Source organism: Psychroflexus longus (genome assembly GCF_020164595.1).
Classification (GTDB): Bacteria; Bacteroidota; Bacteroidia; order Flavobacteriales; family Flavobacteriaceae; genus Psychroflexus; species Psychroflexus longus.
In genome coordinates this window covers 1-57,671 of record NZ_JAIQZE010000005.1, presented here as the reverse complement: position 1 = coordinate 57,671, position 57,671 = coordinate 1, and the positions used below count along the sequence as shown (strand labels likewise).

Annotated in this window: 48 protein-coding genes and 2 pseudogenes (1 of these 50 running past the window's edge); 19 read left to right on the top strand and 31 right to left on the bottom strand. The window is 35.0% G+C overall.

The features are described 5' to 3' along the window. From LB452_RS06280 to rnr, 6 genes and pseudogenes are all read right to left on the bottom strand, one after another. Positions 1 to 1,807, bottom strand: the 5' portion of a protein-coding gene (locus tag LB452_RS06280) for an ATP-binding protein (RefSeq protein ID WP_224460880.1). 116 nt of this gene lie to the left of the window's left edge; the window shows 1,807 of its 1,923 coding nt (coding positions 1–1,807); it begins with the start codon at positions 1,805 to 1,807; the stop codon falls past the left edge of the window. After that, on the bottom strand, positions 1,794 to 2,273 hold the full coding sequence (locus LB452_RS06275; protein ID WP_224460879.1) for an ABC-three component system middle component 5: 480 nt from the start codon (positions 2,271 to 2,273) through the stop codon (positions 1,794 to 1,796). Before LB452_RS06275 ends, LB452_RS06280 begins: the two co-directional genes overlap by 14 nt. A gap of 1 nt (position 2,274) precedes the next feature. Further along, on the bottom strand, positions 2,275 to 2,862 hold the full coding sequence (locus LB452_RS06270) for an ABC-three component system protein (RefSeq protein WP_224460878.1): 588 nt from the start codon (positions 2,860 to 2,862) through the stop codon (positions 2,275 to 2,277). Next, complete coding sequence (locus LB452_RS06265) at positions 2,862 to 3,107, bottom strand: hypothetical protein (protein ID WP_224460877.1); 246 nt, start codon at positions 3,105 to 3,107, stop codon at positions 2,862 to 2,864. The genes LB452_RS06270 and LB452_RS06265 overlap by 1 nt, the downstream gene beginning before the upstream one ends. Before the next feature lie 395 nt (positions 3,108 to 3,502). Next, a pseudogene (locus tag LB452_RS06260) lies at positions 3,503 to 4,096 on the bottom strand (cyclodeaminase/cyclohydrolase family protein). A 432-nt stretch (positions 4,097 to 4,528) separates the two neighbouring features. Then, complete coding sequence (gene rnr / locus LB452_RS06255; RefSeq protein WP_224460876.1) at positions 4,529 to 6,751, bottom strand: ribonuclease R; 2,223 nt, start codon at positions 6,749 to 6,751, stop codon at positions 4,529 to 4,531. Positions 6,752 to 7,161: 410 nt separating this feature from the next. Between rnr and LB452_RS06250 the strand changes: the two genes are divergently transcribed. From LB452_RS06250 to LB452_RS06235, 4 genes are all read left to right on the top strand, one after another. Next, the gene (locus LB452_RS06250; RefSeq protein ID WP_224460875.1) at positions 7,162 to 7,401 is read left to right on the top strand and encodes a putative signal transducing protein; all 240 of its coding nucleotides are present in this window, start codon (positions 7,162 to 7,164) and stop codon (positions 7,399 to 7,401) included. A gap of 623 nt (positions 7,402 to 8,024) precedes the next feature. Then, positions 8,025 to 8,456, top strand: coding sequence for a ribose 5-phosphate isomerase B (rpiB, locus tag LB452_RS06245; protein WP_224460874.1), 432 nt, complete (start codon positions 8,025 to 8,027; stop codon positions 8,454 to 8,456). A gap of 6 nt (positions 8,457 to 8,462) precedes the next feature. Further along, on the top strand, positions 8,463 to 9,365 hold the full coding sequence (locus LB452_RS06240; RefSeq protein ID WP_224460873.1) for a cation diffusion facilitator family transporter: 903 nt from the start codon (positions 8,463 to 8,465) through the stop codon (positions 9,363 to 9,365). Next, a complete protein-coding gene (locus LB452_RS06235; RefSeq protein ID WP_224460872.1) occupies positions 9,365 to 9,811 on the top strand; it encodes a GNAT family N-acetyltransferase in 447 nt (148 codons plus the stop codon). Before LB452_RS06240 ends, LB452_RS06235 begins: the two co-directional genes overlap by 1 nt. Here the strand turns inward: LB452_RS06235 and LB452_RS06230 are convergent. The 4 genes from LB452_RS06230 to LB452_RS06215 all read right to left on the bottom strand — a co-directional run bounded on the left by LB452_RS06230 (position 9,808) and on the right by LB452_RS06215 (position 13,350). Then, entirely contained in the window at positions 9,808 to 10,131 is a 324-nt protein-coding gene (locus LB452_RS06230; protein ID WP_224460871.1) for a TraR/DksA family transcriptional regulator, read from the bottom strand. The genes LB452_RS06235 and LB452_RS06230 overlap by 4 nt on opposite strands. Then, complete coding sequence (locus LB452_RS06225) at positions 10,124 to 11,746, bottom strand: S41 family peptidase (RefSeq protein WP_224460870.1); 1,623 nt, start codon at positions 11,744 to 11,746, stop codon at positions 10,124 to 10,126. The genes LB452_RS06230 and LB452_RS06225 overlap by 8 nt, the downstream gene beginning before the upstream one ends. Then, entirely contained in the window at positions 11,743 to 12,099 is a 357-nt protein-coding gene (gene rnpA / locus LB452_RS06220; RefSeq protein ID WP_224460869.1) for a ribonuclease P protein component, read from the bottom strand. The genes LB452_RS06225 and rnpA overlap by 4 nt, the downstream gene beginning before the upstream one ends. 69 nt (positions 12,100 to 12,168) lie before the next feature. After that, the gene (locus LB452_RS06215; RefSeq protein WP_224460868.1) at positions 12,169 to 13,350 is read right to left on the bottom strand and encodes a phosphoglycerate kinase; all 1,182 of its coding nucleotides are present in this window, start codon (positions 13,348 to 13,350) and stop codon (positions 12,169 to 12,171) included. Between the two features lie 80 nt (positions 13,351 to 13,430). Between LB452_RS06215 and LB452_RS06210 the strand changes: the two genes are divergently transcribed. Beyond that, the gene (locus LB452_RS06210; RefSeq protein ID WP_224460867.1) at positions 13,431 to 14,570 is read left to right on the top strand and encodes a DNA polymerase III subunit; all 1,140 of its coding nucleotides are present in this window, start codon (positions 13,431 to 13,433) and stop codon (positions 14,568 to 14,570) included. Between the two features lie 49 nt (positions 14,571 to 14,619). Here LB452_RS06210 and LB452_RS06205 read toward each other — a convergent pair whose 3' ends face one another. The 7 genes from LB452_RS06205 to LB452_RS06175 form a co-directional block, all read right to left on the bottom strand. Continuing rightward, on the bottom strand, positions 14,620 to 15,144 hold the full coding sequence (locus tag LB452_RS06205) for an OmpH family outer membrane protein (protein ID WP_224460866.1): 525 nt from the start codon (positions 15,142 to 15,144) through the stop codon (positions 14,620 to 14,622). Between the two features lie 188 nt (positions 15,145 to 15,332). Next, the gene (locus LB452_RS06200) at positions 15,333 to 15,953 is read right to left on the bottom strand and encodes a class I SAM-dependent methyltransferase (RefSeq protein ID WP_224460865.1); all 621 of its coding nucleotides are present in this window, start codon (positions 15,951 to 15,953) and stop codon (positions 15,333 to 15,335) included. 223 nt (positions 15,954 to 16,176) lie between these two features. Beyond that, on the bottom strand, positions 16,177 to 18,048 hold the full coding sequence (mnmG, locus tag LB452_RS06195; protein WP_224460864.1) for a tRNA uridine-5-carboxymethylaminomethyl(34) synthesis enzyme MnmG: 1,872 nt from the start codon (positions 18,046 to 18,048) through the stop codon (positions 16,177 to 16,179). Positions 18,049 to 18,053: 5 nt separating this feature from the next. Then, the gene (ybeY, locus tag LB452_RS06190; protein WP_224460863.1) at positions 18,054 to 18,485 is read right to left on the bottom strand and encodes an rRNA maturation RNase YbeY; all 432 of its coding nucleotides are present in this window, start codon (positions 18,483 to 18,485) and stop codon (positions 18,054 to 18,056) included. Next, on the bottom strand, positions 18,469 to 21,861 hold the full coding sequence (locus LB452_RS06185) for a hypothetical protein (protein ID WP_224460862.1): 3,393 nt from the start codon (positions 21,859 to 21,861) through the stop codon (positions 18,469 to 18,471). The genes ybeY and LB452_RS06185 overlap by 17 nt, the downstream gene beginning before the upstream one ends. A 121-nt stretch (positions 21,862 to 21,982) precedes the next feature. Beyond that, positions 21,983 to 22,591 (bottom strand): hypothetical protein, encoded by a 609-nt coding sequence (locus LB452_RS06180; protein ID WP_224460861.1) that lies wholly within the window; start codon positions 22,589 to 22,591, stop codon positions 21,983 to 21,985. 377 nt (positions 22,592 to 22,968) lie between these two features. After that, entirely contained in the window at positions 22,969 to 23,340 is a 372-nt protein-coding gene (locus tag LB452_RS06175; RefSeq protein WP_224460860.1) for a hypothetical protein, read from the bottom strand. Positions 23,341 to 23,491: 151 nt separating this feature from the next. Between LB452_RS06175 and gltX the strand changes: the two genes are divergently transcribed. Both gltX and LB452_RS06165 read left to right on the top strand, forming a co-directional pair. Continuing rightward, positions 23,492 to 25,009, top strand: a complete 1,518-nt coding sequence (gene gltX / locus LB452_RS06170; RefSeq protein WP_224460859.1) for a glutamate--tRNA ligase — start codon at positions 23,492 to 23,494, stop codon at positions 25,007 to 25,009. Between the two features lie 70 nt (positions 25,010 to 25,079). Continuing rightward, a complete protein-coding gene (locus tag LB452_RS06165) occupies positions 25,080 to 26,036 on the top strand; it encodes an SPFH domain-containing protein (RefSeq protein WP_224460858.1) in 957 nt (318 codons plus the stop codon). A 73-nt stretch (positions 26,037 to 26,109) separates the two neighbouring features. Here LB452_RS06165 and LB452_RS06160 read toward each other — a convergent pair whose 3' ends face one another. The 4 genes from LB452_RS06160 to LB452_RS06145 form a co-directional block, all read right to left on the bottom strand. Beyond that, positions 26,110 to 26,325, bottom strand: a complete 216-nt coding sequence (locus tag LB452_RS06160) for a DUF6327 family protein (protein ID WP_224460857.1) — start codon at positions 26,323 to 26,325, stop codon at positions 26,110 to 26,112. Continuing rightward, on the bottom strand, positions 26,322 to 26,693 hold the full coding sequence (locus LB452_RS06155) for a hypothetical protein (protein WP_224460856.1): 372 nt from the start codon (positions 26,691 to 26,693) through the stop codon (positions 26,322 to 26,324). The genes LB452_RS06160 and LB452_RS06155 overlap by 4 nt, the downstream gene beginning before the upstream one ends. A gap of 18 nt (positions 26,694 to 26,711) precedes the next feature. Further along, on the bottom strand, positions 26,712 to 27,056 hold the full coding sequence (locus LB452_RS06150; RefSeq protein WP_224460855.1) for a YtxH domain-containing protein: 345 nt from the start codon (positions 27,054 to 27,056) through the stop codon (positions 26,712 to 26,714). A gap of 115 nt (positions 27,057 to 27,171) precedes the next feature. Continuing rightward, positions 27,172 to 28,710: a glycine--tRNA ligase gene (locus LB452_RS06145; RefSeq protein ID WP_224460854.1), complete on the bottom strand. Its 1,539-nt coding sequence runs from the start codon at positions 28,708 to 28,710 to the stop codon at positions 27,172 to 27,174. Between the two features lie 143 nt (positions 28,711 to 28,853). Here LB452_RS06145 and LB452_RS06140 point away from each other — a divergent pair, with 143 nt between their 5' ends. Beyond that, positions 28,854 to 29,534 carry a ComF family protein gene (locus LB452_RS06140; RefSeq protein ID WP_224460853.1) on the top strand — a complete coding sequence of 227 codons (681 nt, stop codon included), beginning with the start codon at positions 28,854 to 28,856 and terminating at the stop codon, positions 29,532 to 29,534. Between the two features lie 46 nt (positions 29,535 to 29,580). Further along, positions 29,581 to 31,191, top strand: a complete 1,611-nt coding sequence (locus tag LB452_RS06135) for an Ig-like domain-containing protein (protein ID WP_224460852.1) — start codon at positions 29,581 to 29,583, stop codon at positions 31,189 to 31,191. Here the strand turns inward: LB452_RS06135 and LB452_RS06130 are convergent. Both LB452_RS06130 and LB452_RS06125 read right to left on the bottom strand, forming a co-directional pair. After that, positions 31,178 to 31,954, bottom strand: a complete 777-nt coding sequence (locus tag LB452_RS06130) for an amidohydrolase (RefSeq protein WP_224460851.1) — start codon at positions 31,952 to 31,954, stop codon at positions 31,178 to 31,180. The two genes, LB452_RS06135 and LB452_RS06130, sit on opposite strands and share 14 nt — an antisense overlap. Before the next feature lie 3 nt (positions 31,955 to 31,957). Beyond that, positions 31,958 to 32,884: a ChaN family lipoprotein gene (locus LB452_RS06125; protein WP_322966086.1), complete on the bottom strand. Its 927-nt coding sequence runs from the start codon at positions 32,882 to 32,884 to the stop codon at positions 31,958 to 31,960. A gap of 37 nt (positions 32,885 to 32,921) precedes the next feature. On the opposite strand from LB452_RS06125, the gene LB452_RS06120 reads away from it, so the two are divergent. Beyond that, positions 32,922 to 35,273, top strand: coding sequence for a S9 family peptidase (locus LB452_RS06120; protein ID WP_224460850.1), 2,352 nt, complete (start codon positions 32,922 to 32,924; stop codon positions 35,271 to 35,273). Between the two features lie 428 nt (positions 35,274 to 35,701). On the opposite strand, the gene LB452_RS06115 is transcribed toward LB452_RS06120, so the two are convergent. From LB452_RS06115 to LB452_RS06100, 4 genes and pseudogenes are all read right to left on the bottom strand, one after another. Further along, positions 35,702 to 37,285 (bottom strand): Ppx/GppA phosphatase family protein, encoded by a 1,584-nt coding sequence (locus LB452_RS06115; RefSeq protein ID WP_224460849.1) that lies wholly within the window; start codon positions 37,283 to 37,285, stop codon positions 35,702 to 35,704. A 186-nt stretch (positions 37,286 to 37,471) separates the two neighbouring features. Further along, positions 37,472 to 39,481, bottom strand: a pseudogene (locus tag LB452_RS06110) (M13 family metallopeptidase). Positions 39,482 to 39,579: 98 nt separating this feature from the next. Then, positions 39,580 to 40,068, bottom strand: coding sequence for a nuclear transport factor 2 family protein (locus LB452_RS06105; protein ID WP_224460848.1), 489 nt, complete (start codon positions 40,066 to 40,068; stop codon positions 39,580 to 39,582). A gap of 9 nt (positions 40,069 to 40,077) precedes the next feature. Further along, positions 40,078 to 40,605, bottom strand: a complete 528-nt coding sequence (locus tag LB452_RS06100) for a hypothetical protein (RefSeq protein WP_224460847.1) — start codon at positions 40,603 to 40,605, stop codon at positions 40,078 to 40,080. A 113-nt stretch (positions 40,606 to 40,718) separates the two neighbouring features. Between LB452_RS06100 and LB452_RS06095 the strand changes: the two genes are divergently transcribed. Together LB452_RS06095 and LB452_RS06090 are read left to right on the top strand one after the other, a co-directional pair. After that, a complete protein-coding gene (locus tag LB452_RS06095) occupies positions 40,719 to 41,675 on the top strand; it encodes an NAD-dependent epimerase/dehydratase family protein (protein ID WP_224460846.1) in 957 nt (318 codons plus the stop codon). A 173-nt stretch (positions 41,676 to 41,848) separates the two neighbouring features. After that, positions 41,849 to 42,766, top strand: coding sequence for a WYL domain-containing protein (locus tag LB452_RS06090; protein WP_224460845.1), 918 nt, complete (start codon positions 41,849 to 41,851; stop codon positions 42,764 to 42,766). 949 nt (positions 42,767 to 43,715) lie between these two features. Here LB452_RS06090 and LB452_RS06085 read toward each other — a convergent pair. The 3 genes from LB452_RS06085 to LB452_RS06075 are packed head-to-tail and all read right to left on the bottom strand — an operon-like array spanning position 43,716 to position 47,150. Next, positions 43,716 to 44,462, bottom strand: coding sequence for a succinate dehydrogenase/fumarate reductase iron-sulfur subunit (locus tag LB452_RS06085; RefSeq protein ID WP_224455535.1), 747 nt, complete (start codon positions 44,460 to 44,462; stop codon positions 43,716 to 43,718). A 7-nt stretch (positions 44,463 to 44,469) separates the two neighbouring features. Then, the gene (locus tag LB452_RS06080; RefSeq protein WP_224460844.1) at positions 44,470 to 46,473 is read right to left on the bottom strand and encodes a fumarate reductase/succinate dehydrogenase flavoprotein subunit; all 2,004 of its coding nucleotides are present in this window, start codon (positions 46,471 to 46,473) and stop codon (positions 44,470 to 44,472) included. Positions 46,474 to 46,484: 11 nt separating this feature from the next. Beyond that, positions 46,485 to 47,150: a succinate dehydrogenase cytochrome b subunit gene (locus LB452_RS06075; RefSeq protein ID WP_224460843.1), complete on the bottom strand. Its 666-nt coding sequence runs from the start codon at positions 47,148 to 47,150 to the stop codon at positions 46,485 to 46,487. Between the two features lie 217 nt (positions 47,151 to 47,367). On the opposite strand from LB452_RS06075, the gene LB452_RS06070 reads away from it, so the two are divergent. Together LB452_RS06070 and LB452_RS06065 are read left to right on the top strand one after the other, a co-directional pair. Then, on the top strand, positions 47,368 to 48,660 hold the full coding sequence (locus tag LB452_RS06070; protein ID WP_224460842.1) for an aminopeptidase P family protein: 1,293 nt from the start codon (positions 47,368 to 47,370) through the stop codon (positions 48,658 to 48,660). Positions 48,661 to 48,775: 115 nt separating this feature from the next. Beyond that, entirely contained in the window at positions 48,776 to 49,555 is a 780-nt protein-coding gene (locus LB452_RS06065; protein WP_224460841.1) for an alpha/beta fold hydrolase, read from the top strand. A 165-nt stretch (positions 49,556 to 49,720) separates the two neighbouring features. Here LB452_RS06065 and dgt read toward each other — a convergent pair whose 3' ends face one another. After that, on the bottom strand, positions 49,721 to 51,067 hold the full coding sequence (gene dgt / locus LB452_RS06060) for a dGTP triphosphohydrolase (protein WP_224460840.1): 1,347 nt from the start codon (positions 51,065 to 51,067) through the stop codon (positions 49,721 to 49,723). A 134-nt stretch (positions 51,068 to 51,201) separates the two neighbouring features. Here dgt and LB452_RS06055 point away from each other — a divergent pair, with 134 nt between their 5' ends. From LB452_RS06055 to LB452_RS06035, 5 genes are all read left to right on the top strand, one after another. Then, complete coding sequence (locus LB452_RS06055) at positions 51,202 to 52,998, top strand: erythromycin esterase family protein (RefSeq protein WP_224460839.1); 1,797 nt, start codon at positions 51,202 to 51,204, stop codon at positions 52,996 to 52,998. Positions 52,999 to 53,239: 241 nt separating this feature from the next. Beyond that, positions 53,240 to 53,605 (top strand): BlaI/MecI/CopY family transcriptional regulator, encoded by a 366-nt coding sequence (locus LB452_RS06050; RefSeq protein WP_224460838.1) that lies wholly within the window; start codon positions 53,240 to 53,242, stop codon positions 53,603 to 53,605. After that, entirely contained in the window at positions 53,605 to 56,622 is a 3,018-nt protein-coding gene (locus tag LB452_RS06045) for a M56 family metallopeptidase (protein ID WP_224460837.1), read from the top strand. Before LB452_RS06050 ends, LB452_RS06045 begins: the two co-directional genes overlap by 1 nt. A 44-nt stretch (positions 56,623 to 56,666) precedes the next feature. Further along, positions 56,667 to 57,359, top strand: coding sequence for a hypothetical protein (locus LB452_RS06040; protein ID WP_224460836.1), 693 nt, complete (start codon positions 56,667 to 56,669; stop codon positions 57,357 to 57,359). Positions 57,360 to 57,468: 109 nt separating this feature from the next. Further along, the coding region (locus tag LB452_RS06035; protein WP_224460835.1) for a helix-turn-helix domain-containing protein at positions 57,469 to 57,671 on the top strand (203 nt) is incomplete at its 3' end.

Here is a 57,671-nt window from a genome sequence, read left to right as displayed (position 1 = left end):
TTTTATTTTTTAAAGCATCTGAATTAGCGATCTCAACTACTTTGTTTTGAAAGTTTTTACTTCTTTCATCAACCATTCCTTTATCTTCTATATTATCACAGAGAATAAATTTTGGAAATCGAAAAAAATCTAATTCTACTGAGGCAAAAAATATGGCAAACCGGATACAATTTTTTAATACAACCATAGAACTTGCAGAGAATCTATTTCGATTATCTAAATAATATTTGTTTTCTCTAAAGCTTATAGATGTCTTTTTTCCTTCTTCGAATTTTTCCTCATAATCACCATCAGAGTGAACTAATTTTAATGCATAATAATTGATTTTATTATATGCTTCAATGGATTTTTTCCTTTGGCTAAAGTTTAAATCTTCAATTTGATTTTTTAATCTTTCTTGTTGCGACTTTAATTGCTCTGCCCTAATTCTATATTCTTCATATGAGGAGATTAAGTCCAACTGTTTTTGTAAATATTGGATTTCAAATTTTAAACTTCCTTTCTTTTCAAATATTTGCTCTAATACATTGGAAGCTGTATTACCAGTCTTTTTCGTTAAAAGATCGTAGTCCTTTTGAGCAGAGTTTAACGTTCTACTAGTCTCTCTAATTGATTGTTTTAATTTTTTTATTCTGATCACCCTTTCCTGCAATAGATTTTTTGATTCCTTCAATTGCATTTCCAATTCCAACTTCATTCTTGAGAATCTCGAAAGATTCACTTCATCCGATATATCTTGTTTGCATAAAGAACATTGATGCTCATTTGCTTTTTCTAATTTTTCAAAGCAAGCGGGACAATGCTTTAATTCTAAAGCTCCGAAGGCTTTTCTAGTTTTTATTGAAATATCAATGTCTGTAATTTTGTCCTCAATGACTTTAATAAATTCTTTACCATCAATGTACGCTAAATTCGTATTTTTTAATTCTTCATTTAGATCTTGATATTTAGTTTTTATTTGAATTAGTTTATGGCGATTACTATCTAATTCTTTTTTTGTTACTGAAGACTTTGCGTTTTTTAATATATCTTCTGGATTAGTAATTGAGGTATTTACTTTCTTTAATTGCTGTTCCAATTTCTGAATTTCATCTTCAATTATAGCGGTATTATATTCGAAAGAAGATTCCTTAAAAACTTCTTTCATTGCAGTAGTTTGGGATGAAATTTTATCATACTCTTTTTTAACCTCTTTTAACTGGCGTTCGAATTTGAGTTTTTCATCGCTATATGTGCCCAATAATAAATTTCCGACAGCATCTCGTACAGACGGAGAATCGAAATCTTCATTTCGCATTAAATCACTAAGATTACTAAGTTGATCAATATAGATTAAACGTAAAATTTGATTCATAGTGATGGTCTCCTGGTTTTCTGAGGAAATATCCGGGAAATTAAAAAGTTGAAATAATTTTTGACTAAATGACTCTTGTCTATCTGTCTGAGAATATTGATATATCTTCCATCCTTCTATTTGTGATTGGATTGCTTGTTCCAGAGGAGCAATGTTAATATACATTGGTCTTTTAGTCATGACATGGTATTTGTCATTTTTATCTATATTCCTTCTTACAGTTATAGGAGTATCATTAATTAATAACTCTGCTAGGACGTAATCACATCTTTTCGCTTCTGGTAAAAATTCAGTGAATTCGCCTCCAAGAATGAAAAATATAAAATTTGCAATAGATGATTTTCCAGTACTATTATCCCCACGAATAATATTGACTTTATGATCAAATTTTTCGTGATAGACATATTTGTCACCCTGAACTACAATCAGTTCATTCAATCTAAGGTTGCTCATATCTATATTCTAAAATTTTAGTTCTTTCCTTCAATTCTCGAAGGTTTAAAAATTGAAAATATTCTTTATAAAGGGTAATTACATTTTTATGAACTTCATCTAAGTGCATTTTTTTTTCAAACGCTAAATCATTAAGAGAGATCTTATTCTCATTTAAGTAAATTTTCTGATCGACAAATCTATAACCAATTAAACTTTGAATTGTTATTTCTTGAACCGTTCTTAACCTGCCTATTACCGTTTGATAATTCTTTATAGAATTAAATTTATTTTGAAACTTAATTTTTTTATAACTGCTAAATTCTTTAGGGAGGGTTGTTCTTCTTAATTCTTGTGGGAATAAAAAGAAATAATTATATATAAGTAGTCTGTCGGATTCAATCGAAGATTTTTCAAAAGATTGAAGTATAGATAAATTTCTATAAAGATTATGATATGCATCTGTTAGAGGATGGTACAATATCATATTAATTCCAATTTATATGACAATTTCCTGTAAGAAAGTAAATCATGCACATAATATCTTCTTTATAAATATTTAAAACATTTTTTTGAGATAAAATTGCCTCAATAGGTTCAACAACTTTTATATTAATCAATTCTGAAATATCTACTTTGGAATAATTTTCCTCTATAAATGGATTAATATGTAAGAAGAATCTATAGGAAACCTCTGCAAGAATATAAGCATGAATTTTTTGGGCAGAAATTGATAGTTCATCAACCGAAAAATTCATGGCGTATTTTTCTTTTAGTGCATTTGCTTTTTTGTAATAGGATTCATTATAACCACCTAATTTTAGCTTTTCTTTTAAATCTAATTTATCATCATACGAGCGATTAGTATAGTATAATAATTTATCAATAAAATCTCCAATGTTGGAATCCCCATTTTCAACTTCTTCTTCAAATTCTTCTACCAGTTTTAGATACTGGATATATTTTTCATCCACGGGTTTTTCATAGTGAAAATGAATTCCCTTTTTAATATACATTGTACCTTCTGAAGCGTACTGTTCAGAATTAGGTCCGGCATTCTGTTTAAACTCTGCCATTAATCATTACCAATTTTCATGTCACCTTTAGACATATATTGCTTAGAATTATTGCCAGCTTTTTGTGAGAATTTATCCCTAAGACTTTTTTGCTTATTCTTTTTTGTAAAAAACAGGGTTACAAGAAATGTAGCGGTTGCTGTTAGTAAAGCGAGAATAGACATAATATTTCCATCTGATAACCACCATATAAAAGCTACAACAATTGCAATGAACTGAATAAGTAGGATAATAACTTTTTTCATTTAATAATTTAAAACAAGTTAATGTAAAACCATTCTTATTATAAGACGTTGGTGCTAATTTATTAAAAACTTTTAAGTTAGATCGTAAATTTAGATTTAAAATGCTTCAATTGGTCTTATAGTAATATTTTATGATTAAGCATTATCCTATTTCTGAAGTTTTATTTATTGTTTTTTACTCAAAATCCACATATTTGAAAATTTTTTTACTAACCTAATATGTCTAACTATAATTAAGCAACATAAATAGTCATAAGCTATTTGCATTTTATAATACGCAATTATTCGTCTAAGAATTCTATTGCTTTTTGTCCTTCTGGTAAACCTTCAGTATATAATTCTATCACTCTAGAAAATGCATCTTTTTGTGTTTTCAGGAAATCAGATGTTAATTTTTAAGCTTGAATTCTTTTTTCTTCTGTCCATTTACTTTTTTGTGAAACACGAATATTTAATAAAACAATAAATAATTTTCCAGATATAGCAGAGAGGAAATTACTAATTGCTACACCTGCATCACCCCGAGTTGCTTTATATCCGTTGTCAAAAACAGACAATGCATATTCAATTAGTTTAAAATTTAATTCACAGAGTTCTATTGGAATTTCAGTTGCTATTTTTAATTGTTCAGAAGCTTGTCTTCCGTGTTTCTTTTTTTGTTTCGGATCTTTTTCATTGTCTCATAATATTCTGTATTCTGATGCTTTTGCAAATTCGGTAGAATCATCATAAAATATCTGGACTATCTCAGGTTTATACTTTTCTTCTAATTCCTTTTGAATATATGCCATTTGCGAATGATGTTTCGCATATGTTGATTTTGTTTGAGTTAATTTAGAAACAGTTCTAAGAAGTTCAATTCCAATTAGTGAAGATAAGGCAGCAGCGCTTCCTGAACCGGGAATATGACTCCCTCTTCCGAATTCTTCAAGTAATTTATTTTTAGGTAATTCAAGAAATTCCTCAATTTTCTTTTGTTTTTTAGTCATTTATATTGGCTTAGTCAAATGGTTTACATCTTATTATACCTGCCTAAAAATACATGTTTATTTGAAACAGTTATGGGATAAGTCATTTTTATCTGATGGATTCAGTGGTTACTCACAACATTAAGCCAGCACTTAAGCTTCAGAAGTCATCCTTACTCAGCTAAAGCTTGAGGTTAGTAGTGGACATTAAGCAATGTATCGACAACCTTTTAAATCAACTAAGGCAAATTCAAAATAAAAAGATCCTGTAATAAATTCAGGATGACAAAAGTTTGAACTAATTGATCCTGAAATATCCCGAAGCTTCGGGACAGGATGACAAAACCAGCTTTTATTCTTTACAAATCAGAAAAAAGGCGATTTAATGAAGTTTGACATCCATTAAATCGCCTTTTTGTTATTGTGGATCGGTTAAAATCCTATTTAATTGATTTATTCGCTTTCAATCGCGACTTCTTCTACCGAGCCCAGCAGTTCAAAATCGATGGTACGCTTCACTAAATCGGCTTTTTTCACGCGTACATAAACTTCGTCTCCAAGCTGATACATCTTCTTGGTGCGGCGGCCAATGATGGCGTAGTGCTCTTCGTTGAAGTCGTAGTGATCGTCGGAGATGTCCTTAAGACGGGTCATGCCTTCGCATTTGTTCTCAATGATTTCGATAAATATACCAAAGTCGGTCACTCCAGAAATCACGCCTTTAAATTCGGTTTCTGCTTGGTCTTGAATGTATTTGACCTGCATGTACTTGATGGAATCCCGCTCGGCATTGGTCGCCAGTTTTTCCATCTCGCTGGAATGCTTGCATTTGTCTTCGTATTCGGATTCGCTGGCACTTGGTTCGTTGTCCAGATAGCGTTGCAGCAATCTGTGCGCCATCACATCGGGATAACGACGAATAGGCGAAGTAAAGTGTGAGTAATAATCGAAGGCCAAACCGTAATGGCCAATATTTTGGGTAGAATAATAGGCCTTGCTCATGGTACGAATGGTCAAGGTATCCACCAGATTTTGTTCTTTTTTGCCTTGCACGTCTTCCAAAAGGGAATTTAATGCACTGGCAATATTTTTCTTATTGTGAATGTTGATATTATAGCCAAATTTTGAAATCACCGTATTCAAGGCTTCCAATCTATCGTCTTTCGGCTCGTCATGACAACGGTAGACAAAAGTTTTGGGTGGTTTGCGTTTGCCTATAAATTCGGAAACTTTTCGGTTGGCCAGCAACATAAATTCTTCAATCAATTTGTTGGCATCCTGACTAGTCTTCACATAAACCCCTTGTGGGTTATTGTCTTCATCCAAATGAAATTTAACCTCTACTTTATCAAATGAAATGGCCCCTTCCTGCATACGCTTCTTACGCATGGTTTTGGCAAGGTTATTTAAAGTGGTTAGGGCGTCAACAATTTCCGGATCTACATCGTAGCTAGTTTTGGACAATGAAATGTCCGCCGGTATATTTTTGTCTTCAGAATCTATAATGTATTGCGCTTCTTCGTAAGCAAAACGCGCATCGGAATACGTGACCGTACGTCCAAACCATTCGCTTTTGACTTCTCCTTTTGGAGTGAGTTCAAACAAAGCTGAAAAGGTATATTTTTCTTCATTAGGTCTTAACGAACATGCGCCGTTGGAAAGTACTTCTGGCAACATGGGCACCACACGATCTACCAGATAAATAGAAGTTGCTCTATTGTAGGCTTCGTCATCCAGAATGGTTCCAGGCTGAAGGTAATGCGCTACATCCGCAATATGAATCCCGATTTCAAAATTGCCATTGTCCATTTTTTTGAAGCTCAAGGCATCATCAAAATCTTTAGCATCGGCTGGATCTATCGTAAAGGTCAAGGTATCTCGGAGATCCCGTCGCTTTTTGATTTCTGCGGGATGGATTTTAGTATCGATGCTGTTGGCAAATTCTTCTACTTCCGGAGGAAATTGTTCGGGAAGTCCGTAGCCCGCTAAAATAGCGTGCATTTCGGTATTGTGTTCTCCAGGAACACCCAGAACTTCGGTGATTTCTCCTTTTGGAGAATCATCTTTGTCTTTCCACTGCAAAATGCGGACTTTTACTAAGAGACCATCTTTAGCATCATGCATTTTGTCATTAGGAATAAAGATATCGGTGTACATTTTGGAACTGGCGACCACCACAAAACCAAATTTCTCTTTCTTGTGTAAAACCCCAACAAAATCAGTTTTATTTCTGGTAAGAATGGAAACCACTTCACCTTCAGACTTGGACTTTTCGCGTTTTTTAAAAACGTAAACTTTTACTTCATCGCCATCCAAAGCATGATTCAGGTTTTTATTGGAAATATAGATATCGTTCTCCATATCTTCCACAATAACGTAAGCATCTCCACGAGAGGTCATATCTATGATTCCAGTATGGAAATCTTCTAAACCGTCGAACTGAAACTTCTTGTCTTCGACATGCTTAAGTTGACCTTTAGCAGTCAATTGACCCAAAAGACGAATGACTTTATTTCTTGTTTTGGTATCTTCTATTTTTAGTTTATCTAAAACATAATTGAAATCAAAACTCTTTTCTGATTGCTTTTTAAATATGTCTAGAATTTTTTTGGATAAACCACCATCCGGATTGGCTGGGGCTTGGAAAGGCTTTTTGCCTTTTTTCTTTTTACTCATAAGTATTTTAATAATCTTTGATAAATGTAATATATTATAATTGGAATGCGAAATTGGTAAAGAAAATCTTTGTCAACTCCCTTGTTTCAAGTATTTAACAATTTGATGATGTTAAATTTTCAATTAAATAATTTTAATTTATAATTTATTGTTAATATTATTATAAATTTGTATCAAACTTATTCAAGTGTCTAAAACTGCAAAAGTATATATTGTTTTTATAATTATCTTTCTGGTAGGATTTTGTGCTATATATCTTTATATAAAAACATTCCTTGATCAACAAACCTACGCTATAGATATGGAATTGAAAGAACCTGTGTCATATCTGTCAACTTTGCTTTAATATTCATTAAAACTGATACAAAGGTGTAATAAAGCTGTTTATATTTCTTACTTTTAAAATAAAAATGAACAACTTCATCAAGTTGGCTGTGTTTACTTATCCTCACGAATATACTATTCTTAAACTCTTATTAGAAAAAGAAAACATTAGATTTTTTTTTCAAAATGAAACTGTAATTGGTGTAATACCTTTTTACTCCAATGCTTTGGGAGGAATTTTCTTGAAAGTACATCCCGAAGATCTCGAAGAAGCTAAAGCAATTTTGGAAGATTATAATTTCGAAAATCACTTACACATTGTCTAGATTGTTTTGAATTCAACACGATTTCAATCTTATTCAAATCCTTTACTTTTTGCACTTATCCACACTCTATAATATTATTATTTTTTTTTTATTAAAATTTAAATTAAACATGATGACTATTATTGCTCGTGTATAACTGGATAACTTTTATAAAATTCATTTTGATTTTTAATACTTTTAGTTTATCCACAATTCAAATATCTTTTATTTGAATTTAAAAGTCTGATTTTCATATCAATTTGATTTAGTTATCCACAGTCTTATTTTGAGTTTACACATAAGATCAGGAATAACTTTTTTAGGATTTGGTGTGGATAACTTTTAAAAGTGAAAGCAAAACTTTTTTGAAATTCAATCTCTAAAAATTTTGTTAATCAATCTTTTTATCCACCTCCATTTTTTGTTTGAATTACAAAATAATAGAGCTACTTTTTTTACCTAAGTTATCCACAATTTTTCCAAAACTGAAGTCTATAAAGTCCCTTTCTAAATGAAGTTATCCACAATTGTTTATTATTTTTCAAGTTATTGTAAATCAGTATTTTACTATTAATACTATCCTTGCTATATAAATAATGAATTAAATCTTAACTTTGTTTTTTCAAATTCTTAAACCAAATAAAATGATAATTTCTATTGGAAATGACCACGCCGGAACAGACTATAAATTTGCTATACAAAACTACCTATTATCTCAATCTATAGAGATAATTAATCACGGAACAGATTCAGAAGAAAGTGTAGATTATCCAGATTTTGTGCATCCGGTAGCAAATGATGTGGAAAGTGGTACATCTGATTTAGGAATCATTATATGTGGTAGCGGAAATGGTGCAAATATGACTGCCAATAAACATCAAGGTGTTCGATCTGCACTTTGCTGGAATACTGAATTAGTTGCTCTGGCCAAACAACACAACAATGCCAATGTATTGAGTATCCCCGCAAGATTTGTTTCTGTTCAAGAAGCCCTTGAATTTGTAAAGGTTTTTCTGGAAACTCCTTTTGAAGGTGGTCGTCATGAAAGAAGAGTAGATAAAATTGCCTGTCAATAATTTATTTTGAGTCGTACACATTCACATTCACATTCGCGTTCCCAGAAGAATTTACTTTTTTCTATTGTTCTCAATATTTTTATCACTGTTTCTCAAGTGATTGGAGGATTCTTAAGCGGGAGTCTTGCTTTACTCTCCGATGCACTCCATAATTTTACAGATGTTGTCTCCCTTATTATAAGTTATGTAGCTGCTAAATATTCTAGTAAAAGTGCTACCTCAAATATGACTTTTGGATATAAACGGGCAGAAATTATTGCTGCTTTTATAAATTCTGCAAGTTTAATAATCATAGCTATTATCCTTATAAAGGAATCTGTTATTCATTTCTTTGATCCAAAGGTTATCAATTCCGATTTGGTCATTTGGCTTTCTGCCCTTGCTATTGTCGGGAATGGCATTAGCGTTCTTCTTCTTTTAAAAGACAGAAAAACCAATATGAATTTGTCTTCAGCGTATTATCACTTGTTGACAGATATGCTTGCTTCGGTGGCTGTACTTGGTGGTGGTTTGCTGATGAAGTTTTATGGCATTTATTGGGTAGATAGTGTACTTACTTTTTTAATTGCGGTTTATCTCATCTATGTGGGTTTCAAGCTCTTTAAAAATTCCTTTAGTGTTTTGATGCTTTTTACACCTAGTGATATAGAGATCCAGTCAATCGTTTCTAAAATAAATTCATTACCTCTTATCAAAAACATGCACCATGTTCATATTTGGCAATTGAATGAAGTTGAATTGCATCTTGAAGCAGAAATCGATTTTGAAGAAGATATTTCGTTATCCAAATTTGATGAAATCCTCGAAACTATAGAACATATTCTGATAACTGATTATGGCATTAATCATATTACCATTCAACCTGAATTCAATAAATCTGATAATAAAAACATTATAGTACAAGACTGATGACAAAAAAAATATTACTTTTTTCTGAACTTACTGCTCAACAGATTTATGATATTTTGCAATTAAGATCTGAAGTTTTTGTTGTTGAACAGGATTGTGTCTACCAGGACATCGATGGTCATGACGATAAAGCTTTTCATGTTTTATTTTATGATGGAGAAACCTTAGTAGCTTATTCCAGAATCTTACCGCCAGGCACTTATTTTAAAGAATTAAGCATTGGTAGAGTGATTGTAAAAGAAAAACATAGAAGTCAGAAATTAGGTCATGTGTTGATGAAAACTAGCATAGAATTTTCGTTGAAAACCTATCCAAAATCTATAATCAAAATCTCCGCTCAGCAGTACTTAATTAAGTTTTATGAAAGCCATGGATTTATGATTTCTGGAGAAGGTTACTTAGAAGATGGTATTCCTCATATTGGAATGAAGCTAGACTCTCATTAATTAGCACAGTTGACACAAAGCCCACTTTCTGGTCTTAGCATAACGCGTTGAAGCGGTATTTTTTGATGACATTTTCTACATATGCCGAAGTTTTTATCATCAATTTTATCGGTGATTTCTTTGAGTTTATGGAGACGTTCTTCAGCTTTTCTTAACGCATTCTCGAGGACACTTTTATTGTTGATGGCATCCATCCTAGAAACCCTACCTATGGCATTTTCAGGAGAAATAGGTTTGGTAAGTTCTGTATATTGTGCCACCTGTTTTTCGAGTCTTTGTATTTCTTTAGCAATGTGTTCTTTCAGCTCTATCTTATTCATAACCAAGTATTTTTCTGTAGTTATTCGTACTATTCAACACCGAAATCGCTTCTTTGATGACTTCTCCTTCTTCGGTGTAATAGGTATAGACAGCGTCATCATAACCCAGTTTTCTCAACACATTCTCTGTTATCAATTTCTTTAAAATTTCAGTGTCCTTTTGAAAGGCTTTTTGCTTTTCTTCATCAAGTTGTTTTTGAAGATCTTTTATAGAGTTTTCAATTGAACTAAAATACTCTTCAGAAGTAGCTATTTTCTCTAGTTCATCTATTTTTTTATCAGTATCAGATTCATATTTGAAACCTACTTTTTTAATATAATCTCTGAATTCCTCTACAATTTTACCGTTAGTTTCAAAGTTTTCAATGTTCAATTCTTTGGTTCTATTTATATAATCAATAGAAAAATCAAATATTAAATTTTCTTTTTTTAAGGCTTTTATCAGTTTACTTTCCTTTTCTATGTTTACTTCTATGTCGGGATTTACGCCTCCTCCATCGTATACACTTCGTCCATTTCTTGTTTTGAACTCGGTGTATTCACTTTCATCTTTTCTTATGCTTTCGCCATCGCGATAATCCAATGCTTGTATACATCTGCCACTAGGCGTATAATACCTTGAAATGGTAATTTTTGCCTGGGTACCGTAGTTTAGTTTTTTAGGTCTTTGAACAAGACCTTTTCCATAACTTCTACTTCCAATTATGACGCCTCTGTCCAAATCCTGTATACTTCCAGAGACGATTTCACTGGCTGAAGCAGAATTTTCATTGATTAAAACTGCTACCGGGATTTCTGTATCTATAGCTTTTTTTTGAGTTGTATACGTGGAATTGTATTTTTCTATTGCTGATTTTGTAAATGTGATCAAAGTTCCTTTTTCAATAAAAATATTACTCACATTTACCGCTTCAGAAAGTAAGCCTCCTGGATTATTTCTCAAGTCTAAAATAATCTGTGTTGCCCCTTTTTCTTTCAAATCTTGCAAAGCTTCAATAACTTCTGAAGAAGCCGTTCTTGTAAATTCAGATAACACAATATAACCTGTTTTACCTTCCAAAAGTTCTGAATGTGGAACAGCCTTTTCTTTAATAACTCCTCTTTTTAAAGTTATAGTTTTTAACGTTTCGTTTCTTTTTAATTGAAGAATGACTTCCGAATTTGGCGAACCTTTCAGCAATTCACCGGCATCTTCATTGTAATTTTTAACCTCAATATCTCCAATCTTTATTATTCTATCACCAATTTTCAGCCCAGATTGATCAGCTGGTGAGCCTTTTATCAAGTTCTTGATAACAATAGCTTCTGGAGTTGAGGAAATTTCAGCACCTATACCTGTATAACTTCCAGAGTTTCTAATCCTTGCATTTTGGATTTCTTGTTCATTCCAATAGACGGTATAAGGGTCCAAATCATTAAGCATTGCCTCTATCGCAGTATTCATAAGTTCTGCAGGATTCACTTGATCCACATAATTCATATTGACTTCCTTATACAGGTTTGTAAATATTTCTATCTGTTTAGCTATTTCAAAGAAGTCATTTTTATAGCTAGTGAACCCATAACTTGTGAGTGCAACTACAAACGTTAACAGTAAAAGTTTTAAATTTTTCATTGTAATTCTTTAAAAAGTGATTTTACGGTTTCCTGAATATTTTTAGAAGTCATCTCCTTTTTTCCTATAAATATGATCATCATGGCATACTTTCTATCGATATTCTGTAGTTCTTTCTTATTTAACCTATAAGCTTCCCTCAACTGCCTCTTGATTTTGATTCTGTCTACAGCCTTTTTAAAATTTCGTTTTGAAACGCTGACCCCAACTGAATGAGTATCGGCATCTTTTAAGACAAATTTAATAAGGATAGGATAGGACTTAATAGCCTCCCCTCCTTCAAAAATCCTTTTTATAAGTTTCCTTGATTTCAGTTTTTCCTTTTCAGGATAAGTAAAAGACTTTAATTTCATTTGATTAAACTAAAAAGCAATATCCCTAAAATTAAAGATATTGCTTTTGAAATTGAATATGTTTTGTATTTATTTTAATGCATCGATTCCTGGGAGACTCTTTCCTTCCAGCATCTCCAGCATTGCTCCACCACCTGTTGATACGTAACTTACTTTTGTGTCAAAACCAAACTTTTTTGCTGCAGACACACTATCACCTCCTCCTACGAGGGAAAATGCACCTTTTTCTGTTGCTTCTGCAATGGCTTCTGCGAGTGCAATGGTTCCTTTAGAAAAGGTGTCCATTTCAAATACTCCAAGCGGACCATTCCATAAAATGATTTTGGATTGGTGGATTACTTTGGCAAAATTTTCTCTGGATTGTGGGCCTGCATCCAATCCCATCCATCCTTCAGAGATGTTCTTAATATCTTCTATTTTAGTTTCAGAATCATTGTCAAATTCTTGAGTTACAATGCTATCTACTGGTAAATGGATTTGAACGTTTTGTTCTTCTGCTTTCTTTAAAATATTAAGAGCCATATCCTGTAAATCTTCCTCTACTAGAGATTCCCCTATTTTACCACCTCGAGCTTTTATAAAAGTAAATGCCATGCCACCACCAATAATCAAATGATCTACTTTAGGTAAAATGTTTTCAATTACTGTTATTTTTGATGATACTTTAGCTCCGCCAAGTATTGCTGTGACAGGCTTTTCAGTCGAATTCAGTACCTTGTCCAGGCTTTCTATTTCCTTCTGAAGCAAAAGCCCCATGGCCTTATTTTCAAAATATCTTGCAACAATTGTAGTGGAAGCATGAGCTCTGTGAGCAGTTCCAAATGCATCGTTCACATATATATCCCCTAGTTTTGAAAGTTTTTCTGCAAACTCTTCATCACCTTTCTTTTCTTCTGAGTAAAATCTTAAGTTTTCCAATAATAGAATTTCACCTGGTTTCAAAGTAGATGCAGCTTCTTCAGCTTTTTTACCTATGCAATCTTCAACAAATTTTACTTTTACGCCTATAACATCCGAGACTGCTGAAACGATATGTTTCAGAGAGTATCTTTCCTCCTTTCCTTCAGGTCTTCCTAAGTGTGACATCAATATGGCACTTCCGCCATCTTCAAGGATTTTTATGATTGTAGGTTTAGCACCTTCAATCCTACTTCTATCAGCTACTTCAAACTCCTTATTTATTGGGACATTAAAGTCTACCCGTATTAGAGCTTTTTTATCTTTGAAGTTGAAATCATTAATAGTTTTCATGTTGAATTATTTTAATTTACAATTTTCAAATTTACTTAATTAATTTTCCAAAACCCTATAAGCTTTGTTATTTTAGCCTTATGACATTCGATAGTATTTTAGGCTTAAGCCATCTCAAAAATCACTTAAGGAGCACTATAAGCAATAACAGAGTTCCTCATGCCCAACTTTTTGTTGGTTCAACAGGATCTGGTCCTCTACCAATGGCTATTGCTTATGCAAGAGAATTATTGCTTCATTATTCACCTCAAGCAAGATCAGTTTCTATTAATAATCTTATGGATCAACTTACCCATCCTGATCTTCACTTTGTTTATCCAATAAATAAAACACCCAATTCCCCAAAAAAACCAGTCTCCAAAGACTTTATTGGAGACTGGCGAGATTTCATTATTAAAAATTCTTACCAGACACTTTATGATTGGTATTTAACTATAGGAATAGAAAAAAAACAAGGTTCTATTAATGTAGACGAAGCTACCGACGTCGTAACATCTTTGTCATTAAAATCTTACGAGGGTGGTCCTAAAATTATGATTGTTTGGTGTGCAGACAAAATGAATACTGCAACTTCCAATAAATTACTAAAGTTAATTGAGGAACCCCCAGAAAACACTTTTTTTATCTTAGTCACCGATTCACCAGGGGACATTCTTCAGACCATAAAATCAAGATGCCAGAGACTCGACTTTCCTCCATTAGGAGAAGCCAACTTGGTTGAAGGTTTATTGTCAACATTTGATATTTCAGAAAAAGATGCTAAAAAGATATCTCAACAAGCTGATGGAAGTTTTTCTAAAGCGATGCACCTCGCAGAAGATAATTCTGACGATGAAAAGTTTGAAAAGTGGTTTATTACATGGGTAAGAAGTGCCTTCCGAGCCAAAGGAAATAAGCATGTGGTTACAGATCTTTTGGATTGGTCAGATAACTTGGCTAAGGAAACTAGAGAAACTCAAAAGCGTTTTTTAGACTATTGCATTCAGTTTTTTCGTCAGGCGCTTCTTAATAATTACAAAGCTAAATCTTTAGTCTTTTTATCTCCGTATGATAGCAAATTCAAGTTTGATAAGTTTTCAGAATTTATCTCTGGTTCAAACATTACCGAAATTTTTCAGGTCTTGGAAGAAGCTATATTTCATATAGAAAGAAATGGGAACGCAAAAATGATCTTTTCTGATTTATCTTTCCAATTGACTCGATATTTACACAAAAAATAAAGCCAACTTTCAAGTTGGCTTTATTTCATATTTATATAATTTATTGAGATTATTTTTCAGTCTCTTTATTCTCCTCACTAGAATTTATTTCCTTCAAAACCTCTTCAGTAATATCCAAACCTTCTTTCGCATACATAATATTAGCAGATTCATTTGATCCAAAAATGTAGGCATAACCTCTTTTTTCTCCATATTCAGCTACCAAATCTTTTACCTCAGTAATCAACGAATCAATTGCTTGATCACTTTCTTGTCTTAGCATTTGGCTTTTTTGTTGTTGACGCTGTTGAAGTCTCTGTTGCTTTTGCATCAATTCATTTTGTCTTCGCTCTCTATCTTTTGTAGACATCCTGTTCATTCCTTCCTGAAATTCTTGAACCTCTTTTTGAAATTCATCCGCAACAGATTCCAATTCTTCCGAAAGTTTTTGGCTTTTTTTCTCAAACCTAGCTTCGGTGCTTTTCATTTTATAATAGTCCTGAATCAAAACTGTGTTATCTACATAAGCAGTTTTATCCTGACCACAAGATATTAGTAATAGAACTACGGCTAAGCTTAAAATTGATTTTTTCATGATATTTTAAATTTTGGCAAATGTAAAAAAAGATGCTTCAGTACAATAAATTTATTTTGATTATAAAAGCTTATTAAAATATTTAAATTTATAATGAACCCTTATAGCATAAACCTTATTTTTATTTGATTTAAAAGCTTTTATTTTTGCGATTGATGTACTTGTCTACATTTCAGTTTTTACGACGCCTACGCCCTCTTTTGAAGCAAAAACAAGTTAGACGAGTACTCTTTAGACTTTAAAGCTGAAACATTTGAAATCAAACCTCTCCAAATTCCTTTTGCTTTGGAATTTCCATTATATGCTTCAGATATCATTGAAATATAAAAAGCATCAAATGGCATTGGTTTTATTTTGATTAATTCTAAATTATGTTTTTCGGCTAATACTTTTATGTTTTTTCTATTGAAGTGCCAAAGGTGTCTAGGAACATCCCAGCCAGCCCATTTTTCTTTATAATAATTCGCATCGTAAGATTTATAATTTGGAACAGCTATTAATAAGAGTCCATTTGAATTTAATTTTGAAATTAAATCCTCTAGTGTTTTATTGTAATCATCCACATGCTCTAACACATGAAATAAAGTAATAGCATCAAACTTACTTTCGATTTCTTTTAAATTTTTATGAACCCTTACCTTATTTATTTCAGCTTTTTTAAAAGCAATCGGATTTGGCTCAATTCCTTCGGCCTTTATGTTTTTTGACTCAACGTATTTTACAAAGTCCCCCGTACCACATCCAAAATCTAAAACTTTTTCGATCTCATTTTCATACTCTTTAATCAGATCTAACTTTATTTTGAACATTCTTAGTTTGACTAAATTATAGACGCTGTGAAGCAATGTTTTTTTATCAGACTGATGAGAAATGTAATCACCAAAATTATAATAGTCTGCTAAATTGTTTGGCCTAGGATCAGTTTTCAAAACTCCACTATCATCAACAATTAAATTGAATTTATCTTTGGTAAAGGCCTCGTCTTTTATAGTCAATTTTGAATAATCCATAAGCATTGTTCCACGTGGAACATTATCTTCCCATGTGAACTAAAAGAACTGAAACATCACTCGGATTTACTCCACTTACTCTAGAAGCTTGTGATACTGTTCGCGGTTTGATCTTCGTTAGTTTCTCTCTTGCTTCAAATGACATTGATTTTAATAATGAATAGTCAAAGTGCTCTGGGATCCTTACATTCTCAAGACGATTTAGTTTATCTGCATTCAATTTCTCCTTTTCAATATATCCAGCATATTTTACTTGTACTTCAACTTGTTCTAAAACTTCATTATTTACATTATGTTCATTAATAAAATTTTCTACACTCTCTAATTTTCTCATGTCTTGCATGGTGATATTAGGTCGAGCAAATATTTTAAAAAGTTTTCCTTGTTGATCTACTTTGGCCGAATTTTTTTCTTCCAAAATTGGATTTATTTCATCAGTCGTTACACTTTGGTTCTTGAAGAAGTCTACAAATGCATCTGATTTTCTTTGCTTCTCTTTCATTAACTTCATACGTTCTTTACATGCCAATCCTATTTCAAAACCTTTAGCCGTTAATCTGAAATCAGCATTATCTTGTCTTAATAAAGTTCTATACTCCGCTCTCGAGGTAAACATTCTGTATGGCTCTTCAGTCCCTTTGGTGATCAGGTCATCAATTAATACTCCTATATAAGCTTCGCTTCTTGATAATGTGAACTCATCTTTTTCTTGAACTTTCAACGCCGCATTGATTCCTGCAATCAAACCTTGAGATGCTGCTTCTTCATATCCCGTAGTTCCATTGATTTGACCAGCAAAGTATAGACCGTCCACTAGTTTAGTTTCTAATGTATGTCTTAATTGTGTTGGTGGAAAATAGTCATATTCAATAGCATATCCTGGTCTGAAAAATTTTACATTTTCAAACCCAGCACATTGTTTTAAAGCTTTAAATTGAATATCTTCCGGAAGTGAAGTAGAAAATCCATTGACGTAGTACTCAACAGTATTCCACCCTTCAGGTTCAACAAACATCTGATGTCTGTCTTTATCTGCAAATCTGTGAATTTTGTCTTCTATGCTTGGACAATATCTTGGTCCAGTACTTTTTATGGATCCATTAAACATTGGAGACCTATCAAAACCTTCTTTCAAAATATTATGTACTTCTGGCGAAGTATAAGACATCCAGCAACTTCTTTGTTTCTCCAACGGTTTGGTTTCATTAGAATATGAAAATTTCCAGGGTTCTTCATCACCCGGCTGTTCTATCATTTTAGAAAAGTCAAGCGATCTTCCATCCACTCTCGGTGGAGTTCCTGTTTTCATTCGTCCAGCTTCGAAACCGATATCTTCAAGTTCTTTTGTGATTCCAAAGGAAGCTTTTTCTCCTGCCCTACCGCCTCCAAAGTTTTTATCACCAATATGAATTAATCCATTTAAAAAAGTTCCATTGGTAAGAATGATGGTTTTAGCTTTAATTTCCAAACCCAAAGAGGTCTTGACACCTTTGACTTTGTTTTTTTCTATAATAAGACCAGAAACCATTTCTTGATAAAAATCAAGATTTTCTGTTTGTTCTAAGCGCTCTCTCCAATGTTGTGAAAACAGCATTCTGTCGCTTTGAACTCTAGGACTCCACATAGCAGGCCCCTTGGATTTGTTGAGCATCTTGAACTGAATAGCACTTGTATCTGACACCAGACCGCTATAACCGCCTAGTGCATCTATCTCTCTTAATATTTGTCCTTTTGCAATTCCTCCCATGGCAGGATTACACGACATTTGCGCGATGTTTTGCAAATTCATAGTCACCAGCAATGTGCTGCTTCCCATATTTGCCGCCGCTGCCGCTGCCTCACTTCCTGCGTGGCCAGCTCCTACTACAATAACATCATACGTATCTTTAAACATAACTTCTATTTTTGTTCCACGTGGAACAATTCCATTTTATCATTTTCTAAGGCTCTCATTTTAGCTTTTGATTCTTCTGTAGAATCACCGTATCCGCAGCAATGTAAAATGCCATGGACCAAAACTCTTTTCAATTCATTTTCAAATTTTACTTTGAAGTTTTTAGCATTGTCTTTTACTCGATCTATACTGATATAAATTTCAGCTGAAATGGAGTCGTCTTCAGAATAATCAAAAGTGATAATATCTGTAAACGTATCATGATCCAGATACCTCTGATTCATATATAGCAAATCTTCATCACTGCAGAAGATATAGTTTATGCCTTCGACATCTTTTTTCTCACTTTCAATGACAGCTTTTAACCAATTGGCATGTTTCTTTTTGCTCTTTAAATCAAACTTGGTCTTACTGTAAAAATTAATTGGACTTTCCATCGAAGTAGATATTAATCAGCTTTTTATATTCAGGCTGCAAAGGTAATTGTTGTCTGTTTAAAATCTCGTTTGTGTTAAAATATTCTTTAGCCTTTTCTTCCCAGTTTGATGATGCTGCATTAAGCTCTCTTTTTCGGGTTTCTGCTTCTCGTTCATCATCTTGTCCTTGTTGATTTGCAGCTTTATCCAGTCTTAGAAGCTGGTGATTTATATTTTCCATTTGTTTCAGTAAATCACTACTAAAGCCTTTCATCAATAACTCCTGCTCCAGTTTATCCAAACTCTTTTTTAATTCACTGGAATTATCTTCTAGTCCCAGCTGTTTGATTCTGTCTTTTAACTGATTTCTGAGCTTTTGTTGTTGCTTGTAGATTTCATAAATCTTCCCGCTCATTTGACCTTCTTGTCCTCTACTTCCTTTTTTTTCTCCATCTTGTTTTTCAACATCATTTCCATCAGCCCCTTTATCTCCCTGCAGATCACTTTTCCCTTCTCCTTCCTTTCCATTTTCTCCTTTTTGAGGTTGTTTTCCATCCTGGCCTTCACCCTCTGACTTACCTTTTTCCATCTGCTTTTTCAATTCCTCATGGGACTTTATGATATCAGATAATTGTTCTCCGGGTTTACCGCTTCCTGGTTTTGCTTGCCCCATTCCATTCATCTGGCTTTGCATTTGGTCCAAAGCATCATCTAGCATATTGGATAATTCATTGGCATACATCATGGTGTATTGCTGACTACTGGTCCCTTTTCTCACTTCATTTTCTGCAAGACGCCCCAGCGATTTTTCTATATTAAAATTGATATCAGAAATGATATTATTTACTGTTTCTTGTATCATTGGTGTTCGCATGGCGAGGGCATACAGGCTATCGTCAACATGTTTGAAGTTTTCCCGAAGCTCCGCCTGTCTTTTTAGTTTGGATGCATAGATAGGATTAGAGTTTGATATGTTTTTGAACCCACCCATCAAGTCTTCCTGTTCCACAGAAAATGTGATGAGATTATCAAGAATCTGTCGCAGCATTTCAGCATCTTCAGAAGTTTGTTCCATGCTTGAAGAGGCCATGGAATTTTTCATTTTTTGAGATAAGGATTTCATCTTTTCCGATGCATCTTTCTGTTTTTGCTTTCCATTTTTTTGACTAGATCTTTTCTCATCGGAATCACTCTCTTCAGATTCTGAAGATTCCAGGCTCTCCTTTGCCTCCTCTTGGTCCTGATCAATTTCTTCACTTAATTCTTCATCACTTCCAAGCTCCATCGGCGCTTTTAATTCTTCATTCTTTTCATCAAGTTTTTCCAATTCTTCTTTCAATTGATCAAATTTCTGATTGAGTTTTTCCTGAGCTTCAGAAGAATTTTCTTCAGATTCTGACAGCTCCTCTTGTTCTTTGGATAAATTATCCAGTTCTTCAGAAAGCTTTTCAGCCTTTTTTTCAACGTAAAAACGTTTGGTCAATTCCAGAAGCTGTTCAAGATTTTTCTCTTGTTTTTCAGACTCACGATCAAAAGACTCTAGTTTTTCGTTCAGTTCTTCCTGGTTGATTTGGTCTTTTAGCTTATCTAATTCTTCAAGAAGCTTTTGATTTTTTTCAATTTGCTCCTGGTTTTTTTCGAGACGGTTTTGCAGATTTTCTTTCGCCTTATCCTGCTGCTCCGCATCCATTTTTTTGAAATCCTCTTTTAACCGCTCGCTGTAATTTTTCATTATCTCCAGCTGCTGCTTTTGCTGCTCGATGAAATTATCCAGTTTTTGCTTTTCGGTGTAGCTTAAGGTATTTTCTTTCTTCTGTTTATTTTGAAGATCTTTTATTTCCCGAGAGTTTTCTTTGCGTTGTTGCAATTCTTCAGATAATTTTTCAACCGAATTGTTTTGGCGCTTTAGATTCTCAGAAGACTCTTCAAGAGCTGTTTTTTTACGGAAAGAAAACACGTCAGACTTAGTGGATTTTCGTCCATTTACACGATCGTTGTCAAACACTTCAAAGTAATATTGGTATTCAGTTCCAGGTTTCAGTTTCAACTTTTCATTTGGAAAGGCATAAGAAAATTCACTGTAAGTTCCTTTAGATAAAGAAAGCTTTATAACCGATTTATCTCCTTGATTATCAACAGTATAATAAACGATTTGTAAGTTAGTGAGACCATAATCATCCGTCAGTTTTCCTAAAAAATAAGACTGTTCCGTAAGTAAGCTATCCTTCTTCTGTTCCAGCTTTAATTTAGGAAATTCATCTTGGATGACGTTTATGGAATAGTTCAAAACATCGTAGTTCTTAAAGTTAGAATTAGAGGTCGCTATCGAGTAGTTTTTATTACTCTTCTGAATTTGCTTCAAGGTGAATTCTGAGTTGTCGACATCAAAATTAATAGTATCCACTTCACTCAAAAATTCGACTTGGTCTGTCGTTTCCGTTGAAATCACCCATTCAATTAATGTTCCTTCGGGTACTGAAACATTTCCAGTACCAGAGATAGATGTATTGCTTTGATTAATATATTCCGGATAATTCAACTTCATTTTCATGTCCTTCACCACAGGAATATCCAAAGCATTGAGTTCATAAGTTGGGGAAGTCACCTTGTTGGCTTTCAACCGAAACTTTCTGGCTTCAGACACATTCTTGAAAGTGTAGCTATAAATGCCGTTGGACTCCTGAAGCCTGACCTCTTCCCCATCTAAAGAAATAAAAACGTCTTCAGGTTTTACTTTACCAAGTGTCTGAACATTCAGTTGAAAAGATTTTCCTTTTTTCGCATTTAGATCTTTGTTCAGAATAGAAAATTGAAATGGTGCCGGCGCTTCGTAAGCCGTATTGAAATTGACGATACGTTTGTAGCTGTAAGAAAAAGAATCTCCAAATCCTGAAATCCAGATAGCGAACAACACCAAAACCGGAATGATCAAAAACCTTAGATATTTTACATTTCCACGAAAGTCAACCGCTAGCTGAAACGGTACAGTTCTCAATTCTTTGGATTTTTGCTCAATGCTGGCGATGACCAATTCGTCATCGGCGCCCTGAGCTTTAAGCTGAAGAATATTTTTTAATTTATCATTGACTTCAGGAAAGTGATTTCCAATTTGAGAGGAAGCTTCGGTGTAATCAATTCCTTTGGATAATTTTAAAAGTTGACTGGACGGAATCAAAATCAGTTTGAAAAAGAAAACAGCTTCAATGGCGATGATTGTCCAGAATAAAAGCGTCCTAAAACCGGATTCAAACCAAAGAAAATACTCCAAGGTTGCGCCAAAAATAAAAAGCAACAGACTCAATCCAACGAAAAGCAAAGCACCCTTGATCAAAAGATTGGTATAGAACTTTTTGATGAAGCGCTCTAGTTTGTTTTCAATGATTTTGTAATTCTGCATATCCTTTTCTCCTGGCTTTACTAAGACCTGCTAAGGTATTAATTAACCTGCTTATTTCTAAAGACTTGCTAATTTTTTAACTCCTACTAAAGGCTTTGTTTAAAAGGAAGCTAATAGGAATCTAATTTTTATCTGCAGCCTGATTATAAAGCTCTGTGATTTGAAGAGCAGATAGCTTTTCACCAGATAAGATTTGCTTAGCAAGTTTAGGATCATCAGCTAAATAATTCGCAATATCTTTACGCCTTAAACCAAAGACTCCTTTGGTAACACGAACAAAATGGTCCTTGTTTTCTTTTTTAAGAAAAGGAGTATACAGATAATACCCGGAATCTGGATTTCTCCATTCCAACTGATAATAGGTAAGTGTTCCTGAAAGAATTACCTTCATAAACACCTCATCACCTACTTCATCAATGGAGCGATATGTGATGTTGAAAAACTGAGCGTCTTCTTTAAACCAAACACTCTCAAAATAAGTAGTCCCTTTTTGATAGGCCTTGAGATCTGAAGGATGGTATCTTTTAGGAAACCATCTCCCTTCTACTTTTAATTTTATTTTTTTATAGAGTTGACCAAAGGGTTCGGCAGATCTATCCTTGACCTGGCCGAAAAGGGAATCTCCGCTTTTCAAAATTACAAAGCCGTCTTCATAAGCTGTTGTTTGAGAAGAAACATTTATTGATAAACAAAGCGTGATAATTACAAGAAATAATACAAGGGATTTCATTTGGTAATCATGAGTTGAAGAGGTTTATTACTGAATATTTATTCTTGATGATATTTACTATCATAAGTTATGTTTCAAGTTTTTAGGTATACCTAAAACTATGAATATTGCTCTAAGAAGTTTTCGGCTATAATATGTTGGCATTCGTATTTTATTTCGTTTTAATTATTTTTTCGCTGATCTTGTCCTGTTTCAAAGACATTCGTTATTTCAATACCCTTAAATTCATAGTTTATCCAATAAACTATTTTATAACTTATAAATATCTAAATTCTTGTTTTCAATGTTGTAAGCTAAATTCAATTTGTCCAATTTTGGGCTGGTTCTCAATTCCAATTGTTAAATCGACAATTCCGGTAATCAGTTTTTAAGCTACTCTACTGTTTTTTAAAACTTAGCCTAGCCAAAGCTTTTCCCTCGGCAGTGGTGTCAAGATACAACTCATAGTTTTTTGGTAGCTGGATAGTTTCAGTTTTTCCAGGAGCTACAGGTGTGGATTTAAGATCCTTCTGCCCTGTTTGCTGGGTTCTTACCTTAAAAGTGACTTTTCCGATGTTTTCCACCAAAACAAAGCAGTCTTCTCCTTCATAAGGATTTTTAGCGGCATCCTGCCCTGGACCTTTCCCAGTGATGGACATGCTTTGGGACGGTTTTAGCTCAAATTCTACCTGAGCGGAAGTTTCAAAAGTGGTGAAAAGCGCTATTGCCGTAAGGAGCAGTAAATTCAGTATGGGTTTGTTAGTTTCCATAGGTTTTATTTGAAACAGAAGCCTTCGGTTTCTGATAACTAAATATACCTTTTTATTTAATTTCTTTTGGCTCCTGGTTTTCAATCGACCTTAACCTGGATTTGCATAGTGATGAACAGCAATATATTTTATCTTTGCGAAAAAACAGACAATGGATACGAAAGTAAGAGTAAGATTTGCACCTAGCCCAACAGGCCCATTACACATCGGTGGTCTAAGAACGGCTTTGTATAATTACTTGTTTGCCAAAAAACACAAAGGTGATTTCTTGTTAAGAATTGAAGATACAGACCAAAATAGATTTGTAGAAGGTGCTGAAGAGTATATTAAAGAAAGCTTGGCCTGGTGTAATATTTCTTACGATGAAGGTCCGGAGAAACCTGGAGATTGTGGTCCATACAAACAAAGCCAGCGTAAGGATATTTATGAAGAATATGTCGACAAACTGATTGACAATGGCCGTGCTTACTATGCGTTTGATACAGCAGAGGAGCTAGATATTAAGCGAAAAGAAGCTGAAAAAGACGGTACAAAATTCAGTTATGGTCCAAAAAACAGAGATTCTTTGAATAATTCTCTTGGCCTTTCTTCTGAAGAGCTAAAAGAAAAATTAGATAAAAATGAAGATTATGTGATTCGTTTTAAAACCGAAGCACGTAAAACCTTGGAATTTCACGATGAGATAAGAGGTTACATTGAAGTCGATACTGAAGTTCTGGATGACAAGATACTTTTCAAAAGCGACGGAATGCCGACTTATCACCTGGCCAATATCGTGGATGATCATTTGATGAGAATCACCCACGTGATCAGAGGTGAAGAATGGTTGCCTTCTCTTCCACTTCATGTGTCTTTATATGAAGCCTTTGGATGGGACGTACCAAAATTTGCTCACTTGCCGCTTATTCTTAAACCTAGCGGAAAAGGAAAATTGAGCAAACGTGATGGCGATCAACTTGGATTTCCTGTGTTTCCAATAGAATGGAAGGATCCGGAAACTGGTAATGTTTCCGCTGGTTATCGCGAAGAAGGCTACCTCCCGGAAACCTTGACTAACATGTTAGCCCTTCTTGGCTGGAATGATGGAACTGATCAGGAATTTTTCTCATTAGAAGAGATGACTCAAAAGTTTGAATTAACACGGGTGCACAAATCCGGGGCTAAATTTGATCCCGAGAAAACGGAATGGTTTCAACACCATTATCTACAAGAAAGACCTGTAGGAGAATTGGTTGATCAGTTTATGCCTATCTTAGAAGAGAAAGGGGTTAAAGCCGATAAATCCTATGTGGAAGAGGTTGTCAAAACCATAAGAGAGCGTGCGACCTTTGTTTCAGAATTTTGGGAATTGTCATCTTTCTATTTTAAAGCGCCTACGGAATTTGATCCTAAATCTGCAAAAAAGGCCTGGAAAAAAGATTCTCAGGAATGGATGCGTGCCTTAATAGGTAAACTTGAAAGTATCGAGGATTTTTCTCAAAGCAATGTTCAGTCGGAAGTCAAAGATTGGATCAACACTCAGGATCTTGGTTTTGGAAAAATTATGCAACCTTTACGCTTATCGCTGGTTGGCGCTATGCAAGGCCCGGATGCTTTTCATATTGCTACATCAATTGGTAAAGTTGAAACCATTTCCAGACTAAATTTTGCCATTGAAGAATTGTCATAAATTTTTAAGTTAATAAACACTATTACTAGACTTAAAGTTCTATTTTTATTGAATAATCTAATTATTTAATATGGGATCAATACTAAGTATTTTTGTAGTGGTGATTGTTTTCTTCATCATTATAAGCGGCATTTTCACGGTAAAACAACAAACTGCTGCGCTTGTGGAACGCTTTGGACGTTTTCAAGTTTTAAGGAATTCAGGCTTGCATTTTAAAATTCCAATAGTCGATAAAATTGCCGGAAGAATCAATTTGAAAATTCAGCAGCTGGATGTCAATGTTGAAACCAAAACCAAGGACGATGTGTTTGTCCATTTAAAAGTTTCGGTTCAATACCAGGTCACACGATCTAAAATCTATGATGCATTTTACAAGCTGGAAAGCCCAAGTGCTCAGATAACCTCTTATGTATTTGACGTTGTCCGTGCTGAAGTTCCTAAGATGAAGCTGGATGATGTTTTTGAACGTAAAGATGATATTGCCAACGCCGTGAAAACAGAACTTAATGATGCTATGCTCGATTATGGATATGATATCATTAGAACACTCGTGACGGACATTGATCCTGACGAGAAGGTGAAGGATTCCATGAATAGAATTAACGCCTCAGAACGCGAAAAAGTAGCTGCCGAGTTTGAAGGTGAAGCAGAACGAATTAAAATCGTAGCTGTTGCCAGAGCTGAAGCCGAAAGCAAGCGTCTGCAAGGTCAGGGTATTGCCGATCAGCGTAGAGAGATTGCCAGAGGTCTGGAGGAAAGTGTAGAGGTTCTTAACAATGTTGGTATCAATTCACAGGAAGCGTCAGCTTTGATCGTTGTTACTCAGCATTATGATACATTACAGTCGGTGGGTAGCCAATCCAATTCAAATCTGATTTTATTACCCAATGCTCCAGAAGCAGGAAGCAATATGCTGAACGATATGATCGCTTCTTTTACTGCTTCAAGCCAAATAGGAGAAGAAATGAAAAAGCAAAATGAGCGAAAAGAGCAAAAAGCAAAGGATGATTCGAAAGAAAGAAAATAGACCTAAGTAATCTATAACTAGAAAGGCCTGTAATTTTCACTACAGGCCTTTTTAGTTTTAATTATATCGATAGCTATAATCCAAATTTCCTTAAAATTTGAGTACCTATTCGTGCATAAATAGCTTTTTGTCCAAAATAGGACACTAGCTCTGCAAATATATTGGTGAATGAAAATGCTCGCTTAATGTAAACCAAATCAATATTGACTTTCTGCTTACTTATTTCAGCCTGAACTTTCAAGAGTTTCAAATCTTGATCGATTTCTTTAAATGAATTATATTTTTTCATGAATTATCATCTTTCAAATCGTCATTTAAATATAAAATCTTATTCAGAAGATTAAAAACAGGCTTCTCCAGTAGTTTTTTTCCAAATAAACTGATGATGATAAGAATAAATAGATAAAAACCTCCTACAACAAAAAAGCCGTAAGAAACCGTTCCCAATTTATTACCTATCAAAAAAGAAAGACCAATGGACACAAAAAATAATACTAAGACAAGAATACCAATCTTAAGAACAAATTGACCTCCAATAATCAAACTTAAAGCAGTTTTTTTAAGGAGGTCTAACTTGTAGTATTTTATAGAATTATCTATCGCATCTTTAGTATCTTGTGAAAGATTTTCAAAATGATTTCCGATTGAATTCTTCATAAAGAATAATTAGTTGAATTATTTCTTTTTCAATTCTTTCTGAAGGTCAGCATTTTTCTTTTTAAGTTCCCCTAATTCGCCTTCAAGCTTTGCAAGCATATCATCAGCCTTGTTATTTACTGAAGAAAAAGTTTTTTCTAATTTTTCCTCAATATTTTTTTTAGCTTCAGCTGCATATTCACTTAGTTGTGATGAAGTCTCTTTATACTTTTTATTCAAGTTATCTTGTAAATGATCTGACTCATCTCTAAGTTGTTTTCTTGTTTTTTCACCGCTTTGAGGAGCGTATAACAATCCTAAACCTACACCAACAGCTGTTCCTGTTAATAGTGCTAAAATTGTATTACCTGTGTTATTTGCCATTTTTAGATATTTTTTAATGTTTAACACAAAACTAATGCTTTATCAGTGTTTTTGCTGTTAAAGCACGGTTAATAATTAATTATCATTATGTTGATATCAAAAAAATCATAAATTTTTAAATATCTAGCCAGGTTTTAAAATCAATATTCTGTTGAATAATTGATTTTACTTCAGATATTGGGACACGCTTCTGTTCCATGGTGTCCCTGTAGCGTATGGTGACAGAGTTATCTTCCTTGGTGTCATGATCTACTGTAATACAAAATGGTGTCCCGGCAGCATCTTGCCTTCTGTAACGTCTTCCAACGGCATCTTTCTCGTCGTACACTACATTAAAGTCCCATTGTAAATCTTTCAGGATCTCCTGTGCGATTTCTGGCAATCCATCTTTCTTGATAAGTGGAAATACAGCAGCTTTTACAGGCGCAATCACTGAAGGTATTTTTAGTACTGTTCTTGTGCTTCCATCCTCAAGAGTTTCCTCTTGCAGAGCGCTAGAAAATACTGCCAAAAACATCCTGTCTAGTCCTACTGAAGTTTCAATGACGTAAGGCACATAATTTTTTCCTAGCTCTGGATCATAAAATTGTAATTTTTTACCAGACAGATTTTCATGAGCTTTCAAGTCAAAGTCTGTTCTGGAATGAATACCTTCCAATTCTTTAAAGCCAAAAGGAAAATTAAACTCAATATCTGTAGCAGCATTGGCATAATGCGCCATTTTTTCGTGGTCATGAAATCTGTAATTTTCTTCGCCAAGACCCAGAGATTTATGCCATTTGGACCTGATTTCTTTCCAATGTTCAAACCATTTGAGCTCGTCGCCCGGACGCACAAAATATTGCATTTCCATTTGCTCAAATTCACGCTGACGGAAGATGAATTGTCTGGCCACAATTTCATTTCTGAAGGCCTTTCCGATTTGTGCGATCCCGAAAGGAATTTTCATTCTGCCAGTTTTCTGTACGTTGGAGAAATTCACAAAAATTCCTTGGGCAGTTTCTGGTCTTAAGTATAGATCTGAAGCAGATTCAGCCGAAGCACCAAGCTTGGTACCAAACATCAGGTTGAATTGTTTCACATTGGTCCAGTCTCTGGAACCACTCACAGGACACGCAATCTCAAGCTCTTTTATGAGTGCTTTGACGTCGTCTAGATCTTCATCGGTTAATGATTTTGCCAAACGTGTCAGGATTTCTTTGGACTGGGCTCTGTACTTAACCACTCTAGGATGTGTAGTGACAAATTCCTGCTCGTCAAATTTATCTCCAAAGCGCTTTTTAGCTTTAGCAATTTCTTTTTGAGCTTTTTGTTCAATTTTTTCTACATAATCTTCAACCAGAACATCGGCCCTGTATCTTTTTTTAGAATCCTTGTTGTCGATCATAGGATCGTTAAAGGCATCCACGTGACCGGAAGCTTTCCAGGTATTTGGGTGCATTAGGATGGCAGCATCTAAGCCTACAATCTCTTCGTGAAGTTGAACCATGCTTTTCCACCAATAGGCTTTGATGTTGTTTTTCAATTCAACACCATTTTGCCCGTAATCGTAAACTGCGCTCAACCCATCATAGATTTCGCTTGAAGAAAAAATATACCCATACTCTTTAGCGTGGGATATTACTTTTTTGAATTTATCTTGTTCTTGTGCCATGACGCAAAAGTAAAAAAACAAGGCTTCAATTAGTAGGTTCGGCGATAAATATTCTTCATTATCAGCTTTATCTCTTTAATGCATAATTTAACTCCATTTATTTGATTTTTTCCCTAACTTTCATGTAACCAATTTATTATAAGATGCTTCAGGATTTCAAAAACTTTTTGTTTCCCAAACTCTGTGCTTGTTGTGAAACGGCTTTACTAAAGGATGAAAAGTTGATCTGTACATTTTGCAGAAATGAATTACCGCTGTATCCCAACTTTTTTGATGGTGATCACGACTTGCATAAGATTCTTTACGGCCGTGTACTCGTTAATCAAGCAGCAAGTTTATTCTATTTTGAAAAGAAAGGAATTGTTCAAAACCTGATTCACGATTTAAAATATAAAGGGAATGAGGAACTGAGCTATCATCTTGGAGAATGGCTCGGTGAATTGTTGGTTGCCAGCCAATGGAAGATTAAAATAGATGTTGTTTTGCCTGTGCCACTGCATAAACAGCGTTTTAGAGAAAGAGGTTACAACCAGGTAGAAGGCTTTGGGAAAGCGATTGCTGAAAAGCTTTCAGCGGTATATAATGATACGATCTTGAAAAAAAGATCCAATTCCAAGACACAAGTTTTCAAAAACAGACTGGCCAGAACTGAAGTGGTGACCAATCATTTTTATGTTGAAAAACAAGCTATCCTGGCTGGGAAAACCATTTTACTGGTAGATGATCTGGTCACTACAGGTGCAACTTTGGAAGCATGTTATCTAGCCCTAAAGGATGCTGGAGTAGATAGTCTCAACATTGCAACAATAGCGGTAAGCAAATAGTAAAATCTATATTTTGTTGTTTCTTTGCACAAACTTATTTCTAACTATGAAAATTCATTTTTTCAAAATTTTATCTGTTCCTGTTTTAGCAATCCTGATTTCTTCTTGTGCTCAGCGAGGCCGACCAGATGGGGGTCCTGTTGACAAAGATCCTCCTAAAGTTGTGAGTTCCGATCCAGAAAATTACTCAACCAATTATAAAAAAAAGGAGATTATTATCAATTTTAATGAATACATCAAATTAGATAATCCACGTCAACAAATCATCTTTTCTCCACCTATAGAGCCCAGACCAAATATTTATCCACTTGGTCCGGCCAGTAGGTACGTGAGAATTCAAATTCCAAGAGATTCTCTGGAAGACAACACTACTTATACAGTCAACTTCGGTACCAGCATTAAAGACAATAACGAAGGAAACACACTTCCTTATTTTAAATATGTAATCTCTACTGGAAATCACGTGGACTCCCTTCAAGTGGAAGGGAATGTTTTTGACGCCTACAACAGAGTTTCAGATGAAAATATTTCTGTCATGCTTTACCCGCTAGATTCCACCTATTCAGATTCAGTGGTATATGATAAAATTCCGCGGTATATCTCTTTTGTAAGAGATTCTACGTCGCTCTTCAGCCTCGAGAATTTGAAACCAGGCAATTATAAAATGGTTGCCGTTTCAGATAAAAATGGCAATTACAAATTTGACCCCGCTCAGGATAAAATCGGTTTTGTAGAAGATACCGTGAAAATTCCAACCAATCAGCTCTATGATATTTTGGTATTTAAAGAAGAGCAAGATTTTAAAGGATTTCGACCAAAGCAAATTTCAAAACAACATTTTGAATTTGGCTTTCAAGGAAGATTAGAAGATTATAAAATTGACTTGATATCTGAAACAGAGGAGCCTTTTGAAGCAAAGTATTTTAAAGATGAAAAAACAGACACTATTCATTATTGGTACAAACCTTATTTAGAAAGAGACAGTTTGCTTTTTGCTTTTAGTAACCAGGGAAGAACTGATACGCTGGAAATACGACCTAAGCAAATAGAGGAAGATTCTCTAAAGATATCTGAGGTAAAATCAGACAAAAACAAACTTCTTACTAATTTTAAATTGAAGGCGAATACCCCTTTTTCGAGATTCGAAAAAGACTCCATTCGTATGATGAATAAAGATTCTATTCCAGTAGAATTTGACTTGAGGATCGATACACTCTATAATCATTTGATATTTAAATTTGAAAAAGAAGGTTCTCAATCTTATAAAATTGATCTTCTTCCAGGTGCCATCACTGATTTTTATAACACTCAAAATGATAGCCTAAATTATACTTACAGCACAAAAGCTAATTCAGAATTTGGCAATCTGACTTTAACTATTTCCAATGTCAATGAGTTTCCCATTATCGTAGAACTTGTCGATGAAAAAGGGAAAGTGGAATCTTCGGTATACGAAACCGAAAATTCCACAGTCAACTTCAGCTTGGTAAAGCCAGGAGACTACTATATTAGAATGATTTATGACCTTAATGCGAATGGCAGGTGGGATACAGGTGATTTTTTGGAAGGCCGCAAAGCAGAACCCGTACTTTATGAGAGTAGACTTGTTAATATAAGAGCAAATTGGGATGAAGTGTTGACTATTAGCTTATACTAAAATCATCTCTATCTCTTAGAAACCCTAATTTTTCTCTGAGTTCGTTAATATGTGATTTTTCTAAAATCACTGTTTCAATAGTTTCCTCTTCAGGATTGTGTTGACTCATGCGATTTCCAAGAACATCGTAAGCTCCAGAATGGCCCACGTAAGGAAAATCATTACCGTCAATACCCACTATGTTGAGGCCAATGCAATAACTCATATTTTCAACAGCCCTGGCTTGGAGTAAAATATCCCAGGCAGCTACGCGTTTTTTGGGCCAATTGGCAACGTAAATCAAGGCATCATAATCGTCCTTATTTCTGGCCCAGACCGGGAAACGAAGATCGTAACATACCTGCAAACACAATTTCCAGCCTTTGAAGTCTATAATACAGCGTTCATTACCTGGCTCATAGGTTTGGTGTTCTTTGGCCAAAGTGAATAAATGTTTTTTATCGTATTTTGAATAGGATCCATCAGGACTTACAAAAAACATCCGGTTATAATATTTGCCATTGTCTTTCACCATCGCACTTCCAGTGAGGGCCACCTGATGTGTTTTGGACTGCTGTCTCATCCAGTTCAGAACGACTTCAGATTCCTCAGCATTAGCTTCTGCATTCATGGAAAAGCCAGTGGTAAACATCTCAGGCAGAATTATGAGGTCTGTATCCGCTGGGCACTCCGTCAGTTTTTCTTCAAAATGCACTTTGTTGGCTTTTGGGTTTTCCCAGGTCAATTCGGTTTGTATGTAGGTGACTTTAAGTGTTTTACTCATAAGTTAGTAAGTTTTCGTCATATTTTGATTCACAACAACAATAAAACTGGCTTTATCGAGATGCTCATCTTCTAAAGTTTCCAAATCTTTTTGTTCTACTGTAGAGATCGTGAGAATGTCAATGTCTTTTTGATACTGCTTTAAATACCAGTAAATCCCTTCAAAATCATTGGAGTGGTAACTCCCGTTAAGGTGAAAAAACACCTGATTGGGGCTGAGGTTTTTCAAAATAAAATGCGCCATGGTCGCATCTTTTATGGCCTGAGCCTTTACCAAATCTTCGCCACCATGACCGCCCATCATGTCCAGCATGTTTTGGTAGGAAGCGAGTTCAATATCAAAAGGAATGGGTAAAGGTGCTATAAAATCGTATTCGTTTTGGTCTAGTGAATCCAATGCTGAAAAGCCTCCGTTTTTATATATGCTAGTCGCATAAGGTCGTGGAATATTGGTAGCAATAAAAGGTGTTGAGGTTTCTTTAGCAAAGTCCAGTACAGGCTTATAATCTGTGGTATAATTGCTCCAGACTCTAGCTTCTTTTCTGAATTTGCTTTCAGATAAACTATCGCTAAGATAAAGATCTAAAGCTTTTTGTGTATCGGTTTCAAACATTTCTGCACCAAGAATCAAATTGATATTATTTGTTTTCAAATCTGAAACCAATTCAAACTGAAGCCAATGCGAAATGGGATTGTTATGAAACTCACCAAACAGAAGTACGTCAGTTTTGGAAACACTGTCTAAAACCTGCTGATACGTAATAGGTTCACCCGTCTGACTGAAAATCGTGTAGGCTTTTTTATGTTGGGCTTGAATGTTTGCTGTGTTCAATATCAAAACCAGCATTAAACCTAAATGAAATAACCTTGTCATAGTATTAAGAATAGAATTTAAAGTTAGCATGATTTCAGTAGATAACTTTATTTTCAATCGTTTATATTTGACTAATTACCAAAACCACATTACTATGGCCTTAGCCTTACGCTTTTTAGTTATTGCTTTACTTATCAGTATTTCTGCAGTCTCACAATCGGACCTATCAGTCAAGAAAATCATGCAGGACCCCAACTGGATGGGCACTTTTCCATCTAGTGTGGAATGGAACGAGCAATCCAACACGATTTATTTCGATTACAATCCGGAGCAAAACGTATCCGATTCGTTGTACAAAATTAGATTATCCAATCCTTCAAACATCGAAAAAGTAAGTTTGGAAGAACAAAAAGCGAAAGTATCTCCTTATGGCGATTACAATGACAAGCGCACCCAAAAGCTGTTTGTTAAATCTGGAGATTTGTACCTCCACGACGTCAAGAAAAACAGAACCGTTTTAGTTTTGGATCTTGGAGAAAGCATTCAGAGTCCGAAGTTTATATCAGATTCAGAATATGCTTTTATTAGTAACAACAACCTTTATATCTATAATGTGAAGCAAGGGCAAATTCAGAAGAAAACCAACATAGAATCCGGCAGTGCCAACGATAAGGAATCTAAAAAATCTGAGAAAAATCGATGGGTGGAAGACGAAAACTTGAGTCTTTTGGAAGAAGTCAGAGTCCAGAAAAAAAACTCTGAATTGAGAGATGAAAACAGGAAACTACTTGACGATGAGAGTTACACATTCTACCTCGATAAGCAAAGAGCGTTTAGTTTTGACATCAGTGAAACTGGAAACTACTTGACTTTCCAGACCTATACACCAGACTCACCTGATAATACCATGGTTCCCAATTATGTGGACGCTTCAGGGTATACCGAACCTTTGAACACCAGGAGCAAAGTGGGTGATCAAGATTCTCCGGGGGATTTGTATTTATATCATATTCAAAAAGATACTGTATTCAAAATTGACACGTCAAATCTGCCTGGTATTACTGAATTGCCAAAATACACCGAAGACTATCCAGACCGTGACTGGGAAGAAAATCAACGCCCCGTTACCTTTTCTGAAGTGAAATTTTCGCCCAACGATCAAAAAGCAGTTCTGTCGATGAGAGCTCAGGACAATAAAGACCGATGGATTTCCCTTCTGAATTTAAATGACGGTAGCTTTGAAGTGTTAGACCGACAACATGATGAAGCCTGGATCGCAGGCCCTGGTATTAGTAATTATTATGGGGGTGGTACCTTGGGTTGGTTGGCAGATGATAAACATATCTATTACCAATCTGAAGCTACAGGCTATTCTCATTTGTACTTGCATGATGTTGAAGCCAACCAACAAAAACAATTGACTAAGGGGAATTTCGAAGTTTTTAATCCACAATTATCAATGGATAAAAAATCCTGGTTTTTCTCTTCTTCTGAAGTGCACCCCGGAGAACGTCATTTTTATAAAATGCCTGTGATGGGTGGCACTAAAACTCAGTTGACCTCTATGGAAGGAAAGAACACAGTGATTTTGTCTCCAGATGAAAAGCACATGGCGATTTTATTTTCTAATTCCAATTCGCCTGAAGAATTATTTCTGAAGAAAACAAAAGCCAGTGCTACTGCAAAACGGTTGACTTCGGGTCAGTCTAAAGCATTCAGTGCTTACGACTGGAGAACTCCAGAGTTGATCCAATTCGAAGCTGAAGACGGTGCCAAACCATACGCTAGACTTTATAAACCAAAAGAAAGTGTAGATAAAAATGCGGCTGTGATTTTTGTTCACGGTGCCGGTTACCTGCAAAATGCCCACAAATGGTGGTCGAGTTACTTTAGAGAATATATGTTCCATAATTTGTTGACCGATTTAGGTTACACGGTTTTGGATATCGACTACAGAGGTAGTGCGGGATACGGTAGAGACTGGCGAACAGGAATTTACCGTCACATGGGTGGCAAAGATTTATCAGATCAGGTTGATGGCGCCAAATATCTGATCGAAAATCACGGTGTCAATCCAGAAAAAATAGGCATCTACGGCGGGAGTTATGGTGGATTTATCACCTTGATGGCGATGTTTAACGAGGCCGATACCTTTGCCGCCGGAGCCGCTTTGCGCTCGGTAACCGATTGGGCACATTATAACCATGGCTATACCTCCAATATTTTAAATGAACCCCATCTTGATCCAAAAGCTTATAGACAATCTTCACCTATTTACTTCGCTGAGGGATTAGAAGGAGATTTACTTATAGCTCATGGTGTGATTGATACCAATGTTCATTTTCAGGATGTGGTGCGTTTGTCACAGCGTTTAATAGAACTGGAAAAAGAGAATTGGGAGATGGCGGTCTACCCAGTAGAAGGCCATGGCTTCACCCAGCCAAGTAGCTGGACGGATGAGTATAGACGAATTTTGGAGTTGTTTGAAGATACGATTGGGAAGTAGATTACTGAAACAAGAATCATGATGTACAAAAACAGGACTATAGAGGACTTTAAATTTCATATCTCAAATTACATATTTCAAAGTTGATGACGTTGACTTTTTGAAATAGGATGTTTTGAATCATGATTTAAGAGTGTTTTTCTCAAGGGAAAAACAAATAAAGCCTCTTCCCTTGAAGGAAGACGGGAGTTGGGTGTGATGAAAGTAAAGAATTTAAAAATTGGGCTTAGCGCTCTCTAGATTAACACTAATTAATCTAGAGAATTGTCCCGTCAGGGACTTTACATTGGTAGCTTATAGCATCATTTAAAGCCCATTATGCCACTAAAATCTAATTTTAATTTTTATCAGATTTTTTCTTATAAAATTGGTACCCAAAACCTATTATAATTACAATGATTGCTATAAAATATCCGTTGTTTATTTTATTATGTTTCTTTTTCCTCCTTCTGAAAAACCCTTATTTTCTTATCGATTAATTTTTCCAGGAGATCCGCTTTGCGAAGGGTGCCCCAGATTTCAAGTTCAGGGTCTGCCTGGGTCGTGATACCCAGGTTTATGGTTTTATTTTTATGCTCGATTTCCAGTTTTTGCACGTTTTGATAATGACTGCGATCCAAACCATCGGCAATCCTTAGAATTGCTGACAATTTTTTAACACGTTTTCGGTTGGATTTGCTTAGTTTTCTGTATCGCTTATGACGCTTATGTGGTGTAGATTTTCGATGATATCTGGCTACATTGGCCATGATATTGATTTCATTCTCCTTGAATCCCAGTAAATCTGAATATCGAATAAGATATAGAGCGTGTTTGTGGTGTTTTCGGTACGAAATATAATAACCGATATCGTGCATTAATGCTGCATACTCCAACAGTTCTCTGTCTGAGTCCTCTAATTTTAATTCCTTTTTAAATTCATCAAACAGTTGAAGCGCAAAATCAGCAACATGCTTGGAATGTGCTTCGGCCCAATTGCATTTGCGAAGCAAATCAAAAACACTTCTACGGCGTGGATCTTTGAAATTGGCGACGAGGTCCAGATTAAGTTGCTCTTTTTTGTTAGTGATAAAATTCATGATCATCCCTTCCCTGAGTGCCGCCTCTGATATTTTGATGGTTTCAAGCTGAAGCTTATCTACAAGGAAATTCACTAAAACCATCCCGGGATTAATGATATCAACTCTTTTTTCTTCTAAACCTTTTTTATTAAGTCGTTGTTTTTTATCCAATTTGATAAAGTTGGTATATAAGTCTTTAAAATCACCGGCACTAAATTCAAGTTCATTAAGACTCATATGGGCTTGAAGGGAGTTTTTATAAGCTACCATTTGCGCCATATTTTCCATAGTTCCCGAAGAACCAATAATGGTTTTCACATGATGTTCTTTGGCCAGTTTTAATACTTGAGCAAGTTCATCTTTAAAGTGCTTTTGCAAGGCTTTAATCTCTTTTTCTTCAATTGGGTCTGAATTTACAAAGGCAGCAGCCATACGAGCTACCCCCAGTTTCAAACTATTATAATAGACAAACTTTTGATGATTACCAATGATAAACTCAACACTACCACCACCAATATCCGCCATAAGTACCATTTCTTTTCCTAAAGCAATACTATGTCGAACGGCTATACCAATCAATTCGGCCTCCATTTTTCCAGAAATAGCCCGGATCCTAATTCCTGTTTCTTTTTTTGCCTCTTTAATAAAATCACCCCCATTTTCAGCTTCTCGAATAGCACTGGTGGCATAGGCCAGAATAGTTTCGACATGATGGCTGTCACACAAAAACTTTATTCTTTTAAGCGCTTCTAATCCACGATCCATAGCATCGCGGCTTAATCTGTCTTCCAGGCCCTTTTCGGCTAGGACAACCATTTCTTTAAGCTTATTTACTGTACGGAAACTACCATCTGGATAAATGTCTACAAGAACGGCATGAAACGAGTTGGTGCCCAGGTCTATGGCAGCAATGCGCTTGGTAGCCTCAGAATTAGAAGAATTGTCGCTCATTTTTAAATTTTAAGTTTGAAAATGAATAGTCAATCATCTAATATAAATAATTTTTAACTAGCGTTTGGAATGTAATATTTCAGAAATAATTTGATGTGTTTTTTTGAAAACGATCAATAAAAAAGCGGTTACAACTCTAGTTGTAACCGCTTTTTTGGTTATGATATCAGGTTATTAAACCTTGACTTACCAAATTTTGACTCTTTCCTCTGGAGCGATATAGAGTTTATCTCCTTCTTTTACGTTGAAGGCTTCATAGAAAGCATCCACGTTTTGTAATGGCACATAAGCTCTGTATTGCCCAGGCGAGTGAGGGTCTGTTTTCACCTGAGTTCTCAAGGCTTCATCTCTTATCTTGGTTCTCCAGACCGTTGCCCACGACATAAAGAAGCGTTGCTCTGGCGTAAAACCATCGATTTTTCCTGGCTTTTCTTAATTTTCATAATGCAACATCAATCCGTCGTAAGCACCTAAAACACCACCAAGATCACCTATGTTTTCACCTAGGGTAAATTTACCATTGATGTAAACACTATCTAAAACTTCGATACTACTGTAAAGCTCAGCCAAGTCGTCTCCACGCTCTGTAAATTTTTCAAGATCTTCATCAGACCACCAGTTTTTTAAATTTCCATCGGCATCAAATCTTGATCCACTGTCATCAAAAGCATGAGAGATTTCATGACCGATGACGGCTCCAATTCCACCATAATTTACCGCAGCATCTGCTTTGTAATCGTAGAATGGAGGCTGTAAAATAGCAGCAGGAAAGACTATTTCGTTATATAGTGGATTGAAATACGCATTTACCGTTTGTGGAGACATACCCCATTCAGTTTTATCCACAGGCTCGCCTATTTTGCTGAGGTTATCTTTGTAGTTCCATTTAGAAACCGCCTGCATGTTTTCGTAGTATGTATTCTCTGGAGTCACACTTAAGTTGCTGTAATCTTCAAATTCATCTGGATAACCAATTTTAACGGTGAATTTATCCAGTTTTTCAATAGCCTTAGTTTTGGTTTCATCCTCCATCCACTCTAAATTTTGAATTCTGTTTTTGAAGGCTGTAATCACATTTCCAACCATGTTTTCAGCTTTTTCTTTAGCCTCTGGCGGGAATTTTTGGTCAACGTAGAGTTTCCCTACAGCTTCACCAATGCTCCCGTTAACCACAGAAAGGGCTCTTTCATCTAAAGGTCTTTGCGCTTTTGCACCACTTAGAGTTTTGCTATAAAATTCCCAATTGGTAGTAGCTACTTCAGTAGAGAGTTGATTGGCGGCAGAATTAATGGTAGACCAGGTCATTAATGTTTTAAGATCTTCTAAAGGTGTTTCTGCAATCATGAAATCCAGAGCTTCCATGTATTTTGGTTCCATGACCAAAACAGTATCTGGTAATTTTTCGATTCCAAGATCTGTCATGTAAGCCTTTAGATCAATATTTTTGGTAACCGTGTTAAGATCATTTACAGCATAACGATTATTGAAATTTCTAAAATCTCTTCTAGCTACCTTATCCAGTCTCGGACCGGCCAATTGAGTCTCTAGCTTCAAAATAGTTTCTGCTCTAAATTTTGCATCTTCCTTAGATCCGCCAAAATAAGCCAGCATTTTTACGATATGCTCTTTATACTGCTCTCTTATCTCTTTGGATTTATCATCCTGATCCAGGTAATAATCTCTATCTGGTAGACCAAGGCTTCCTGTTCCTACATAAGCTGCATTTGTGTCACTATCATCTGGATCTGAATAGGACGACACACCAAAAAATGGTGCAGAAATAGCTGTTGGATACTCAGCTAAGAGTTTTTGAATATCTTTTTTAGTCTTTACTTCATTGATAAGGTCTAGTTTATCCATGATTGGATCAACTCCAGCAACATTTCTAGACAATGTGTCCATGATAGAATTGAAGACTGAAATTGCTTTTCCTTGATCTGAAGTTGCTGAGTACTTTCCTGATTCTTCAGCTGTTTTCAAAATTTCTAAAACGTCGTTGTCCGTGGATTTTCTCAAGATTTGAAATCCACCCCAGGACGTCCTATCATCTGGAATTTCCGCTGTTTTCATCCAGCCACCATTGACGTAGCTGTAGAAATCATCTTGCGGGTTTACTGTGGTATCCATGTATTGTAGGGCAATACCTCTACTTTCGTCAACAGTTTCCTTATTGGAATCCTGACACGAAAAAAGCAATGTTGAAGCTGCTTAGCAACAAACATTAATTTTACTTTATTCATAATATTCTAATTTTATTTTGGTTAAAAATACAGCTTTTTATGCTGAAAGAAAATTTAGGGTTGAGACTTCAAATATTCAGTGTCTAAATTTGCTTTCTGCTCCACAAGTTGATCAACCAGCGAATTCGGTACAGCAAGCGAAAGTACATAATGTTGGATTTTCCACTTCTCGTTCTCAGTCTTAACAAGCACCCCAGACCCTCTACACACTCCCATATGTTCTGAATTTAAAACTTCATCAAACCAGGCGATGTTTTCATTTTTCCCGGTATAAATATTTCTATTGACTGGTATGAACGTCCAGGCTTTACCTGCATCAAAATAAGGCTCAGAAAAAACTTTAAACTCTTTAATATCCCAAACTTCACTTGCATCTGATCCCACAAAGACTGCATTTTCACTCATTAAATCAAAATATGTTTCAAAGTCCGCCTTTTCTGCCGCTTTGTGCCAACTATCAATTGTAGTATTGATTTGCTCAGTTTGTGCATTACTAATACTAGAAAAAAACAGTAAAACTAAAAGTGTTTGAAGGTGTTTCATATGGATGTTTTAATCGATTTGGAAAGAATTGTCTTCTATGATGAAGACTTCATTTAATTGTATGTTGAGATTATTGAAATCCAGTTTTATTTTTGCACTCAAATCTTTTATTTGCGATGGGTTGGGCTCTACACGTTTAGAATTTTCACCCAGTAGCAATGTATGTGTCTGGATGGTCACAATTCTAGCTTTCACGGCTTTAGTATCAAAAACTCTAGGAACTGTAAAGTTTAGCGAATCCACTACGTTTCCTATGGCGCTTGCATTATTGATAACATCTAATAAAGTGTAGTTTTCAAAACGTTCAATTTCAGAATTTAAAGCAATATACTTATTCCAATCCTCGGTAGCCCTTTTTGTTTCGTCAGACAATTTAACAAGCTGGATGGTATCCAGTTTGATTTTTTCTTGAAGTTCATCTGAGGTTTCCGAATCAATTTTATCGTCTTTATCGTCTTTATTTTGATTATTACAAGATACTGCAACAGCAAAAAAAATTAAAACTGATACTTTACAAAGCACTGATTTATTTTTCATATTGAATTTTTCTGTATTCAAATGTAAAAGCTAGAGGATTAAGTTTTTCATAATTACGATATTTTTATTCCAATATGTCTATCAAAGCTTAAATTTGCATAAAATTCAAAATTATGCCTTCAAAAATATTGATAGTTGGTGCCTGTGGTCAGATAGGTTCAGAACTCACCTTAGCTTTAAGAGACATTCATGGCGATGATGCTGTGGTAGCCAGTGATATTAAAACACCTACGTCGTCAGAGTTAAGTGGTGGACTCTTTGAAATTTTAGATGCTACCGACTATGAGAATTTTAAAACCGTCGTTTCTACGCACAAGATTGATACAGTTTATATGATGGCAGCTATGTTAAGCGGAACTGCTGAAAAGTACCCTGAGAAAGGTTGGGATCTTAATATGTCCTCTTTGTTCAACGTTCTTAATCTTGGAAAAGAAAAATTGGTAGGTAAGATATTCTGGCCATCCAGCATTGCGGTTTTTGGTCCTTCGACACCTAAAGTCGATACGCCACAACAAACTATCATGGAGCCTTCTACCGTTTACGGTATCAGTAAACAAGCTGGAGAGCGCTGGTGCGCTTATTACAACAAGCGTTACGGAGTAGATGTAAGAAGCATTCGCTATCCTGGGTTGATTAGCTACAAAACTCCTCCAGGTGGTGGCACAACAGATTATGCTATTGAGATTTTTCATGAAGCTTTGAGGTCAACCAAGTATACTTCTTTTCTCTCAAAAGACACTATTCTCCCTATGATGTACATGGATGATGCTATAAATGCTACCGTTTCTATCATGGATGCACCTGAAGAGTCAGTAAAAATAAGATCATCATACAATCTTTCCAGTGTAAGTTTTACTCCCGAAGATCTTTATACTGAAATCAAAAAGCATATTCAAGACTTTCATATTGATTATGAACCTGATTTTAGACAAGATATTGCTGATTCCTGGCCAGATAGTATTGATGATTCCGATGCTCGAGCAGATTGGGGATGGAAACATGATTTTGATCTTGAAATGATTGTAAAAGAAATGCTGGAAGGAGTTAAATCACTTGAGGTCACTCATTAGTATATTTTTGCCTAGAACTTTATAAAAAAATAAAACACCTGCCTTCAAGCAGGTGTTTTTATTTACAGAGAATTAGGATGAAGCTCTAGTAAATGTCTAATTGTTGTGCAAATTTATATTCAATTGGCTTTTTTCATATATTTATTTCCTGAAACGACATAAAACGTCTATACATGAGCGATTATTTGAAACGATTAGCAGTTTTAAAGTCATACCTTAAATCCAAGGCATTCACTACCAGTCAATTGTTTGATATGTTGGAAGAAGAAAAGTTTATTGTTTCTCAGCGTCAAATTCAAAGAGATCTTAAATCATTACACTTTATAATTGAAGAGGGTGACGAGTTGAACACTTATTTTGAAGATGGAAAAAAATACTTTTATATAAAAACTTTATCCTCACCCGATCACAAGTTGTCTTTTTCCCTATCGGATACTATTTTAACTACCCGGTTTTCAAATCAATATCTTGATAAATCAAAAACCAAGACCATTGACTTAATCGAAAGGTCGATCTACCAACAAAGCACATTAGAAGTTTTTCTGGTTAGAGACGATGAGACAGGAGATAATTTAGATTTAGACTCTTTTCAATTCACAGTCTTTCCTCTTGATATAATTTATCACAGGGCTTCCTATTATTTAGCCTGGTACAATCCCAAGAAGGAGAAAATCGAAATTTTTGGGATAAGACAATTGGGCCAGATCAAGTTAGGCAAGTCATTTACTGGTTATAAAAAATATAAAAGCCTTCTGGATATTGAGCTTAGTAAACGCTTTGGTGTAACCAAAAATATTGATGATAAAGTTTATGATATTGAAATTGAATTCACCTCCGTAACTGGGCGTTTTATAGAAGATCATTTTTGGCATCACTCTCAAAAGATTGTCAAATTAAATGGGAATTACTTACTGACTTTCCACTGCGGAATCAACAGGGAGCTGGTGAGCTGGGTTTTTCAATGGATGTATAATGTGAGAGTCCTTAACCCTCCAAAGCTCAAAACACTCTATGATAAAGCTCTTCAGGAATGTCTTCAAACTAGACAAGGAGAGGTTCCATTTGTCTATAGAAATATATTCTATCGTTAGTTAAAATTCCACATTTTAGTTCTTTACCTTACCTACAATATATAGTCTGATAAATATGATACCCATCAAAAAGTAAAAACTTGCTATCATATATTTACCAAATGAAAGTAAATCAACCAAACCTAAAATTAGCAGTACAGAAATTATTAAAAGTAAAATAAATGCTATACGATTAATGTTCTTCTTCATTTCATAAGCTGATATATAAATCCTAAATTATTTAAAAGGTTTGTATTTATTAGCAAAATGATAAAATTTCAGCATTAATCAGATTCTGAATTTACATCTAAAATATCATTATACATTAATACCAAGCCAACTATGGCTAGAACAAAAATTATTATTTTGGTGTTACCTCATTATATTTAGATTGATTTCTTTAAAGAAAATCTACACAGTAATACAGCTACTAATGAAGTCATAACTACAATAAAGACTCCCACATTTGTTCCTTCAAATATGCCATTATCATCTAAGAAAAAGTAGACACTATTACAAATAATTATGATACCTATAAAGAAATTGATTAATGCAACAGCTTTTTTCTTTTTAATCATGGTACCTTTTTTTGAAAGTGTTGATAGTTATTCTACTACTGAATGAAATATTTGATTTCTCTTATCTAAAAATAATATTTTTCTTTAAAAGATTTACATACCCGATGAAAGAGCTAAATCATAGTTTAGATAGTTCTATCTCTTAATTCTTTTTTTAATTATTTTTAGAATGAAACCTGTGAAGAACAACAAGATCAACACAGCGATGGGAATCCATTCGCCTTCTTGGCGATAGGCTATCAGGTAAAACGCAGCAACTATAAGTAATCCTATGTTGACCAAATAAAGAAACTTTAATACACCTTCTTTCATAATTTTCTTTTCACTATAGAATAAAAAAGCGCCTAGATTTACACCTAGACGCTTTTAAAAATTAATAGCTGAATTTGCTATTAGCTAAATACGCTTGCACTCAGATATTCTCTATTTAATCTTGCAATGTTTTCTAATGAAATCCCTTTTGGGCATTCTATTTCACAGGCTCCGGTGTTTGTACAGTTACCAAAACCTTCTTTATCCATTTGATGAACCATCTCTAAGACACGCTCATGAGCTTCAATCTTTCCTTGAGGTAACAAGGCAAACTGAGATACTTTAGCGGAAGTAAAGAGCATCGCACTTGCATTTTTGCAAGCAGCTACACATGCTCCACAACCAATACAGGTTGCAGCGTAAAATGAATCATCTGCATCTTGCTTATCGATTGGAATAGAGTTAGCGTCCTGAGTATTTCCTGAAGTGTTTACAGAAATATACCCTCCTGCATGTTGTATCCTATCAAAAGCAGATCTGTCAATAACTAAATCTTTTATTACTGGAAATGCAGTAGCTCTAAACGGTTCAATAACAATTTCATCACCATCTTTAAATTTTCTCATGTGTAGCTGACAAGTAGTTATTCTCCTGTCTGGACCATGAGGTTCACCATTAATCTGCAATGAACAAGAGCCACAAATACCTTCTCTACAGTCGTGATCAAATTCTACAGGATCAATGCCTTCATTGACTAGATTGTTATTAAGAACATCAAGCATCTCCAGGAACGACATATCACCGTCGATTCCATCTACATCGTAGTTTTTAAATCCTCCTTTATCTTGAGCGTCTTCTTGACGCCATACTTTAAGTTTAAGCTTCATAATTCAATTATTTATAGCTTCTTGTTTTTAATTCTATATTTTCAAATTCCAACTGTTCCTTGTGAAGCTTAGCATCTCTCGGATTTCCTACATATTCCCAAGCAGATACGAATCTAAAATTCTCATCATCTCTCAAAGCTTCTCCATCTTCAGTTTGATATTCTTCTCTAAAGTGACCACCGCAAGATTCATTTCTTTCTAGGGCATCCTTAGCAAAAAGTTCTCCAAGTTCAAGGAAATCAGCAACTCGTCCTGCTTTTTCTAATTCAGCATTTTTAGTTTCAGCTTTACCTGTTATTCTTACATTTTTCCAGAAGTCTTCTCTCAGCTCTTTGATTTCCTCCATAGCTTCTTTAAGTTCTTTCTCATTACGAGACATTCCGCATTTGTCCCACATGATTCTACCAAGTTTCTTATGATAGTAATCTACAGGATTTTTGCCCTTAGCGTCAAACAACTTCTGAATTCGCTCCTTAACCTCTTTCTCAGCAGTTACAAATTCTTCAGTTTCCGTAGAAATTGTCCCAGTTCTAATGTCTTCTGCCAAATAATCTCCAATGGTGTAAGGAAGAACAAAATAACCGTCTGCTAAACCTTGCATCAAGGCTGAAGCTCCAAGTCTATTGGCACCGTGATCTGAGAAATTTGCTTCTCCAGCTGCATAACATCCTGGAATGGTAGTCATCAAGTTATAATCGACCCAAAGTCCACCCATTGTGTAGTGAACAGCTGGGAAAATCATCATTGGAGTTTTGTAAGGATTTTGATCTGTAATTTTTTCATACATTTCAAATAAGTTACCATACTTAGACTCAACAACTTGTTCTCCCAATCTTATAATTTCTTCTTTACTTGGATTTTTATGTCCAGAAGTAAATGCTTTTTCTTTCCCGTAACGCTCGATAGCAGCTTTAAAATCAAGGTAAACTGCTTGTCCTGTTTTGTTTACACCATAGCCTTCATCACAACGTTCCTTAGCAGCTCTCGATGCAACATCTCGAGGAACTAAATTACCAAATGCTGGATATCTTCTCTCTAAATAATAATCTCTATCCTCCTCAGCAATTTCAGTAGGCTTTAACTTTCCTTCTCTTATCGCTTTTGCATCTTTTTCATGCTTTGGCACCCAGATACGTCCGTCATTCCTTAAGGATTCGGACATCAAAGTTAATTTGGATTGTAGGTCTCCAGAGACTGGAATACAAGTTGGGTGAATTTGTGTAAAGCAAGGGTTAGCGAAAAAAGCTCCTTTTTTGTGAGCTCTCCATGCTGCCATTACATTACTTCCCATGGCGTTAGTAGATAAGTAGAATACGTTCCCGTAACCACCAGAGGCCAAAACAACAGCATGCGCTGAATGTCTTTCAATATTACCTGACACAAGATCACGAGCAATAATTCCTCTAGCCTTTCCATCGACAAGGACCAAATCCATCATTTCGTGTCGGTTGAAAGATTGGATTTTTCCTCTGTTGATTTGTCTATTCATCGCTGAATAAGCTCCAAGTAACAATTGCTGCCCAGTTTGTCCTTTAGCATAAAAAGTTCTAGAAACTAATACACCACCAAACGAACGGTTGTCTAAAAGACCACCATATTCTCTAGCAAAAGGAACTCCTTGAGCAACACATTGATCGATGATATTACTGGAGACTTCTGCAAGTCTGTAAACGTTAGCTTCTCTAGATCTGTAGTCGCCGCCTTTTACTGTATCGTAAAACAATCTGTAATCTGAATCTCCATCTCCCTGGTAGTTTTTGGAAGCGTTGATTCCTCCTTGTGCTGCTATAGAGTGAGCACGTCTCGGAGAATCCTGATAACAAAATGTCTTTACATTGTAACCGAGTTCTGCAAATGTTGCCGCAGCACTTCCACCTGCAAGTCCAGTCCCAACAACAATGATGTCGATGTTTCTTTTATTAGCAGGATTAACAAGATTGATTTCATTTTTATGTTTGGTCCATTTTTTTTCAATTGGACCTTCTGGTATTTTTGATTCTAAAACTGACATAATCCTTTCGCTTATAAGTTATTAAAGTAGTGAAATATCGCAATAAATACAAAACCCATTGGAATAACAATCGCAAAAGCTTTGGTAAAAATCTTAATACCACTAGAGTATTTATTGTTAACGCCCATCGTTTGAAATGAAGAAGCGAAACCATGTAGAAGGTGTAACATCAACAGAACAAATGAAATACTGTAAAGACCTGTTCTTATTGGATTACCTGCAAATTTAGCTATGGTTTCGTCATAATATCTGAAGGGATCATCAGGATTTGTTTCTACATATTTATGAATCAATTCTGGAATCCAGAAATCATAAAAGTGTAATCCCAAAAAAGCTAAGACTACTGATCCTGAAAGTATCATATTTCTAGATACCCATGGTGAATTAGCCTGACCATTAAATTTGTTATATTTTACTCCTCTCGCTTTTCTGTTTCGTATATCGAGTACAAACCCCATTACGAAATGAAAAACTACTCCTGCGATTAAAATAGGTTGCAGGATAGCCTGTACAACAAAGTTGGTCCCCATAAAATGAGAAATCTCATTGAAAGTAGAAGGACTTACTACTGATGTGAAGTTAATAGTGAAGTGTTGAGCTAAAAAAAGGACTAAAAAAAGTCCTGAAAGAGCCATAGCAACTTTCCTTGCTATTGATGTTTTGCTTATTCCAGCCATTATTCTGTATTTGATTTTGTGCAAAAATACGCTACACAAAGCTCTGAAACAAATGAAGTCAATGATTTACGCTTAATTTAGAATAAATTTAAAGCCTATTGAAGGAAAACCACGAAAACCTTGTCGTGAATATGGATTCTCCGTAATTATTTTCCTCTTTTCAATCTCTGATGATTTTTTAAGCTCCATTTTATACCTTTGAAGAAAATTGATAAAAATGAGATACGAGCCTATATCCAAGGAATTATTTATTCAGAATAGAAAAAATTTTATGAGTCAAATGTTGCCAGGAAGTCTGGCAGTATTCAACTCCAATGATATTTACCCAATAGGAGCAGATAGCACGATTCCTTTTCAGCAGGATAGAAATATATATTATTTATCTGGTGTAGATCAGGAGGAAAGCATATTGGTTTTATTTCCAGACGCTCCAGATCCAAAACATCGCGAAATCTTATTTCTGACGGAAACCAACCCACATATCGCCGTTTGGGAAGGTGAAAAACTCAATAAAGAACGAGCACTTGAAACTTCAGGAATAGAGACTGTCTATTGGCTTAAAGATTTTACAAAGGTCTTCAACGAATTGATGGCACTTACAGGTACGGTTTACATGAATACCAATGAACATTATAGAGCCGCTCACGCCACGCAAACTCGCGAAGACCGCTTCAATGTCTGGCTTAAGGAAAATTATCCTGCACATCAGGTTGCCAAAAGCAACCCGATTCTTCAAAGGCTGCGTTCCATTAAGCATCCGCTTGAATTGGAAGTGATGCAAACCGCTTGTAATATCACCGAAAAAGGCTTCAGAAGAATCTTGGAATTTACAAAGCCTGGCAAATGGGAATATGAGCTGGAAGCTGAATTCATGCACGAATTTTTAATCAATAAATCCCGCGGATTTTCTTACACGCCCATCATTGCTGGAGGGAAAAATGCTACAGTACTTCATTATATTGAAAACAAAGAACAGTTAAAGGATGGTGATTTAATCTTGATAGATGTCGGTGCAGAATATGCCAACTACACTAGCGACATGACTCGTACTATTCCTGTTTCTGGAAAATATACAGACAGACAAAAGCAAATTTATAAGGCTGTCAATAAAGTAAAGAAATTGGCGACTGATATGTTAGTGCCCGGAACCATCTGGAAGGATTACCATGTGGAGGTGGGTGAATTGATGACATCAGAATTATTGGATTTAAATCTTTTGGATAAAGCTGATGTTCAAAACGAAAATCCAGACTGGCCAGCCTATAAGAAATACTTCATGCATGGTACGTCGCATAATATTGGACTCGATACTCACGATTATGGTTTGTTGCATGAACCAATGAAAGCCAATCAGGTATTTACAGTAGAGCCAGGCATTTATTTGCCCCAGGAGAATATGGGTATTCGTTTGGAAGACGATGTGGTGATTCAAGAAAAAGGCGCTCCCAAAAATTTAATGGGGAATATTCCTATTGAAATCGAGGAGATCGAAGACTTGATGAATTCATAATGGTATTTAGTTTTGAGGCTTTAGACAAGAGTCTTAAACTCGGAATTTTTAAAACCTATTTTTACCTAGTCAACTGGTCTAATAGTCAACCGGTTGACTAGTTTTTTTTAGATACATGACCTTTACATACAAACAAACCAAAATTCACTACACCTCTTCAGGGGAAGGAGAACCTATCATTTTACTTCATGGTTTTTTAGAAAATTTATCGATGTGGGAGAGTTTAGAAGCAAATCTTTCTAAAACGCATCAAGTCTTCTGTCTTGACCTACCTGGTCATGGTGAGACCGACGCGATTGGATATATCCATAGCATGGAAGATTATGCAGCCTTGATTTTGGCTTTTGCGGAATACAAAAAGCTGGAAACCTTCAGTTTATTCGGTCATTCTATGGGAGGTTATGTCGCATTAGCTTTAGCTGAATTTCGTTCAGAAAAAATTAAAAAGCTCATTCTTTTAAACTCAAGTTCATTGGCCGACTCTGAAGACAAAAAAACCGAAAGAGACCGGGCGGTAACGATGATTCAGAAGTATCCTGAAGCTTTCATCAGCATGGCGGTAAAGCATTTGTTTCTCCCTAAAGATCAAAAAAGATTGTCTTCTGAAATTTATACAGCTATTACTGAAGCTAAGAAATGTTCTCAACAAGGCATTATCAATACCTTAAAGGGTATGCGGGACCGAAAAGATAGAACTGAGGTCCTCAGCCAAATCTCTAATAAGAGTCTGATCATTTTAGGAAAAGAAGACAAAGTCATCAATTTTGAAAAAACTAAAACAGTAGCAGAACAAGCTGGGGTTCCACTTAAAATTTTACCCGGCGGTCATATGTCTTATATCGAACACCCGAAGTTGCTTTTGGAAACAGTACAGGAATTCTTAGGGATAAGGTGATAGGGCTTAGGTTATAGGAAGGGGGTAAATTCAAAATTCTGTGTTTAATATACGATATTCGTTATTTTATAAACCGCAAAGACGCAGAGTTCGCAAAGAGCTTCTCAGTATACTAAATTTGAAATACTTTATTTAGTATTCGACATCCAATATTCATTATTTCTTTCAAAGATCACTCCCCGTCAATTTACGATAAGTCCGCAACGCATTGCTATCGGTTAAGGAAGCGACGAAAGAACAGACATCAATAAGCCAGTCTTCAAGTTTTGCTTCTGAGAAATTAAAATCCTTGAGGAAGTTTTTCAGAATTAATTTGTCAAAATTGGAGGCATTCCCTGCATGCTGATGTTCTACAGCGGTAGTAAAATCATCCAGAATTTTAGTCAGAATTTTATAGCCGGCAATCTCTTTGTCCAGCACCTCCTGACTTTGATAAATATTTTTAATACTGATGTTGATTATATCTTCAATCTGAACTTTGTAAGTGGATTTATCGAGCAGCGCATGATGGTAGTGGCCATTAAGAATCGCTTCTTCATTCTCCATAAATATGGAAACAGCATCTTCAATTAGCGCTCCAATGGCTAGGGACCGTAGGTAACTTATCCTATTTTTGGTGGTAGAGAGTTGAGAATATTTTTCAGTATTAATACTCTTGTTGACGATTTTGGATAAATATTCCAAAGCATATTCTTCCTGAATTAAACCCAAATTGATCCCGTCTTCAAAATCGATAATCGTGTAACAAATATCATCGGCAGCCTCAACCAAAAAGGCGAGGGGATGGCGTTTGTAACGAATTTCAGTTCCATCAGAATTTTTTTCTAACCCGAGTTCTTCGGCGACATCCTGAAATTTATCTTGCTGTTGATGAAAGAAACCAAATTTTCTATCGGCCACTTGCTTGGTCGGTTTGTGGGGGAGCGAGGCTTTTGGGTATTTGGTGAACGCGCCTAAAGTAGCATAAGACAATCTTAATCCTCCCGGCGAACCGTATTTGTCATCCGTCAGCAGTTTAAAGCCGTTGGCATTACCTTCAAACATGGACAGGTCTTGATACACTACTTCTGGTAATTGCGACTCGAAACGTTTCCCGTTTCCAAATTTAAAATAATCACCAATGGCACGTTCTCCGCTGTGACCAAATGGAGGATTACCAATATCGTGAGCCAAAGCTGCCGCTGCTACAATAGCTCCAAAATCATTGAAATGATGTCCGTGAGTTCCCTTCAGCTGAGGATGTTTTTCTAAAACCTTTTTGCCCACAAGACGACCTAAAGATCTCCCAACCACAGAAACTTCAAGACTATGAGTAAGGCGGGTGTGGACAAAATCGGTTTTGGACAAGGGAATCACCTGAGTTTTGTCCTGCAAGCTTCTGAATTCTGAAGAGAAAATCACGCGATCGTAATCCACTTCAAACCCCAGCCGAGTGTCGTCCTGTTCTTTACGAATGCGTTTGTTTTTATCGCCCTGGCGCTTTAGTGATAAGAGAGATTCCCAAGTTGGCATGCCTTTAGTTTTGGGTCAAATGTAAGGAATTCTTGTTCTTTGAAAACGGTTTGCCTTTACTTAAACTTATATGAATTGCTTTTGCATAAAAATGGAGATAGACTAAGTTTACGGTCTAATCAATTATAAATATTATGAATTCGAAACTTATCCTTCTCAATCTTATTTTTTTAATCCTAATTACATCCATCTCATTCTCACAAACTACTGAATTAGACAGACTCAATCTGGATTTTGAAATAACTGAAGGCGGTAATGCTCTAGGTTGGCCGGAGTTTGATAACTCAAATTATATAAGAGGTATAGACACACTTATAGCTTTCAATGGAAAGAATTCGGGATATATAGAATCCAAAAAGGATTCAAAAAAATTTGGGGCCTTGGCTTATTATATACCAGCAGATTTTATTGGAAAAAAAATAAAATTAACCGGCTATATGAAAACTGAGAATGTATCCTCAGATGGATATGCCGGGCTGTGGCTGAGGGTTGATCCTGGAGTTGCCTTTTATAACATGTCAGATAGACAAATAAAAGGAACGAATGACTGGCAGAAATATGAGTTCGAATTAAATTATAGTACTGGAATTGCTGAAGCTATAGTTGTAGGAGGTCTGCTTTCAGGTAAAGGCAAGATTTGGATTGATGACCTTAAAGTTACTATTGATGGCAAAGAACTGAAAGGTGTCGATAGGATAATAGAATTTACACCAGAAGTAAAGCTTTCAGCGATCAAACAAATCCAAGTAAATAAAAATGATCTGGATATTTCCAGTGAAGAAAAATTAGATGAAAGCTTGACTCCTTTAATAGAAACTCTCGGGGATAAAAAAATAGTGGCGATTGGTGAGGATACGCATGGCACTTCAGAATATTACAAGCTAAGGGAAACGATTACAAAACGATTGGTTACAGAAAAGGGATTTAATGTTGTTGTCTTGGAGAGTCCTTACGATGATATAGAATCATTAGTAGAAAATATTAAGAAAGAAGAAATTTCCAATTTGATGAGAAAACACCTCTTTTCTATCTATCAAACCGAGGAGATGAAATCATTTTTGGACTGGTACAAAAATGACAGCATTAGTTCTAAAGTAGCATTTAAAGGAATGGATGATTCTGTCTGGGTTTTGCATGAATTATTGAAGAATAAACTTTCTGTAAATCAAGATAATGAAATAAAGAAACTTGTTGAAAAACTCAATGATGAGGCTACTTTATCCGTGAGAAAATTCAACAGGAAATATAAAAAATCAGGTAAAAGAGCTGGTAATGAAAATGAATTAAAAGCTTTTGCTTATCAAACAGCGATTGATTTAGAAAAATCCCTGGATTCTAAGAGTTTATTAACTAAAGAGCTAAAAGAATATTTATTCAACATTAAAAACACTTATGTCAATTATTATAACATAGTGAATAAAAAAGCTTTGAAAAGTCGTGATGAGATTATGGCCGATCGGATTGCTTATTTAGCTAAAGACCCAGATTCAAAATTGATTGTTTGGGCGCATAATGCTCATATTTCCAACACAGTAAACGTAGATGGTGAAATAGGAGAAATGGGGGAAAATTTGAAATATGAATTCGGTGACAATTACCATTCTGTAGGTATGAGTTCATTAAAAGGCAGTTATTCATATATTGAAGAAAGGTTTATTAATGGTGACCACGATTATGATGATGAACTTCTGCAGTCAGAAATTAGTTTTCAGCCTCCAGAGTCATGGGAAGCTTTATTCAACGAAGCAGATGAGGATTCATATTACTTAGAGACAAAAAACTTCAAAAATAAAGGTGTATTTATTGATCTGAGATTATTAGGATATAGTAAAGAAACTGAAAAAGACTATTACAAGCTACCTCTTTTAAACATGTTTGATAGCATCTTTTTCATTGAGAAGACCAATGCTACAATGCCTTTAATGGATTGAAAAACTCAATTTAAAAAATATATTGGTAAAGCTTTTAGATTAAAATTTTGATAGAAATTTATTCAGAGTAAAACTTCTCACGACCACGATTTATTGTTAAACACGTAATCGTTCCGTGTGTATCAAAAATATTTTTACTTCAGAATTTGCTTTAAAATTTTCAAAGTCAAAATGTTAAAAACTGGAATTGCAGTTTAATAACGGTTTTTTTAGTTTACATTAGTTGTCATACTCAAAAAATATGAAAAATTTCGAAAAATTGACAGCCAAAGAAGAGGAACTTATGGCTGCACTTTGGAAGCTGAAGAAAGCTTTCGTCAAGGAAATACAGCAGGAATTAGAGGGAACACCTCACTACAACACGGTTTCTACGTTGGTAAGATTGCTGGAAGACAAAGGGTTTGTATCTCACAAAGCCTTTGGAAAAAGCCATCAATATTTCCCCGTTGTAGATAAGAAAAGCTACAGCGAGAAGATTTTAGAACAGAATTCTTCCCGATTTTTTGACGGTTCTTATAAAAATATGGTGTCGTTTTTCGCTCAGCAGGATAAAATTTCAGAACAAGAATTGCAAGAAATTCTGGAACTCATTAAAAACAAAAGCTGATGGATTTATTAGTGTATTTAGCTAAATCCTCCTGTCTTATGGCACTCTTTTGGGTGATTTATAAAATCTTCCTGGAAGCTGAAACCTACCACAGATTAAAGCGAATTTACCTTCATTTAGGTTATTTTTTAAGCTTGATTCTTCCGCTTTTCACCTACACTAAAATTGAAGAGATCTACGTGGAAAAATCAAATTGGGTAATACCCGCTTCTTCCTTTTCTTCGGATTTTGTTCCTACTGAAACTAAACGTTCCAACTTTGAATTGATGTGGTCCTACATTATTGAAAATTCACTAATCGAAATTTTATATGTCGGTATTTCAATGGTATTTACCATTTATCTGATGGTTAAATTTTTCAGGCTTATTAAATTTTTAAAAAGCTCTAAAGCTTTTAAATCTGAAGAAATCACTTATATCGAAAAATCAATTTCCGAAGGCGCTTTTTCCTTTCTGAATTATATAGTTTATGATCCAAAACTTTATACTGAAGACGAATTAGAAATCATTTTAGCTCATGAACAGGCTCACATGTCAAATAAACATAGCATTGATATTTTGTTTTCACATATGTATAACTGTTTCTTTTGGTTCAATCCTTTTGCCTGGTTATATCAAAAAAGTCTGGTTTTGAATCTTGAATACGAAGCCGACGATGAAGCTGTAGCCAAAACTAAAAAAAGAGATTACCAAATGACCTTATATAAGGCTACGCAGCAACAATACCAATCCCAATTACAACATTCCTTTCACCAATCTCCCATCAAAAAACGAATCATGATGCTTAATAAAAACAAAACTCAATCCTTTTGGAAACTCTTTATCGTTTCCCCGCTTTTAGTTGTCTTTTTTCTGCTTTTCCAAGTGGAAACGAAAGCGCAGGTAAAAGAATCTGAAATAACTTCAGAAGCTAAAATCACAAAAGTTGAAACTACCTATGATGAAACCACTACCAGAGAAACCTTAGAGTCGGATAAAAAATTTCTTAAAGAGGAATTTAATATCGATATGAATTATTTCGATTTGGAATTTACGACCGACGGCAACTTAAGGTCCATCACTTTGGAAGTTGATTCCAACGACGGCTTTAAAGGATCTGTGACCTCTCCAGATGTTGAAAAGTTGCCGGTGTATTTCTACAGAGACTTTTCTGAAGGGGTAAAAAAACCCTTTAGGGTAGGGACTAAAAGAGATGATGAGCAGGCGGCATTGACAGAGCCCAAAGATTTTAAAGATGTTGAGACCTTTATCATCAATAAGCAGAAACTAGATAAGTCTGAATTGCTTAACAAGTATATTCCTGTGAAGCAATATACTCTCATAGAAGATCAAAACACCCTGTATATTACCACGCGATCAGAATTTTCTAAGCCTTACTACGATAGAATGTTTGAAGCTAAAGAAGAGCTTAATGCCATATTTGAATACGGAGAAAAGCCAGAAGGAGTGGTTTACTATAAAGTTGAAGAGGATGGAGTCATTGTTATGACTATCAATAATTTTAAAATTAGTGAAAATTCAGCAACCTCTAAACCTAAAAAGGCATCACCAATTAAAGAAACTTTAGGTGCCAAAATAGAGTCCGAAAACATTAAAGACGCCGAAAACTTTATTATTAATGGAAAAAAGGTAAATAAGAAAAAATTAGGCAATAGCTATATACCAGTTAAAGACTATAGCTATGATAAGGACTCCAAAACCATATCCATCAGCACTAAACCTGAGTTTTCCAAGACTTATTTTTCTAAAATTTCCGAGATCCAAAAAGAGCTTATCGATAAGTTTGGTAAAAACATCACAGAAGAAATGACATTCTTTAAAGTATCTTCAGATTATGAAGTCATTAAAATAATCCTTACTGATTTTAAAATTGGTGAAAGCTCAGCAGGATCTAAGTATAGAACCGCTTCTTCAACCAAAGAGCAAGACTCCGAGAATATTAGAAATGCTGAGAACTTCCTCATCAATGGAAAAAAAGTAGTTAAAGAAACACTTCTACAACAATACATTCCTGCAGAAAGCTTTCGATATGATGAACAGTCTAAAACTTTATCAGTGACCACTTCATCTAAATTTTCTAAAGCATTTTATTCCAATATGGTAGATATGTTTAAAGAAATTGAGGGAAAATATGACGATAAAGCTTTAGAAGGAATTACTTATATCCAGCTCGATTCAGATTATAAGGTCTCAATTATGAGAATTAAAAACGTCAAAACTACTATAACTCACGACCCCTCCAAAGAACTTGGAAACCTATCGCTTTCTAGCCAGTACTCTAGTTCTAAAAGAACCTTTTTAGAACCGGAAAGCAAATACAAGATCCAGGATATGATCATATTTGTGGATGGAGTCAAAGCAGAACGAGGTGAAGCAGTCAATATTAATCCAGATGAAATTGAATCTGTAAACATTCTTAAATCTCCAGAAGAACTGAAAGCTGAAGGTTACAACTCCAATTTTATTAAAGGGATAATCCAGATTACCACCAAAAAAGGAAAGGATATAGATGCATCCCAAGATGAGAATTCTTATGAAAAATATAGGTCTGCCTTAAACAATAATCAAAATGTAATTTTTCTTATCGACGGAAGAGAAGTAGAAAGTGACCAACTTAACCAGATTCAGCCTGAGGACATCAAATCGACTGTTGTGGTAAAGTCACCTATTGAGCTTAGAAATGCTGGGTATGATTCAAGTGAAGTGGATGGTTTGTTAAAAATCACAACCAAAAAGAAGACTTTTATAAACGGATCTGAACGAAAAAATTATAACACATTACAAAAACCTGCCTTTGCTAAAAGTACTGATAAACTTATTTACAAAGTGGATGGAAAGGAAGTCAATGAGAAAGAATTTTACGAGTTAAACCCTGAACAAGTAAAATCAATGGTAATTATAAAGTCCCCTGATAACTTAAAAAGAAACGGTTATGACCCTAAGAAAATTGATGGAGTAATTCAAATCAGTACAAAAATGAGTGATTCTGATGGAGATGGCAAGATCAAAATCAAGTAATGAATTATTACCTAATTACTAATTTAATTTAAAAACCAATTCTTATGTACTGCACAAACGACTACTTTCACAGCTTTTGGAAAACCTTCATTGTTTCTCCATTATTAATGGTTTCTTTTTTATTTTTTCAAATCCAGGAGGCTAAAGCACAGGTCAATGATTCAGAAGCAACTACTGAAGCTTCAAATTTTGAAAAACAACTTGAGGGTATTGATAATGCTGAAAACATTATTATCAACGGTAAAAAAATTGATAAAAAAGAGCTTGTTGAAAATTATATTCTTGTTGAAGATTTCCAATACGATGAGACCTCAAAGACACTAACTATTTCGACACCAAAGGACTTCCCTAAACTTTATTATTCTGATTTATCAAAATTCCCCAAAGACATTAAAAAGAAGAACAATGATAATTTTTTAAAAGGATTTATCTATTTCACAATGACCTCTGATTTTAAAGTTACTGCTGTGAAAATCAATGATCATCAATTTCCAGACAGTGCTGAAATCGCCTTAAAATTCGATAATACCAATTCAAAATTGAACGATGAAAATACAGTCTATTTAGTAAATGGAGAGGAAATTGATAAAGATCAACTCAACAGCATTAGACCAGAGCAAATTGCATCGGTTAACATTAGAAAATCGCTATCATTGATCAAAGAAAAAGGTTACAATTCTGATAAGGTGAAAGGACTTGTAGAAATCACCACGAAACAAGTAAATGCGAAAGAATAGTTAGAATTTCCAACAACAATAAAAACCCCGGTAAATTTAAATTTACCGGGGTTTTTATTATTTAAAATTGTCCCGTCCTAATATAGCGATACACTAAAATCAAGTGTATATGGAATCACCAACAAATAAAGGGTATGTAAAGCGAACCCAAAAAGATTATTCGCTTTCTTTTAAGCTTCAGGTAGTCGAAGAAATTGAATCAGGTCGGCTTGAAAGATTAGAGGCTAGTCATAAATATGGCATACAAGCAAGATCAACTATCACACAATGGCTCAGAAAATATGGTAACTTTGATTGGGAGAACTTATCCAA

Coding starts and splice junctions, on each gene's coding strand:
- LB452_RS06230 (WP_224460871.1), bottom strand. CDS start 10,131: ATGAATAAGATAGAGCTGAAAGAACACATTGCTAAAGAAATACAAAGA.
- LB452_RS06085 (WP_224455535.1), bottom strand. CDS start 44,462: ATGAAGCTTAAACTTAAAGTATGGCGTCAAGAAGACGCTCAAGATAAA.
- LB452_RS06115 (WP_224460849.1), bottom strand. CDS start 37,285: ATGAGCGACAATTCTTCTAATTCTGAGGCTACCAAGCGCATTGCTGCC.
- ybeY (WP_224460863.1), bottom strand. CDS start 18,485: ATGGAAAGTCCAATTAATTTTTACAGTAAGACCAAGTTTGATTTAAAG.
- LB452_RS06275 (WP_224460879.1), bottom strand. CDS start 2,273: ATGATATTGTACCATCCTCTAACAGATGCATATCATAATCTTTATAGA.
- LB452_RS06120 (WP_224460850.1), top strand. CDS start 32,922: ATGGCCTTAGCCTTACGCTTTTTAGTTATTGCTTTACTTATCAGTATT.
- LB452_RS06045 (WP_224460837.1), top strand. CDS start 53,605: ATGGATTTATTAGTGTATTTAGCTAAATCCTCCTGTCTTATGGCACTC.
- rnpA (WP_224460869.1), bottom strand. CDS start 12,099: ATGAAATTAAAGTCTTTTACTTATCCTGAAAAGGAAAAACTGAAATCA.
- LB452_RS06215 (WP_224460868.1), bottom strand. CDS start 13,350: ATGAAAACTATTAATGATTTCAACTTCAAAGATAAAAAAGCTCTAATA.
- LB452_RS06090 (WP_224460845.1), top strand. CDS start 41,849: ATGAGCGATTATTTGAAACGATTAGCAGTTTTAAAGTCATACCTTAAA.
- LB452_RS06150 (WP_224460855.1), bottom strand. CDS start 27,056: ATGGCAAATAACACAGGTAATACAATTTTAGCACTATTAACAGGAACA.
- LB452_RS06205 (WP_224460866.1), bottom strand. CDS start 15,144: ATGAAAAAATCAATTTTAAGCTTAGCCGTAGTTCTATTACTAATATCT.
- LB452_RS06095 (WP_224460846.1), top strand. CDS start 40,719: ATGCCTTCAAAAATATTGATAGTTGGTGCCTGTGGTCAGATAGGTTCA.
- rnr (WP_224460876.1), bottom strand. CDS start 6,751: ATGAGTAAAAAGAAAAAAGGCAAAAAGCCTTTCCAAGCCCCAGCCAAT.
- dgt (WP_224460840.1), bottom strand. CDS start 51,067: ATGCCAACTTGGGAATCTCTCTTATCACTAAAGCGCCAGGGCGATAAA.
- LB452_RS06265 (WP_224460877.1), bottom strand. CDS start 3,107: ATGAAAAAAGTTATTATCCTACTTATTCAGTTCATTGCAATTGTTGTA.
- mnmG (WP_224460864.1), bottom strand. CDS start 18,048: ATGTTTAAAGATACGTATGATGTTATTGTAGTAGGAGCTGGCCACGCA.
- LB452_RS06145 (WP_224460854.1), bottom strand. CDS start 28,710: ATGGCACAAGAACAAGATAAATTCAAAAAAGTAATATCCCACGCTAAA.
- LB452_RS06165 (WP_224460858.1), top strand. CDS start 25,080: ATGGGATCAATACTAAGTATTTTTGTAGTGGTGATTGTTTTCTTCATC.
- gltX (WP_224460859.1), top strand. CDS start 23,492: ATGGATACGAAAGTAAGAGTAAGATTTGCACCTAGCCCAACAGGCCCA.
- LB452_RS06100 (WP_224460847.1), bottom strand. CDS start 40,605: ATGAAAAATAAATCAGTGCTTTGTAAAGTATCAGTTTTAATTTTTTTT.
- LB452_RS06210 (WP_224460867.1), top strand. CDS start 13,431: ATGACATTCGATAGTATTTTAGGCTTAAGCCATCTCAAAAATCACTTA.
- LB452_RS06235 (WP_224460872.1), top strand. CDS start 9,365: ATGACAAAAAAAATATTACTTTTTTCTGAACTTACTGCTCAACAGATT.
- rpiB (WP_224460874.1), top strand. CDS start 8,025: ATGATAATTTCTATTGGAAATGACCACGCCGGAACAGACTATAAATTT.
- LB452_RS06040 (WP_224460836.1), top strand. CDS start 56,667: ATGTACTGCACAAACGACTACTTTCACAGCTTTTGGAAAACCTTCATT.
- LB452_RS06180 (WP_224460861.1), bottom strand. CDS start 22,591: ATGAAATCCCTTGTATTATTTCTTGTAATTATCACGCTTTGTTTATCA.
- LB452_RS06075 (WP_224460843.1), bottom strand. CDS start 47,150: ATGGCTGGAATAAGCAAAACATCAATAGCAAGGAAAGTTGCTATGGCT.
- LB452_RS06055 (WP_224460839.1), top strand. CDS start 51,202: ATGAATTCGAAACTTATCCTTCTCAATCTTATTTTTTTAATCCTAATT.
- LB452_RS06065 (WP_224460841.1), top strand. CDS start 48,776: ATGACCTTTACATACAAACAAACCAAAATTCACTACACCTCTTCAGGG.
- LB452_RS06175 (WP_224460860.1), bottom strand. CDS start 23,340: ATGGAAACTAACAAACCCATACTGAATTTACTGCTCCTTACGGCAATA.
- LB452_RS06155 (WP_224460856.1), bottom strand. CDS start 26,693: ATGAAGAATTCAATCGGAAATCATTTTGAAAATCTTTCACAAGATACT.
- LB452_RS06250 (WP_224460875.1), top strand. CDS start 7,162: ATGAACAACTTCATCAAGTTGGCTGTGTTTACTTATCCTCACGAATAT.
- LB452_RS06270 (WP_224460878.1), bottom strand. CDS start 2,862: ATGGCAGAGTTTAAACAGAATGCCGGACCTAATTCTGAACAGTACGCT.
- LB452_RS06185 (WP_224460862.1), bottom strand. CDS start 21,861: ATGCAGAATTACAAAATCATTGAAAACAAACTAGAGCGCTTCATCAAA.
- LB452_RS06160 (WP_224460857.1), bottom strand. CDS start 26,325: ATGAAAAAATATAATTCATTTAAAGAAATCGATCAAGATTTGAAACTC.
- LB452_RS06070 (WP_224460842.1), top strand. CDS start 47,368: ATGAGATACGAGCCTATATCCAAGGAATTATTTATTCAGAATAGAAAA.
- LB452_RS06140 (WP_224460853.1), top strand. CDS start 28,854: ATGCTTCAGGATTTCAAAAACTTTTTGTTTCCCAAACTCTGTGCTTGT.
- LB452_RS06200 (WP_224460865.1), bottom strand. CDS start 15,953: ATGTTCAAAATAAAGTTAGATCTGATTAAAGAGTATGAAAATGAGATC.
- LB452_RS06135 (WP_224460852.1), top strand. CDS start 29,581: ATGAAAATTCATTTTTTCAAAATTTTATCTGTTCCTGTTTTAGCAATC.
- LB452_RS06225 (WP_224460870.1), bottom strand. CDS start 11,746: ATGAAAAATTTAAAACTTTTACTGTTAACGTTTGTAGTTGCACTCACA.
- LB452_RS06050 (WP_224460838.1), top strand. CDS start 53,240: ATGAAAAATTTCGAAAAATTGACAGCCAAAGAAGAGGAACTTATGGCT.
- LB452_RS06105 (WP_224460848.1), bottom strand. CDS start 40,068: ATGAAACACCTTCAAACACTTTTAGTTTTACTGTTTTTTTCTAGTATT.
- LB452_RS06130 (WP_224460851.1), bottom strand. CDS start 31,954: ATGAGTAAAACACTTAAAGTCACCTACATACAAACCGAATTGACCTGG.
- LB452_RS06080 (WP_224460844.1), bottom strand. CDS start 46,473: ATGTCAGTTTTAGAATCAAAAATACCAGAAGGTCCAATTGAAAAAAAA.